Raw genomic sequence first — 57671 nt, 5'->3', positions numbered from 1 at the left:
AAGTGGAAGAAAGTTCACCTTCAGAGATCGGGATGGAAGAAAATCTATTTACAGAGAGTGAAGTGGAAGAAAGTTCACCTTCAGAGATCGGGATGGAAGAAAATCTATTTACAGAGAGTGAAGTGGAAGAAAGTTCACCTTCAGAGATCGAGATGGAAGAAAATCTATTTACAGAGATTGGGATGGAAGAAAGTTCACCTCCTGAATTAAAAGAAGGAAGATTGGCAGGTCTCATGACAATTAAAATACCATTTCATACCATATCCGAAGTGGCTGATTTTTTAATCTCGCCTATTGTGAGTAGTACGAATGAAGAAGTATTTGCATTTCAAAACGAAGAGAATGAAATATTTCGTGAGTTAGATACAAAGTTGTTAGCTACGGTACATCATTATAACGAACAGCCATATTGTCGTTTAATTTCTTCAAAGCTTTTTGAAAAGAGGATTTTTCTAGAATTTTCGAGTGAGAATTATATAAAACATAGTGGGGAAAATCAGTTAGAGCAATCTTTATGGGTTCCTATACACAATTTGAATTTAAAACAGAGAAACGAAAAAAAAAGGAGTAACTATGTAACGACGAAACTGCCAGTTGAAATAGGGAAGTATAAAACGGAAATTAGTTTAGAAGAAAGAGTGATGTTTCAAGAAGAAGTAGAAATTAAAGAAGTTTTACAAGAAATTGTTTTGACAGATAGTAAATTTTTTCCTCAAAAAGTTCTAAAATCAAAAGAGAATTCAGTAACAATTGAAAAAGGAAAGTTGTTGGTAGAAGGCTATGTTGTACAGCGAATTGAATATACAATGGGGTGTTCTAATGAGCAAAGTGATGGATTAGTTAGGTATCAGTTACTGCAAAAAATAGTGCTTGAGTTAATCGTTCAAATATTACAAGAGCAAGAAGTGCAAGTGGAAATTATGTAATCACTATTGCCACAGTGTATATAAAACATTTTTCTTGACTTTTTATATGCGGACGAGGAAAATGGTAAAAAAGGAAGGAGGGGTGATAATGGAAGAGTACGTATTGGATCTTTATAATGTATTGTATACAACAGATTGGCAAGATATTGTTTCATTTCTTGGAATTTTATTTTGTTTAAAAATTGTTATTGTGTACATGGAAGAGCAAGGTATGTTCTATTCCTTCTCATCTCCGTCCGATTTAGAGCGGGAACCGTTGCTCAACTATGCCAATATAAAACAGACGGAACTTCCTTTTATCACATTCTTTATGATTCGGTTTATAACAGCCATTGTGAAGAAAAAAGAAGCCGAAGAAGGAGATTGCTATCCGATTTGTAATACAGCGTATTGTTTATAAGCTAAATACAAGGAGGAGAATAATATGTGGTTTCGATTTCTTATGATTGGTTTCTTTTCATTAACAGCAATTTCTTTAATGGGATATCAAGTATCAGAGATTTTTCAAGCATATAGTGACATGTTTTTTAATAAAAACTAAACGAATTGCTATTTCAATAATAAAGCGATAAGATCCTTCTTAAGAAGTATGATTAAGAAGGATTTTTTCTTTGTTTGATTTCAGTGTGTCAAAGTATTGTCACATTTGCACTATGAATAATATGTTAAAATAGTGTGGTTAACTATACATATGTAAAAGAGGAAGAGGGAGTGAACAATTTGATAGATCAATCAACAAATCAGAAAAGCTATGCTCCTATTGTGATAACGCTTTCTGTAGTTGTCAATGCGATTATTTTATTTTTGTTTTTTGGACCTGTTGGCTACAAAGGAGAGGTACATTTTGATGTAACAATCTTGCCGATGTTAAATGCAATTTTTAATAGCTTTACATTTGTATTTTTATTGGCAGCATTGTTTTCTATTATTAAAAAGAATGTAAAGATGCACCGAGGTTTTATTCTTGCGGCATTTACAACAACATTGCTATTTTGTGTTTCATATTTATCGTATCATTATTTAGCACCAGCAACGCATTTTGGTGGGCAAGGTATCATTAAATATGTGTACTTCTTTATTTTAATTACGCATATTTTCCTTGCGGCAATTATTGTACCGCTTGCATTATTCTCGCTTGTATATGGTTTTACAAACCAATTGACTCGTCATCGTAAGATTGTACGTTGGACGATGCCAATTTGGTTATACGTAAGTCTTTCTGGTGTTATTGTTTACTTAATGATTTCACCGTATTATCAATAAAAAATCTCAGCCTTTGGGCTGGGATTTTTTTATTCCGCTATTCATAGGTAGTAATATCCCACAACTCAAGATTTAAAGAGAGGTGAAGAAGGTAGGGGGAGGGAAAATCTGATTGGTGAGAGCTAACTTTCACTGATGGAAGATTCACTTTATGAAGCAAATATTTTTGTGAAATGAACAAAATATGTTATACAAAAGTATAGTAACTTTTATATTGGAAGGATGGGTAGGAAATTATGCAAAATTTTATATTTCGTAATCCGACAAAGCTTATTTTTGGGCAAGGGCAATTAGAACAATTAAAAACAGAGATTCCTCAGTATGGTAAAAAGGTTCTTCTCGTATATGGCGGGGGGAGTATTAAACGAAATGGCGTATATGATAATGTAATCTCTATATTAAACGAAATTGATGCAGAAATTTTTGAATTAACAGGCGTTGAACCGAACCCACGTTTATCTACTGTAAATAAAGGAATTCAAATCTGTAAAGAAAATGATATTGAATTTATTTTAGCTGTCGGTGGTGGAAGTGTCATCGATTGTACGAAAGCAATTGCTGCAGGTAGTAAATATGATGGTGATGTATGGGACATTGTGACAAAGAAAGCATTTGCAAATGAAGCTTTACCATTTGGTACAGTACTAACTCTTGCGGCGACAGGTTCTGAGATGAACGCAGGGTCTGTTATTACAAATTGGGAAACGAATGAAAAGTATGGGTGGGGTAGTCCTGTTACGTTCCCACAGTTTTCTATTTTAGATCCAGCCCATACAGCTTCTGTACCAAGAAATCAAACTATTTATGGTATGGTTGATATTATGTCCCATGTATTAGAACAATACTTTCATCAAGGTTCAAATACAGAATTACAAGACCGCTATTGTGAATCTATTTTAAAAACAGTCATTGAAACAGCCCCGAAACTTTTAAATGGTTTAGAGAACTATGAGCATCGAGAAACAATTTTATATTGTGGAACGATGGCGCTAAATGGCATTTTAGCAATGGGTGTCCGCGGTGATTGGGCAACGCATAATATTGAGCATGCCGTTTCAGCTGTGTATGATATTCCACATGGCGGTGGTTTAGCGATTTTATTCCCAAATTGGATGAAGCATGTTTTAGATGAAAATGTAGATCGGTTTAAACAATTTGCGGTGCGTGTGTTTCATATAGAGACGGAAGGGAAAACGGATAAGGAAATTGCGATGGAAGGTATCGAAGCGTTGCGAAGCTTCTGGATATCTATTGAAGCACCGTCTCGTTTAGCTGACTATGAAATTGGAGAAGAGAAAATTGATGTAATGGCTGAAAAAGCGATGGTTGATGGTGAATTTGGTCATTTTAAAAAATTAAATAAAAAAGATGTAGTAGAGATTTATAGAGCTTCATTATAAAGGATAAAGATAATTCAAAGAACCTTCTTGATACGTATCAAGAAGGTTCTTTGAATGTTATTGAACGGTTTGGTGGTTTTATTTGAATGAATTTGAATGTTTTTGATTGATTTTTGAATCCGATTTCATTATACTGTAATCAAAGAAGAGGTGAGTGATATGTTAACTCCTGAACGTCATCAGCTAATTTTACAGCTTGTGAAAGAGAAAAAAGTAGTGAAATTACAACAGTTGGTGGAAGAAACAAAAAGTTCAGAATCAACAATCCGTCGTGATTTAGCGCAATTAGAGAAAGGGCGTTTATTAAAAAGAGTCCATGGCGGGGCTGCTGTATTAACTGGAAAAGGTGAAGAGCCTACGATGGTTGAAAAATCAGCCAAAAACATTCAAGTGAAAAAACAAATCGCTAAGCATGCTGCGTCTTTTGTAGCAAAAGGTGATTGTATTTATTTAGATGCGGGAAGTACAACGTTTGAAATGATTCCGTATTTAATAGAGAAAGAAGTTACAGTTGTAACAAATGGACTTATGCATATTGAAGCGCTAGTTGAAAATAATGTTCGTGCTTACTTGCTTGGTGGGATGATGAAGAGTCGAACAAAGGCTTTAATTGGTGCGATGGCACAGGAAAGTATGCAGCAGTATCGATTTGATAAGTGTTTCTTAGGGGCGAATGGTGTACATGAACAGCTTGGATATACAACACCTGATCCTGAAGAAGCATTGCTGAAAAAAAGGGCGTTAACATTAGCGAATGAAGGCTATTTTTTAATAGATGAAAGTAAATTTGCCGAAGTTGCATTTGCGAAAATTGCAAGTATTGAAGAAGCGACAATTATTACAAATTCATTAGAAGGAGAGCAAGAAGAATATAAACGAAAAACAAATGTAATTGAGGTTGATAAACGATGATTTATACAGTTACTTTAAATCCATCGATTGATTATGTTGTTCAAGCAGAGTATTTCACACTGGGAACTGTCAATCGAGCGGAAAAAGATATGAAATTTCCTGGTGGGAAAGGGATTAATGTATCCCGTGTGCTTCATCGGATGGGAATAGATAATACAGCGCTCGGTTTTATAGGTGGATTCACAGGTCAATTTATTGAAGATGTTTTGAAAAGTGAAGGTGTTAGGACGAATTTTGTTCATGTAGATGGAGATTCGCGTATTAATGTGAAAATAAAGGGACAGGAAGAAACAGAACTGAACGGGCAAGGGCCTGTTATTACGGATGAGCAGCTCGGGCAGTTGATGAACAAAATTGAAAATATGCAGGCTGGTGATTATCTTGTATTAGCTGGTAGTATTCCAGCATCGATTCCAAAAACATTTTATGAAACGATTGCTGCTTTTGGAGCAGAACGTCACATTAACGTCATTGTTGATGCGAGCGGAAGTGCGCTTCAGTATGTGACTCAAAATAAGCCATTTTTAATCAAGCCGAATCATTATGAGCTTGGAGAATTATTTGGAGAAAAGCTTTCAACAGTAGAAGAAATTATTCCATATGGAAAAAAGTTAATTGAACAAGGTGTACAGAATGCAATTGTTTCTATGGCAGGAGATGGAGCTTTATTATTTACAAGTGAAGGAATATATGAGGCAACCGTACCAAAAGGAACAGTTATCAATTCTGTCGGAGCGGGAGACTCTCTTGTTGCAGGTTTTGTGGGGATATATGAAAAAACGAAAGATATTGAAGAAGCAATTCGTTATGGTGTAGCAACAGGAAGTGCAACAGCTTTTTCAGCTGATTTATGTACGAAAGATAAAGTAGAGGAATTATTATCGCAAGTAATGATTACAAAGCGGTAGGGGGAACAGAATATGAAAATTACCGAACTTTTAAAAAGGGATACCGTTATCATGGATTTGACAGCTTCAGCAAAAGAAGCTGTCATCGATGAATTAGTAAAGAAACTAGAAAAGGCAGGAAGATTGAATAGCCAAGAGGAATTTAAAGAGGCTATTTTACAGCGTGAAATGCAGAGTACAACTGGAATTGGTGAAGGGATTGCTATTCCACATGCCAAAACAAAAGCAGTCAAACAACCAGCTATTTGCTTTGGACGAAGTGTAAGCGGTGTCAATTATGAGTCGCTTGATGGACAACCAGCTCATTTATTCTTTATGATTGCGGCTAGTGAAGGAGCAAACAATACACATTTAGAAACACTATCTCGTCTATCTACGTTATTAATGGATGAAGGGTTTCGCAAACAACTGTTAGAAGCAAAAAGTGAAGAGGAGCTTCTTCATTTGTTCGATGAAAAAGAAAATGAACAAGAAGATGAGCAAAGTGAAGTAACAAAACCGGAAGGAAATGAACCATATGTGTTAGCGGTAACAGCTTGTCCGACTGGTATCGCTCACACATATATGGCTGCGGACAGTCTAAAGGCAAAGGCAGCAGAATTAGGAATTGCGATTAAGGTCGAAACAAATGGTTCTACTGGTGTGAAAAATGGATTAACGAAAGAGGATATTGAGCGTGCAACAGCTATTATCGTTGCGGCGGATAAACAAGTAGAAATGAATCGCTTCGCTGGAAAGCATGTTATTCAAGTACCAGTTGCAGATGGTATTCGGAAATCAGACCAGCTAATTAATCGAGCTGTGAATCAAGAAGCCCCGATTTTTAAAGGAATAAAAGAAAATAGAAAAGTAGAGGAGCCAGAGAAGGAAAAAGGATTTGGTATATATAAGCATTTAATGAATGGTGTTAGTAATATGTTACCTTTCGTTGTTGGTGGCGGTATTTTAATTGCACTAGCCTTTTTCTTTGGTGGTATCGATACGAAAGGGCCGATTGCAGAAACATTAATGTCAATTGGTGGTAAAGGGGCATTCCAATTCCTTGTTCCGATATTAGCTGGATTTATTGCGAGTTCTATTGCGGATCGCCCAGGGTTTATGCCTGGTATTGTCGGTGGATTTTTAGCAGCGCAAGCAAATGCAGGATTTTTAGGTGGATTAATTGCTGGTTTCTTAGCTGGATATATTGTACTTGGTTTAAAGAAAGTATTAGCAGGTTTACCAGCACAATTAGAAGGAATTAAACCTGTTTTATTATATCCGGTACTTGGTTTGTTACTTACAGGGGTATTAATGTTGAAAGTTGTAAATCCTCCTGTTGTTGCTTTAAATGAGGCATTAACGAGTTGGTTAAATGGTTTAGGTGGCGCGAATGCTATACTATTAGGGCTTATTTTAGGTGGAATGATGGCTATTGATATGGGTGGTCCTATTAATAAAGCAGCATTTACATTTGGGATTGCTGCAATTGAGGCTGGAAACTTTGGTGTGCATTCAGCTGTTATGGCTGGTGGAATGGTACCTCCGCTTGCGGTTGCACTTGCAACTACACTTTTTAAAGCGAAATTTACAGAAGCAGAACGTAAATCGGGTTTTACAAACTATATTATGGGGGCATCATTTATTACAGAAGGGGCAATACCATTTGCGGCTGCTGATCCAATCCGTGTAATTGTCAGTTGTGTTGTGGGCTCAAGTCTTGCTGGTGCATTATCGATGTTATTTGGAATTACATTGCCAGCGCCACACGGTGGAATATTTGTTATATTATTAGTGAATAAACCAGTTCTATATATTCTTTCTATATTAATAGGTTCTATTGTATCTGCCCTTATGTTAGGGATATGGAAAAAGAAAATTTCATAAAAAGTTCAAAAGGACAGCGGCCATATTAGGTAGCTGTCCTTTTCGGATTATAGTGTACGTTGTATATATGAATATCAAAATGTACATGATTTATGACATAAAAAGACATAGCGCAACCAAGAATTGTAATGTTTCGGTGTTTTTTTGTAACAAGATGGTAATACTATTACTTTTATTGCAAAAAAAACATATGAGTTTGAAAGAAAAAAATGATTAAAACTCTTAAAAATACGTATAGAACACTATTTTCTTTTATTCTACTTTATATTACAGAGCATTAATGGTTGATTACGAATCGTTTGTAATTGTGTGATATCCTAAATCTCCTGAAAAACTGTTGCTATAATGAGGACACGAAAACAAAGCGAATGGAGGCTATTCATGAAAAAATTAATTGGTATAGCAGCAGCAGCGGTTTTTGGTCTTGGGATTTTCACTACTTCTGCAAAAGCAGAAACTGTTGTAACAACAGAGGTATTAAATGTACGCGAGAACCCAACTACTGAATCACAAGTTGTAGGTAAAGTATTAAATGGTCATAAATTAGATGTTACAAATACAGAAAACGGATGGTCACAAATCAAATTAAATGGTAAAGACGCATTCGTAAGCACAGAATTTACAAAAAGCATCTATTACGTAACAGCAAACGTATTAAACGTACGTGCTGAAGCGAACACAAACTCAGAAATTCTTGGTACGCTTAAGAAAGACGATATGATCGAAACAACGAACCAAGTACAAAATGGATGGTTACAATTCGAATATAACGGGAAAACGGCTTACGTTCATGTTCCTTTCTTAACAGGTACAGCACCTGTTATTGAAAAACAAGAAACGACTGCTCCTGCTCAAGCTGCAGCACCTGCTAAAGTAGAGGCAAAAGCACCAGCAGCACAAGAAAAACCAGTAGCACAAGAAAAGCCAGCTGCTAAACCTGCTGTCAAAGCAGCAGAAACAAACACTCCTTCTGGTGGTCGTGAACTAACAGTTGAAGCTACAGCATATACAGCTCATCCGAGTGAAAATGGCGGCACATATGGTGGTCGTGTATTAACTGCAATGGGTCATGACCTAACAGCGAATCCAAACATGAAAATGATTGCTGTTGACCCGAAAGTGATTCCACTTGGATCAAAAGTATGGGTAGAAGGTTACGGAGAAGCAATTGCTGGTGACACTGGCGGTGCAATTAAAGGTAACCGTATCGATGTTCTAGTTGGCTCAGATAGCGCTGCTAACAAATGGGGACGTAAATCTGTTAAAGTGAAAATTTTAAAATAATGCTATTGTTGTTAAAAAAATAAATCCAGCACTTAAATATCGAGTGCTGGTCTTTCAGGCTGTTGGGAATTTCCTAACAGCCCTTTTTGTGAGTTTAAAATGGATATACAGTGCGGCCTGTGATGATTTTATATGCACTGCAAAATTGGGTTTGTGCATATTGTTTAGTCGGTTCGTCTAAAGTTTGATTGTCCAATAATGTATGAAAGGAACGTAGTAAGCAGCTTAAAGCGAAATATAATTCTTCTTGTGAGCAGTTCTTTTCTTTTAAGGATGTTTCTAAAATGAGTTCTTCCGTTAATGTTGAAAAATTAAGCGTAGCTTGTCCGATTTTCATTATATCCTCTCCGATCCTATTTTTTATCATGTATATGTACCATTGGACAAACTATGTCAAATTTATCTCGCCATTTAGGGAGTAAGGTCCTCATCTCAAGATTTAGAGGGAGGCGAGAAACTTTATAAAAGCCTGTTTGGTTAGGGGGATAATCGGTGAGGGAAGAAGGTGATCTTACTTGGTTAAAGGTTCACTGTATCATTCTTATTTTTTGAATTTCATTTACAGTATTGAAAGAACTTGCATTATGACTATTAAAATTGGTAAGATTGGATATAATGATCAGATGGATAAGATTACATAAAGAGAGTTGAAGTATATGGGAGAACTGCAACGTGAAAAAGTTGCTGTCATCATCGGACCGACTGCGGTGGGAAAGACAAAATTAAGCATTGATCTCGCAAAAGCGTTAAATGGTGAAATCATTAGCGGGGACTCAATGCAAATTTATCGTACGATGGATATCGGGACAGCTAAGGCAACAATGGAAGAAATGGAAGGAATTCCGCATTACATGATCGATATTAAAAATCCAGAAGATTCATTTTCTGTAGCGGAATTTCAAGAGCTTGTTCGAGGTTATATTCGAGAAATTACAGAACGTGGGAAACTACCGATTATTGTTGGTGGTACAGGCCTTTATATACAATCAGTTTTATATGACTATCAGTTTACAGATGAAGCTGGAGACCCTGTATATCGAGAGGAACTAGAAAAACTAGCGACAGAACATGGTGTAGAATATGTACATGAAAAGCTGCGAGAGGTAGATCCAGAAAGTGCAAGTCGCATTCATATGAATAATGTAAGGCGTGTCATTCGTGCTTTGGAAATTTTTCATACAACGGGGCAGAAGATGAGTGATCAACTTGAAAAGCAAGAAAATGAGTTGTTATATGATGTTTCGCTAATCGGCTTGACTATGGATCGCGGAATGTTATATGATCGCATCAACTTGCGTGTTGATCTTATGGTCAAACAAGGATTGCTGCAAGAAGTGAAGGATTTATACGAAAATGGAGTCAGGGACTGTCAATCTATTCAAGCGATTGGTTACAAAGAATTATATAATTATTTTGAAGGGCATGTTTCGCTAGAAGAAGCGATAATGCAATTAAAAACAAATTCGCGTCGCTATGCAAAGCGTCAACTAACATGGTTCCGTAATAAGATGGATGTTACATGGTTTGATGTGACCGATGGTGAAAAAACAGCAGAAATTTTGCGGTACATAGAAGGAAAGCTACAATTAAAGTCGAATAATAAGTAAGTAGAGAAAAAGAGGAGGATTCGACATGAAGCAATCAATCAATATTCAAGATCAGTTTTTAAATCAACTCCGTAAAGAAAATACGTTTGTGACGCTGTACTTATTAAATGGTTTCCAGCTTCGTGGATTAATTAAAGGTTTTGATAACTTTACAGTTTTATTGGAAACAGAAGGTAAGCAACAGCTTATTTATAAACATGCTATTTCTACATTTGTTCCACAAAAAAACGTTTCAATTGAATTAGAGTAGTAAAGAATTGTACATAGCAAAAAAGAGCGAGTGATTCGCTCTTTTTTTATTTATATATTTTAGAGATTCTTTAATGAATGCGGAAAATAGAGAGTCTAACAGTGGTATCACCTGTCTCGGGAATAGTGATTGTATTAGTGGTAGATTGAATAGTAATCGTAGTTCTGGATTTTAAAGTTTCAATTGTTGAAAATGTAATTGAACTTCCAATTGTGTTTGCTGAAAAGTTATCTGAAGGTATGTTGCCATTAATGGAAATTCCAAAGCCGAAGGGAGCTGACCCCGAAAATATTGTTGAAGCTGAAAAGTCAATGACATATACACCATCTTCAAGGATTGTGATTGTATCTGTTGCATCGAAATGTATGTTATTTATGTTTGAGATAAGATTGAACTGGATGTTTTGATTAGGTTTTATAGTTTGTGGAAGTGTATTTTTAAGTACGGCTGTAGTTACTGGAAAACTAAACCCTTGAGGTCCTCGTTCCCCTTGAATACCTTGTTCTCCCTGAGGTCCTCGTTCCCCTTGAATACCTTGTTCTCCCTGAGGTCCTCGCTCCCCTTGAATACCTTGTTCTCCCTGAGGTCCTCGCTCCCCTTGAATACCTTGTTCGCCCTGAGGCCCTTGCTCGCCTTGAAGCCCTTGTTCGCCCTGAGGCCCTTGCTCGCCTTGAATACCTTGCTCGCCCTGAAGCCCTTGTTCGCCCTGAAGCCCTTGCTCGCCCTGAGGCCCTTGCTCGCCCTGAGGCCCTTGTTCGCCCTGAGGTCCTTGTTCGCCCTGAGGTCCCTGTTCGCCCTGAGGTCCTTGTTCGCCTTGAGGTCCTGGTTCGCCCTGAGGCCCTTGTTCGCCCTGAGGCCCTTGTTCGCCCTGAGGTCCCTGTTCGCCCTGAGGTCCTTGCTCGCCTTGAGGTCCTTGTTCGCCGTGAAGTCCTGGTTCGCCCTGAGGTCCTGGTTCGCCCTGAGGTCCCTGTTCGCCGTGAAGTCCTGGTTCGCCTTGAGGTCCTGGTTCGCCCTGAGGTCCTTGTTCGCCCTGAGGTCCTTGTTCGCCCTGAGGTCCTTGTTCGCCTTGAGGTCCTGGTTCGCCCTGAGGTCCTTGTTCGCCCTGAGGTCCTTGTTCGCCTTGAGGCCCTTGCTCGCCTTGAGGCCCTTGCTCGCCTTGAATACCTTGTTCGCCGTGAAGTCCTTGCTCGCCTTGAGGTCCTGGTTCGCCTTGAGGTCCTGGTTCGCCTTGAGGTCCTGGTTCGCCCTGAGGTCCCTGTTCGCCCTGAGGTCCCTGTTCGCCCTGAAACCCTTGTTCACCTTGAGATCCTTGTTCGCCTTGAGGTCCAGTCATTTCAATTGACGCAATTTGTAGTAAAGTAATTTGTAAATTTTCTATTTGCATGATGATTTTTTGGAACACAAGATGATTGATTCTAAATAATTTAGTGATATACAGTGAAAAGTTGAGTAGGTTTTGTAATTCAATATATGTTGCATTTGCTACAAAAGGTTGATTATCCAAAATAGTAATTAAATTTTCGACAATTGCAATGCCAGCTTCTCGCTGTGTAAGCGTTAAGTTTAAACGTTCCAGGAACCCCTTTATTATTTCTAATAAGGTTATAAGTTCTTTTGTGTTAGATTCTGTTGGATTGGAAAATACAGCTGGAATAATATTAGTTAGGTCACTTAAAGTATCGGAAAAAAGATTCGCGTATAATTTAGGAATAGGGGTATAATGGACTGTCGGAATACGATGAGGTTGTGTTGGAAAATACGGTTTTGAAATCTTTTTTTGGTTATCATTAAAATAAGACATTAAAATGCTCCTTTCTAATTGAGATGGTGAAAAACCTATCATAGTAGATGCAAGTTAAAGATAAAAAGGAATAGGGAAACGGGCAGTTTATGTGAAAAATAGTAAAAACGCCCATTTATAAGGCGTTTTCTTTTTGTTTTGCATATTGATAATACCTTTTTAATGAAATTTTTGATTTGAAACCAACGCGTTTCATGATTTCTTGCTCTGGGATGTGCTGTTTAATTAACCGTAAAATAAATGTATTTCGAAAGTGTTGGCCGGAAATGCCTTTCCGTAAATTTGCCCGTGCCACCTCAAGACGAATCATTTTTTGGACGGCTATTTCTGTTAGTGCTTTTGGAGCATCATTTTCGTACACCCACCGATATGTGTTACGGTTGAAATCAAATGCCACAAATAGCGGGTCATCACTATGGTATTTGGGACGAACTGGTTCAGGGATTTTTTTATAATAGTTATATAGTTGTTGTTTGTCGTCGTGAGTTAAATCAATGGTTCTTTCAACACCTGCTACTGCTGGAATGGAAATTGTATTCGTTTCAAAATGAACGTGATGCATATTTAATGATACAAGTTCTTGTAGGGATAAGCCGTAGTCAATGAGTAAATTTACAATAGAAATATTACGATCCATTAGTAATGGACGGACAGGGCGTTGTTTCTCTGATAATCCTTCTAATGAAGTCAGAGTATGTTTTAAGCGTTTTTCGTCCTCTTTTGAAATGAAATCTTCATCACGTAACGCGCGATTAGGTTGGATGACGAGTTTCATGTCCTTTAATGGGTTTGGGAGGTTTAAAAACTGATATAGTCTATTTAAGACAATAAAAACACGGTGCATTGTTTTTTCAGAGTAATGCCGTTTCTTTTTTAAGTCGGAAAAATAATCTTCATAGTCTTTTGTACAAAGTGTAGCCCATATATTACTAGAGGAAAGTTTTTTATTTCTTTCTAACCAATGCCCAAAATCTTCAATATCATAGACGTAACGTTTAATGGTTGAAGGTTTTCTTCCTTTATTTAATAAAAAGGAAGAAAAAGCTTGTACCGTATCATGAATTTCCTTTGTTTCCATATTCCCACCACCCTGTTTTTTTCTTATATTATAACAAATTTTTCTGAAAACAGTTATTTGTATGGGAAGTGGAAAAATTAATGATATTTTTTGGTGAGTCGATAAAAAGAGGTGATTGTATGGAACAATCGATGCGAAAGAAAAATAATAATCAAATTAATATTGTGTTAAATCACCGAAAAAAAATTTCAGTACCTGCTCCAGAAAAGAAATCGGTAATTTCAAGTGAAACGTCTACGAAGCATGAGATGCTGCAGCGGATTGAAGAAGAAATGGGTAAACTTGTTGGAATGGAAGATATAAAAAAAATCATAAAAGAAATTTATGCATGGATTTATGTAAATAAGAAAAGGCAAGAAATTGGCTTAAAGTCAGAAAAGCAAGTGCTTCATATGTTATTTAAAGGAAATCCAGGAACGGGGAAAACAACTGTCGCAAGAATGATTGGGAAATTATTATTTGAGATGAACATTTTATCAAAAGGGCATTTAGTCGAAGCGGAACGCGCGGATCTTGTGGGAGAATATATTGGGCATACAGCACAAAAAACAAGAGATTTAATTAAAAAAGCCATGGGTGGAATATTGTTCATTGATGAAGCGTATTCGCTAGCGCGTGGTGGAGAGAAAGATTTTGGAAAAGAAGCGATTGATACGCTTGTCAAACATATGGAAGATAAGCAACATGGATTTGTTTTGATTTTAGCGGGATATTCAAGAGAGATGAATCATTTCCTTTCTTTAAATCCAGGTTTGCAATCGCGTTTTCCATTTATTATTGAGTTTGCGGATTATACAGTGAATCAGTTGCTTGAAATTGGAAAGAGAATGTATGATGAACGAGAATATCAATTATCAAAAGAGGCGGAATGGAAATTCCGTGATCATTTACATGCGGTGAAATATTCATCACAAATTACATCATTTAGTAATGGACGCTATGTCCGGAATATTGTTGAGAAATCCATTCGTACACAGGCAATGCGCTTATTGCAAGAGGATGCATACGATAAGTATGATTTAATTGGGATATCAAGTAGTGATTTAACGCTTGAAGAAGAGACGCACAGTTCATAAACTGTGCGTTTACTTTATTATGGAAGAGAAACGTAATGCATCGTATTCTATTTTGTATTTTTTGTTTTTGCTCGTTGTTCTAATTTGCTTTTTGGACTTGTATCAGCTACATCTGATGCAAGTCCTTGTGGATTAACGCTACTACTTTGTCCGCGATTGCGGTTGTTGTTTCCTTTTGCCATTCTTTATCACCTCTATTCTTCTTTAGCTTTTTGTTGATATGCCCTATGATATCGCTCCATCTTTTTGCTTTTTTCATGGGCGGATTTTGGGTCGAAGCTAATTTGGTTAACTGAGCTTTTTTGAGCGCCTTTGTTTACGTGGTTTGTCATTATGTTCACCTCGCTTTAAAGTTTAGTATGGACACTCTGAACAGAAAAAAACGTTGGAAAAGAAAAACCTCTTTACGTCATGTAAAGAGGTGAATTTACTATTTATGCAAGGAACGCTCTTTATTCTCTAAGCGTCTGTGCGGTAAATGCCATTTGTAATGAATGGAAATCATGCGGAAGCAAACAATAAAAATAAATAAGGTGTATAGAGCCCAGTCACTGACAATAATCTTGGCACCAATTAAAAATCCTGCTAAAATCGTCCAAAATGCATATACTTCTGCGCGAAGGACGAGAGGTTTGCGGCGTGCTAATAAATCACGAATGATACCACCGCCAATCCCTGTTAAAACAGCTGCAACAATTGTAGCGCTAATAGGTAAGTTGAGCTTTTGTGCATAAAGTGCTCCTTGTACAGCGAATGCTGATAAGCCGATAGCATCTGTGATGTTCTCCCATCTTTTCCAATGTTTAATTAATTTATTTGGAAATAGAAAGATAATCGTCATTGATAAAAGTGCAATTTGAAATAACATGTCTTGTTGCCAAAAAGCGCCGATTGGATAGCCGATTAATAAATTACGAAGGGCACCTCCTCCAAAGGCAGTTGCCATCCCTAAAATATATACCCCGAAAATATCGTAATCTTCTTCCATTGCGACAATAGCTCCGCTGAGTGCGAAGGCAATTGTACCGATGATGCTAAAAATCTCCCATGCCATGAATTTTCTCCCTCGCTAACTAGATGAAATGTGCTTCCTCTGCTATTATATTAGAAGGTTTAATTTTCGAAAAGGGTGAGTGAACATATTTGATGGAAGAAAAAGAAAAAGTCATATTAGTTGGCTGTCAATTGCCACAAGATGATGATGAACGGTTTATGCATTCCATGAAAGAACTCGCATCGCTAGCGAAGACGGCACGTGCAGAAGTTTTGGTATCTACAACGCAAAAACGTCCGAAATTTCACCCTGCTACTTACATAGGTAAGGGGAAATTAGAAGAACTTGCAGCGCTGACGGAAGAATTAGAACCAGCTGTTATTATATTTAATAATGAATTAACACCGAGCCAAATTCGCAATTTATCAGCTATGTTAGATGCGAGAGTAATCGATCGAACGCAACTAATATTGGATATTTTTGCTCAGCGTGCGAAATCAAGAGAAGGTAAGCTTCAAGTGGAATTAGCTCAGCTACAATACACGATGCCACGTCTTATGGGGCAAGGGCTAGCGCTATCACGTCTTGGAGGCGGGATTGGTACGAGAGGTCCTGGTGAAACGAAGCTAGAAACAGATCGTCGTCACATTCGCTCTCGTATTGATGAGATTAAGAAGCAGTTAGCGATTGTTGTGGAGCACCGGAAAAGATATCGTGAGCGCCGAAAGGATAATCAAGTATTTCAAGTTTCGTTAATTGGGTATACAAATGCTGGGAAATCGACGTTATTTAACAGATTAACAGAAGCAGATACATTTGAAGAAAATTTGCTGTTTGCGACGTTAGATCCAACAACAAGAAAAATGCAATTGCCGTGTGGATATACGGTGCTATTAACTGATACGGTGGGGTTTATTCAAGATTTACCAACATCATTGGTTGCTGCGTTTCGCTCTACACTGGAAGAAGCGAGGGAAGCGGATGTGATTTTACATGTCGTTGATTCTGCAGATCCAAATTATGTAGGTCATGAACAGACGGTGAAAAAATTACTACAAGACCTTGAAATTGACCACATTCCGATTATTACGGTTTACAATAAGAAGGATAGATTACATCAAAATTTTATTCCGTTTCCAAAAAATGATTTTCTTATGACAAGTGCTTTTGAAGAAACGGATCTATTAAGCTTGAAAGAATCGGTAGAAACGAAGATGATGGAAGAGATGGAATCGTATAAGGTCATGATTCCTCCGAGTGAAGGTAGATTATTAACGCTTTTAAAAACAGAAACGGTATTAACTGGGATGGAATTTAAAGAAGATGGATTCTTGTATGAGTGTACAGGTTATATATTTGCTCATTCACCGCTGAATGGACAGTTAAAGAGATTTTTAGTGGAAAAAGGAGAAGAGAATAAAAATGTTTGATCGTTTGAAAAATGGAGAAAGAATTGCTCCTATTGTAAAAGAAGTAGAAGAACAAATTACCGGTGTACATAAACGTATTGATACAATAATTGAAAGTAATCAATTTCGTGTATTAGAAAGTTTTCGTAAACATAAAATTAGTGATTCACACTTTATTCCAACAACAGGTTATGGCTATGATGACATCGGTCGTGACACATTAGAAAAGGTGTATGCTGATGTATTTGGAGCAGAAGCAGGGCTTGTTCGTCCGCAAATTATTTCAGGTACACATGCGATTTCAACAGCTTTATTTGGTATTTTGCGCCCTGGTGACGAATTATTATATATAACAGGGAAGCCATATGACACATTAGAAGAGATTGTTGGTGTGCGCGGGAAAGGTGTTGGTTCTTTTAAAGAATATAACATTGGTTATAATGCTGTACCGTTAACGGCGGAAGGACGCGTTGACTTTAAAGCTGTAGAAGCAGCTATTCAGGAAAATACGAAAATGATTGGTATTCAGCGTTCAAAAGGGTATGCGACTCGTCCGTCATTTACAATTGCAGAAATTAAAGAGATGATTTCTTTTGTAAAAGAGATTAAATCAGATGTTGTTGTATTTGTAGATAACTGCTACGGAGAATTTGTTGAAGAGTTAGAACCGTGCCATGTCGGGGCAGATTTAATGGCAGGGTCTCTAATTAAAAACCCGGGTGGTGGAATTGTAAAAACAGGTGGCTACATTGTTGGGAAAGAACAATATGTAGAAGCTTGTGCATATCGTTTAACATCTCCAGGTATTGGAGCAGAAGCAGGGGCATCTTTATATAGCTTACAAGAAATGTATCAAGGTTTCTTCTTAGCTCCTCATGTTGCTGGTCAAGCGTTAAAAGGGGCGGTCTTTACAGCTGCATTTTTAGAAAAGTTAGGAATGAATACATCACCAACTTGGAATGCTGCAAGAACAGATTTAATTCAGTCTGTTCAATTTGATGACAAAGAGCGTATGATTGCATTTTGCCAAGCAATTCAATACGCATCTCCAATTAATTCTCACTTTACACCGTATCCAAGCTATATGCCAGGTTATGAAGATGATGTCATTATGGCTGCAGGTACGTTTATTCAAGGTGCAAGTATTGAGCTATCAGCAGATGGTCCAATTCGTCCTCCGTATGTTGCCTATGTGCAAGGTGGATTAACTTATTCTCACGTGAAGATTGCGATTTGTTCTGCGATCGATGCGTTAATTGAAAAAAATCTATTAACAATTTCGTAAGGGAAAGCTGTCGATTTCGGCAGCTTTTTTGTATAGAAGAAGGTATTTATGCCATTTTAAAAAAGAATGAAAAAATTTATAAAAAAACCATGTTAGAAAAGCTAACATCTGTTGACATCAAACATAACATGATATAAAATGAGAAACAGTTAAGGCGAAGGAGGAACTGAAACAATGAAAGAAGATAGACGTTCTGCCCCGCTGTTTCCTATTGGTATTGTAATGGATTTAACACAATTATCTGCTCGTCAAATTCGCTACTATGAAGAGCACAATTTAATTTTCCCAACCCGTACAAAGGGAAATCGTAGATTGTTTTCATTTAATGATGTAGATAAGTTGTTAGAAATTAAAGATTTGTTAGATCAAGGCTTAAATATGGCTGGTATTAAACAAGTGTTACAAATGAAAGAAAATCAAACAGAAGCAGTGAAAGTAAAAGAAGAAACGAAAGAAATTTCAAAATCCGAGCTTCGTAAAATTCTTCGAGATGAATTGCAACATACAGGTAGATTCAATCGAACTTCATTACGGCAAGGTGATATTTCAAGGTTTTTTCACTAAAGATTACTGATTCTGAAGGTGTTTAGAGGGACTAAGGAGGAATATATAATGGCAAAGTACACAAAAGAAGATATTTTTCGTTTAGCGAAAGAAGAGAATGTAAAATATATCCGTCTACAATTTACGGATCTTTTAGGGATTATTAAAAACGTAGAGATTCCAGTTAGTCAGTTAACGAAAGCTCTAGATAACAAAATGATGTTTGATGGATCTTCAATTGAAGGATTTGTTCGTATTGAAGAGTCTGACATGTACTTATATCCAGACTTAGATACTTGGGTAGTATTCCCTTGGACTGCTGAAAAAGGTAAAGTAGCTCGTTTAATCTGCGATATCTACAATGCTGATGGCACTCCATTTGAAGGTGACCCACGTAACAATTTAAAACGTATGTTAAAAGAAATGGAAGCACTAGGATTTACAGAATTCAACCTTGGACCGGAACCGGAGTTCTTCTTATTCAAAGTTGATGAAAAAGGAAATCCAACATTAGAACTAAACGATAACGGTGGATACTTCGACCTTGCGCCGATGGATCTAGGGGAAAACTGTCGTCGTGATATCGTTCTTGAACTTGAAGAAATGGGTTTTGAAATTGAAGCATCTCACCATGAAGTTGCACCAGGACAGCACGAAATTGATTTTAAATATGCGAATGCACTTCGTTCATGTGATGACATTCAAACATTCAAACTTGTTGTAAAAACAATCGCTCGTAAACACGGTTTACACGCAACATTTATGCCGAAACCATTATTCGGAGTGAACGGTTCTGGTATGCACTGTAACTTATCTCTATTCAAAAATGGAGAAAACGTATTCTACGATCAAAATGGTGAATTACAATTAAGTGATGATGCGCGTCACTTTATCGCAGGTATTTTAAAACATGCCCCGGCATTTACAGCGGTAGCTAACCCAACTGTAAACTCTTACAAACGTTTAGTACCTGGATATGAAGCGCCTTGTTACGTAGCATGGTCTGCACAAAACCGTAGTCCATTAGTGCGTATTCCAGCATCTCGCGGTATCAGTACACGTGTAGAAGTACGTAGTGTTGACCCAGCTGCAAACCCATATTTAGTAATGGCAACATTATTAGCAGCAGGTCTTGACGGAATTAAAAATAAATTAACTCCGCCAGCTGCAGTGGATCGTAACATCTATGTAATGACTAAAGAAGAACGTGAAGAAGCAGGTATCGTTGACTTACCAGCAACATTAGCACAAGCGTTAGTTACACTACAATCTAACGAAATTGTATGTGGTGCATTAGGTGAACATTTACTTGAGCACTTCATCGAAGCGAAAGAAATTGAGTGGGATATGTTCCGCACGCAAGTTCACCAATGGGAACGCGATCAATATATGTCTCTTTACTAAGAGGCTTAAACCCTTGACACATAACGTGTTGAGGGTTTTTCTTTGTAAAGGGGCAGGTGCAAGTTACTCTGTTATTCGTCAGTTAAATAAACCAGAATCATACCGAGTGTGGGGAGAAAAAGATGGTTGGTTAAATCTTGGAGGAAATCAGTGGGTATATAACAATCCTTCTTACATCAAGTTTGAGAAGAAAGAGCCAGTTAATCCAATTGTAGGAAAACGCGTTGTATCCAAAGTAAATGACCTACGTTTCTATAATTCTCCATCTTGGCATGATAAAGACGTGGCTGGTACTTTAGATGCAGGACTAGGGTTTACAATCGATGAAAAAGTAAATGTCAATGGATCACCACAATACAAAGTACACAATTCGAAAGGGAATACGTACTACATTACAGCTAGTGATGCATACGTAAACGTACGTTAACATAAAAGAAACCGGCTCTTAATTGAGTCGGCTTTTTTACTATGTATTAAACTTTAGCATTCATAAATAACTCTTTTAATTCTTCTGTAGATAATTTGCTTTCTAACGCTTTACTTAAGTCAAGTATAGAAGTTTAATAATCTACTACTACTTTTAAACTATCAGTCTTCTTTTCTTCTACATTGTCTTTACTGCAACCTACCCCTAAAGCTAGAGTAATTGGTAATGCAACTGCTAATATTTTACGTTTCATTGACATAGTCCCCCTTGTTACTACTTTATGTTTTTCATCTTTTTATCTGCTTCTAATAGTAAATCAGATGCTTTCGTAAACGAGTCTGCACCTTGCTGTACGACACCCTTATCTTTCATGATTAAGCCGTTTTTCGTTGAACTTATTCCACCTTTTAACTCATACATAGCGTCTTTTACCGTATTTTGTACGTCGTTATACTTCTTACCTGGGTCTAACTCAATTACTTTATCAGTTATTTCCAACAAAGCCTTAGACTTCTCTCTATACTCTTCTTCTTTTTCTTTTATTGATTTATCACTAGTTATGACTTCTTTTAATACTAGTGACTCTTTAGTTATATCTTTCATTAAAGAGTTTAATTTTGACTTGTACTCTTTTTCTGCTTTACTATTTGATACTTCTTGATTATCAGTCTCCGCTACTTCTAGACTGTCAGTTTTACTTTCAGAAGCGTCTTTTGAACAACCTACCCCTGCTACTAACATAATTGGTAATGCTACTGCTAATAGTTTACGTTTCATTGTTATATACCCCTTTGTTTGGTTTCTTATTATTCGTTTTACGATTTTGTTAAGCTTAAAATAACTCCAAGTGACTCCATAAGACCGTCACTACCTTCATCAATCAGTTCACCTGACTTATTAATCTTTGTTTCATCTAATGTTGTAAACCCCTCTACCATTATGTCTAGACCTTTATCAAAAGTATATAGAGATTGAGATAACTCTGATTGCAAGTTATCGTACTCTACTGGTGGTTTAATTTCTCTTAATTTCTTGTTTGCTGACTTCATTTCACTTACTACTTGCTTTAATTCATCGTGTGTGTTAAGGAATGTAGGGTCTTTCTTTTCTAACTCACTGAATTTATTTTGTGCTTGTACCCAAACCATAGATATGTTTTGTACTTTTAAAACGTAATCTGTTTTACTCGTTAGTCTACCTTCTTCGTCTGTCTCAAATACCCTTTCGCTTACTGCAATGTTGTTAGACTTCTTTTTCTTATTCGTGTATCTCTTTATTATCCATGTTAGTAGAAGAATAGGTACTGCTATGGACATTACTCTAGCCACTACCGATGTTTCCCCAGTTCCTAAACTAGCTATTGCCCCTGCAAGAGCGAAAAAGAGAGCAGGAACTATGATTACGAACACTAGTATTTTTCGTCCCATATGTAAAACTCCTTTGTTTGAATACTGTTATTGACTATTACCTACGTTTTACTTGACGCATCACGCTACCATCGTCTCCTACCATCTTGTATCCCGTATCAGTAAAGTTCTCCATTTTATAGGTCATAGATTGTTTCATTTCACCAGGTTCAGCCTTTTTGCCGTCTTTTACATATTCGTCTATTGTCAATGTCATTTCTCTCGTGTCTCCATTGTAAGACCATTTTCCATCCATATGTGAGTTCTCATAAGGTGTGTTGTCTACATCATCAAATATAGTGTATGTACCATCTTGACGGAACTCTGTTCCTTTAGTGAATTTATCACCAACATAACTACCCCATTCACCTACTATTTCTTTACCGTCTTTTGATAAAGGGATAGCGTCAGGTCTTTTGGTATGTTCTACAGCTTCCTCAATTGGTTTCATACCTTTTTCTAAGTAGTCATTACCTTTGTACATTAAGTCTTTTAATTGCTCCGTCTTATTCTTTGTTACAGAACCACTTTTTGCTAGACTTAATTGTGTGTCAATCGCTTCTTTATAACAGTCTATTGCTTTTAAAACAGATTTGTGTTGTTCTTCAAACTCTTTTGGTGGGTCTATCTTGTAAAACTTAACATATATTTCTTGTAACTCATCTGCACTTTTTAAGATTTTCTTGTTTTGCTCTTTTACATCCTTGTCTTTTCCTTTTGATACTTCAGTTAGTTCTTCCATCTTCAACTTTAACTCATAATGTAAGTTTGACATACGAGAAGGGTATGCTTCGTTCGATAACTTTTCCTTGTCTTCTTCTTTTACTTCTATCTTTGCTACCTTTGTGTCTGCTTTCTTCTCTATATTGTCTGTTCCGCAACCCCCTAGTAACATGATTGGAAGTGCTAAACTTACTAGTTTCTTTGCTTTCATTATGTATCCTCCTTTTAGAAAGTATTGTAATTAATTAACATATTGTACCATAGCATAAATTATATAAATAAGATATAAAGATTTTCCATCCTTAAGAGAAATTTTGAGTGTTTTAACAATATGAAAAAATGTATTACGGTTGTAGAGAATCCCTCTCTGCATGTTTTTCTTCCAAATTTACCCTTATTCGCCCCCGAACATTTAGTGTTTGGGGGCTTTTTTTATGCTCCCATAAACTCACTATCAAAGTAGAACTTATCCATTAAGTTATTTACAATACCGTTGAAGTAAGCGAATTTACCCTTATTCATTGTTGCTCCGGATTTAATTTTCATAACAAACTCTTTAATAGCTTTTAAGCCTATAGTAAGCTCCTGGTCTTTAGTAAATGCTTTATCACCTGTAGAGAAGTTAGTAGTTTTATTACACTGTCTTACGACCTTCCACAGTTCTTGAATTGTTTTAGATTCAGAATAGAAAGAGCTAACTAGAGAAATAAAACGTTCTGGTACCCAATGGGCAACAAAATCAGCTTCTTTAATTTTTTCTTCAGGTGTAGTGATATTTTCATTACTATTACGTTTGTTTTTATCTTTTATATTTTGTTTTAAGGAAACAGGGGTTGTTTTAATGGTAGGACACTTTGTAGGACTTTTTACCACTACCTTGTCGGACACTTCTTCCACAATTGGTTGAATGATAATAGCATTAGAAGTTTGAAGCATATCTTTTTTACGCTTCATAGAAACTTGCTTAATCATCTCTAAATCCACAAGTTTCTTCATTAAACGTTGTACAGTTTTATATGAAACTTCCATTTTTTCAGCGATTCTATTTTTACATAGGAAACTAACGCCTACATATTTGCAGCTGTGGCGTTTTAAAATTTCAAGTAATGTAATTAGTTTAGATTGTACGTCAGTACGCTTAATAGACATATGGATATTGTCACGGTATGTACGTACAGTTTTATTTAGTTCTTCCACATCTGTGAATGATGATAAGTTGTGGAAGGATACTTCATTTGCGATAACATCGATACGTTTCTTCATTATATAGGCCCCTTTGTATAAACAAAAAAGCAACAGAATGCCGTGTGTAAGCAAACTGTTGCTAAGGAGCTCTTACGTACTGTAGAATAGTTCGTAAGAGTACAGCAAGTGTTTGCCTAGTGTGATTAGGCGGACGGTATATAGAGTGTTGGTAGCACTTTATATACACGCTGTGCTCTTTTGTTTTTTTGATTAATAGGTGCCCACAAAAGTACCCACAAAATGCCCACGAAATAATGAAACAATATTATTTGTTTTGAGTTTCAAATTTTAAAGATTCCCTATAAATTTAGGTTTCGTGATTATTTTGATTTGTTATTAGGGTGTGAAGCTTGATCCGCACGCAAGTTCACCAATGGGAACGCGATCAATATATGTCTCTTTACTAAGAGGCTTAAACCCTTGACACATAACGTGTTGAGGGTTTTTCTTCGTAAAGGGGCAGGTGCAAGTTACTCTGTTATTCGTCAGTTAAATAAACCAGAATCATACCGAGTGTGGGGAGAAAAAGATGGTTGGTTAAATCTTGGAGGAAATCAATGGGTATATAACAATCCTTCTTACATCAAGTTTGAGAAGAAAGAGCCAGTTAATCCGATTGCAGGAAAGCGTATTGTGTCCAAAGTGGACAAACTACGTTTCTATGACTCTCCATCTTGGCAGGATAAAGACGTTGCTGGTACCTTAGATGCAGGACTAGGGTTTAAAATCGATGAAAAAGTAACTGTCAATGGATCATCACAATACAAAGTACACAATTCGAAAGGCAACACGTTCTACATCACCGCAAGCAATTCCTATGTTAACGTACGCTAACGCAAAAGAAACCGGCTCTGTAATCAGAGTCGGTTTTATTTATTCCTTTCGTGTTAAATAGGGTCAGTAGGAAAAACCACACCGATAAATCCAGGATTTCTAACTTGAGCTCCGATGAATGCCAATCCACCAAACTCACCTACATTTGCCACAACTCGATAACGAACAGGGTCTGTTGGGAGTACTGGATCACTTGGGGAATCTACCCATGTAAACGTAGAGTTAAAGGTATAAAGCGAATTTGGCTCGGAAAGATCACCTACATAGTTTCCAGATACAATCGTATCTGTCAGCAGCACATCATTACGGAATAGCTGATACGTAATGGCATCTATATTTTAAAAAAGATCAACTACTTCTGTCTCAACAAAAACTTCTGTACTGATTGTTGAGTCTAACTGAACTCTTGCTGTTCCTCCTGCTACTGCTTGGGCAGGAACTAAGAACTCCATAATCGGGATATTAAGTGTGTTTTCCGGAAGGGGAATAGGAGGTGGATTTGGTGACAAAGGAGTAAAAAATAAGCGTGGAATTGCAGCTGGCGCTGAACCCGGGAAAGGAGCGGAAATCGAACTAGGAACAGGACAAGGAATTGCAGCAGAGTTACAGTTTTTTCCGTTATTTAGGCTCAAGAATAATCACAATCCTTTACTTATAAATTATATTTAATACAGTAGATGCGAAATGATTTCGTTTTTCTTATATGTTTACCTAGCTAGGCTCTAGCTATAGGGGGAATTCTCCAAAGAAGTTGCCGGTACTTTAGAGTCAGGACTAGGATGTACTATTATTAATAAAGTAACAGCAAACGGATCCGCACAATATAAAGTGAAAAATAGTAGAGGTAATGTGTACTACATTACAGCAAGTCCTTATTATGTAAAAATTAAATAATAAGCATAAAAAGTGCCGGCTCTTAATTGAGTCGTTTTTTTTAGTTTTACCTCCCTAGGAAAATATTTTCTGATAATTATTTTTCAATTAATTTAAACAGGGAGTTTATATATAATGTGTAGAACTATGTTAATATTTTAGGAAAATAGGGGGGCTTGTTATGAGTGCACATATAGTAACTAAAGAGCAAATCAAACACTTATTAGATACTTGGTATCAATCAATGTTGAAGCAACAAGTGGAGAAAGCAAGGCAACTAAAAGAAGAAATTGACAATAATATTAATCATGTAGAATTGGATGAAGATGTATTACTGTATTTTGCCTTATTAAATTTCAGATATAATGTGCTGACTGACTGGATTTCGATTAAAGAAGATAGCTTTAATAATGTGGAATCTTTTGAAATTCCTAACAAAGGATACTTGGCATATTATTATCACTTTTTCAAAGCCATTTATCTTATGTTTGTTACAAAATATAAAGAAGCAAAAGAACAATTTGAGACAGCTGAAAATCTTTTGAAATATGTTCCAAATAAGTTGGAACAGGCGGAATTTTATTATCGATTAGGCTATTTTTATAATCAGTCTTATCAACATATGTCAGCGATTGATTGCATAAAAAAAGCAAAAGAAGAATTCATAAAGCAACCAGATTGCGAGATTAATGTTGCTTTATGTGAAAATATGTTTGGATTATGTTGTATCGATTTAAGACAATTTGAATTAGCTGAAGAAACATTTAATGCTGCACTAGATGTATTTCAAAAAGCTAATCATAAAAAATATGTGTTGATGGTTCGAAATAACTTAGGATTACTGTATGCAAATCAAAATTTATCAGAATTAGCAATTCGTCATTTATCAGAAGTTACAAATCACTCTCAAAATCATTTTCGTGCAATTTATTTGGAATCGGATGAAAATTTGAAAATAGGTGAATATGAAAAAGCTGAAGGATTAATAGAAAAAGGATTGTACATCTGTGATCAACTGGAAAATCAGGAGTATCAACATCGTTTCATGATTTTAAAAGCAATGAATACAAATACAGCTGCATTGGAAAAGGCTGTTTTTGCAGGAATTTCGTATTTCGAAAAAGAAGAATTATTTGATTGCATTGAAGAATATACAGATCGTTTAGCTGATAAATTTTATAATGACAACAACTATGAAAAAGCAGTCGAGTATTATCGTATGGGTAAAGAAGCCCGAAAAAAACAAATGGAAAAAGGAGCATTAAGATGATAAAAAAAATCCTCTTAACAACAATAGGTTGTGCATTTGCGGTATCTATAACAACTGGATTTTCGACATTAAACAAAGGAGATGGAGGAGCACCTGTAAGGCCAGATTTAGCGTTAAATAAAGTTGATACGATATCTGATAATAAGGGGGATGGTGGCGGAGCTCCTGCAAGACCTGACTATGTTAATATTGGTGACGGTGGTGGTTCGCCTTCTAATGCGCATGGAAACGGTGGAGGCATTGTAGCAAAAGAAATTTAAGTGAATTTGCAGTAAAAGAAGAACATTTACCCTCACTAAAAGATGTTCTTCTTCTTTTTTTACTTCAAATCAGATATCTTTCTAACTTGTTTTTCCTTCGCTTTAAAATCCTTCTTGTATTGCTTAAATTCTTGTTTATCAACATAAAATTTTTCACCAGTAGCTATATTTTTTACTAAGCATGTTTTAGCGAAAAATTCCTTTGTGAAATAATAAATCAATAATGCTACTAAAGAAAAAGTGAAAGTAGGAATGAATAAAATAACTGCAATAACTGCCAACCATGTATCTAAAGTTGTGTTAGCTCTTTTTAGAACTAATCTTTCTCCAGCTGCAGCTTCTGCTTGTTCCAATTGTTGCATACGTTGCAACGATCCGACTGTATCATAACTAATGAAATAACCCCCTTTTTACACAATATTTACTTCTGTCTTTCTGCTTCTATTTTGTTACCTTTACTATCTACCATTCTTAAAGAACCTGCTCTGAAAAACTCAACAGTATAATCTACTACCGCATTCATTTGTCTAGCATCTATCTTCTTACCGTCTTTAACAAATTCAGTAGGAATCATAGTTACTTGCTTCTTGTCTGCATTATATAACCACGTACCTGTCATATGGTTGTCTTCATAAGAAGACTTACCAGTATCATCATAAGCCGTGAATGAATTATCTTCTCTAAAGTCTAAACCTTTATGAAACTCAGAACCTTTGTAACTACCCCACGAACCAAATAATTCTTTACCGTCTGCGGATATTTGCACATTGTCATCATCGGATTTAGAAGTTGAAGGAGTATCAGTTTTTGCTCCTGTATCGAAACCAAGAGCGTTTGCTTGTTTTACTGTAGCGTCTTCAATTGGTTGGAAACCAGTTTTCCAATAACCATTACCTTCTTTTATTAAGTCCATTGACTTTTGAGACTTGTTTCTGTCTTCATCTGTAACTTTTCCTTTGCCTTTTATAATTTCAACTTGTAATGCATAGGCTTTACTATAACAATCTAACGCTTTTAAGACTTCCTTATGAGAGTCCTTAAACCCTTTAGGTGGTTCTATCTTATCGAATTTAGAAATAATCTTTTGTAACTCAGTCTCTTCTTTTACTATCTCTTTTACTAAATCCTTTTCGTCTTTCGTTTTATCCATTGCTATCTCAGTTATAGTAGAGATTTTATTCATTAACTCAGAAGATAAACTCGTCATACGAACTGGATACTGCTCTTTTGATAACTTATCCTTAGTTTCTGACTTAGACTCTATTTTTTCTTTTGGCTTTGCGTCTGTTTTATCGGTACCACAACCTGCCAATAACATAATAGGTATCGCTAAAGTTACTAGTTTCTTTGCTTTCATATTTCTATTACCCCTTATTAGTTGAATGATTGTATGTATAATTACAAGTTACTCTATTACTTTGTATGTTCTTCCATTTTCTTATCAAGTGCTTTGGCGTAGGCATCTTTGGTTTCCTGATTTAACTTATAAATTGCTTCTCTCCACTGTTCTCCATCTACACCTGACATATGTGGAGAACTTTTTAATACAGCTTCTTGAATCTTCAGTCCATCGTCTTTATCAGCGTCTTTTATTAACTTTGTTCCTTTTCTTGCATCTGTTATCCCTTCTTGTACGAGTTTATGAATGTCTTTGTATTTATCAGGTACTATTATGTTCTCCATACGGTCTAAGGCTTCATCCATATTGTTTGCTGTTTTAAATACATCTTTATATTTCTTATTATCTTTTGAAGCTTCTCCTAGTTTTAACAATATTTTATCCTTCTTGAATTGAAACTCTACCAGTTGCTCACAAATATAATACGGATACTGTTTTTCAGATATTACTGTTTTCGACATTGCTTTACTAGTTTCCTCAGTCTTAGGGATAGAATCTTTATCTCCTACCCCACAACCTACTAATAATAGAACAGGTATTGCTAATGATACGAGTTTCGTTGCTTTCATTATGTATACTCCTTCTTAACAGTGTTGTAATTGACTAACATATGGAACTGTAACATAAAATAAATAAATAAATCTAAGTTCATTTTTTTGTCCTTAAAGGAAATTTTAGGAATTTTAATAATATGATAACATGTATTACGGTTGTAGGGAATCCTCCCTCTGCATGCTTTTCTTCCCAATTTACCCTTATTCGACCTCTAACGTTTAGCGATTGGGAGCTTTTTTATACTCCCATAAACTCTTTATAGAAGTAGAACTTGTCCATTAAGTTATTTACAATCCCATTGAAATAAGCAAATTTACCATACTTCATTTTTATTCCAGACTTCACTTTCATAACAAACTCTTTAATAGCTTTTAAGCCAATAGTAAGCTCCTGGTCTTTAGTAAATGCTTTATCACCTGTTGTGTAATTAACAACTCTATTACACTGTCTTACAACCTTCCACAGTTCTTGAATTGTTTTTGATTCAGAATAAAAAGAGCTAGTTAAAGAAACGAAACGTTCTGGAACCCAGTGAGCAACAAAGCAGCTTGTTTAATATTCTCTTCAGTAGTATTACTATTCTCATTACTATTACGTTTGTTTATATCTTTTATATTTTGTTTTAAGGAAACAGGGGGTGTTTTAATGGTAGGACACTTTGTAGGACTTTTAGTAGGTTCCTTGTCGGACACTTCTTCCACAATAGGTCGAATTACTATAGCATTAGCAGTTTGCATCATATCAGAATTACTTTTCATAGATACCTGGCGGATCATGCCGAGGTCCACAAGTTTCTTCATTAATATTTGTCTCCTTTGTGGAAACAAAAAAGCAACATAATGCCAAATTTAAGCAAACTTTTGCTAGGTGTTTTTTACCCACAATTCGCCCACATATCTTTCTTGTCATATCAAAGTTTATCCGTAATAAGAAAATAGAGAAGAAAAGCCCGCAAAAGCAGGCTGTGTTTTGTCGGCCGCTTAATGACCATATTTTGACCATATTTATTTCAAAAGCAAACGAATATTATCGAAAGTCAATATACAAACAATTGTCGTTAAACATTGGTACTACGACATTTATGCATAGCTTAATAGATACAAATATTTATTGATTTTTGTTCCGCACGCAAGTTCACCAATGGGAACGCGATAAATATATGTCTCTTTATTAATATTTTAAAAATAAAACGCAATAAACATTAATGTGACGCGGTTTCTGAGTAATCAGGAACCGCGCTTTTGTGTGTCTGTAAATGTATTGAGAATATTGATTATTTTTACTAAGAACTGAAATTCTTGATACTACTGATATCAAGGATTTCAAAGTTGAATTAAATTTGAAGTAGGAATCTAATTATTCGTAAGGACTATCTAAAACACATGATCATGAGACTACTATGATTACAAATCTGATAAATTAATAAAAGGTTTTGTTCTAATTATAGAAATCGCCTTACTCAATCAAATGAACGTATCAAATTCATTCGACTTGGGTGGAGAGGATGCTTTTTTCATGAGTTTTTCCCATAATTGTATGAACCTTCTCCATTCCGATGTAGCAGGATGGTTTTGATAAATAACATTTTCATAACTAAGAGTGAGTTTTTGCATATCAGTCGAATTGTAAAGGTTATCTACATGGATTGCATATTCTCTCAATGTTTGGCTTTCGTTGCGTGAGATGCCGGTTCTTTCCAGTTGTTTTAAAAGTGCATCATAAGCTTTTGCATAAACATCATCTCCTTTTCGGTATTTATAGGAGAGAATGATAAAAAATGCGAACCACTTTATTCTAGTAGTAAAGAGGGCATAGCCAGTTATGCTAATTGATATGATACAAAGGAACAAGTATCCCCATGAAAATCCTTTTTTGGAATCCATAATCTTTCCGTTAGAGAGGACTTCGGTATCTTCTATTAAATTTTTTTGTTTTGTTTCTGCATTTCGCTGTGGAGTTTGTTCGTTGCTAGGTATCGTAGTTTCGCTATTTGGTGAAGTGGCAGTTGGAGCAGAAGCGTCATGTGTAAAGTTATATGGATTGCTGAAACCCTTTGTTGGTTCGAACGGGACCCATCCGTATCCTGGAAAATATACTTCAACCCAAGAGTGTGCATTGTTATTATCGATTGTGTAAATGTTCTCATAATCTGAATTCGTTACTTTGTTTTCAAGAGTGCCCCCGGTATAGCCCTTTACCCAGCGTGCCGGAATCCCAATAGAGCGAAGTAAAACAATCATAGACGTGGAAAAATTATTGCAGTATCCACTTTTTGTATCAAATATAAATTGATCTGCATAATCTTGATCCTTTCCAGGAACCTTAACATGTTCTGTTTCATATACAAAAGAATTATTTGCGAAGTAGCTTTCAACAGCTAATACTTGATCGTATCGATTGTTTTTATCTTTTGTAAGATTTATCGCTAAGTCTTTTACCCTCTTTGGTAATGAGTCCGGTAATTGAGTATATTTTTCTATGAAATAAGAGCTTGCCTCTAGACCCTCAGCCGCTTTTACAGCTTTTAAGTTTTCGATAGAAAAATGAGGAGTCTTATAAGTCACCTTATATTTATTTAAGGTAGTAGAAGAGCCTTCTTTCATCATATCGATTTTTTCCGAAAAGGGATCTGCACGGAATGATACATCTGAAGCAGCTTCAACCGATACTAATCCCGCGGGATAAATAAGGTGAGGTGAGTCTTTTTGCATGGTGATAATTGCTTCGGCAGTTTCCGTTTTTGTATTTTGTTCATACCAACTCAATACGTTGTTTTTATTCTTAAAAGAAATTTTTTTCGGGTTATCAGAAATTTCCCAACCCTTTCCGGTATAAAAGTCTTTTGTTTCAACTCTCCAATATTGACTATTTTGCATTTGCGCTGTGAAAACAACTGTGTCGTCCCATTTAAAAGGACCGCCTAATTGAGAGTCATCCATACCGTAACCGACTTTGTTGATTGTTGTCTCTTTATTTGCTGAAGGTGTATCGAATCTGAAGAAAGTATCAATATTGGATAATTGAGGACCGGGTTTGGGAGCGAAATATCCAATAGTTATCGTAAATATAATAGATACCGCAATTGGGATGAGCAATTGCGGTGTGGATTTGGTATGCTTTTGTAAGTTCTCGAACGTTTTTATACGTTCAATCTGGAGAAGGCTGAGCATGAAAAGACCCGTTATAATTGTACGAATAATCGCCTTGTTCATGTCATATAAGCCGAATATATCAAAAATTGTAATATAAATAACGGTTAACGTAAGAAATAAGAGTCCGCGTTTTTGGTGAATCAGCCAATAAAGGGTGAGGAAGCACGAAAACCAAAGAACTAAAAAAAATAAAAAGGTCTGAAAAGATTTGGAAAGATCCCACCAATTTGCTTGAAAGAGAAGGCGGATATTGTGAAAAAAATCAGATAAGAATTCTACCAACCAAGCAGGATGAATAAAAGGTCCCTTATAATCTACCGAATGAATCATAAATAAGATGACTACAATCTTTATCGAAATTTGGAATCGCGTTTGAAAAAAAGAGAGAATGAAGCAAATTCCTATAAATCCTGTAAAGAGGTTCAATCTCACCATGTCTGTAATTTCTATAAGTGGTCGCAACCATTCTAATAAAATGAGAAAACCAAATAAATGCATTAGGAAACTACTGATATCCCATTTATTATTTGAAGGTAATATGGTCATTTGTTCACCTCAAAAAATACATTTGTATAATGATTCTCATAAACTGCTTTCACGAATACTTTTTGTTTTCTTAGCGTTTCGAGTAGGCTTAGTTCCAATTTTGAGAATTGATGTACTTTTTCCTTGACGACAAATATCATTAGCTTACTGCTTTTCAGTGATATACTGTCAGCAACTTTTTGAATATCGGGAGAAAGATTACTTGTTACAAGTATGAATGTTACTGGTTGATAGATTTTCTTTAACTCTATTTCTACAGTTTGAGAGAGCGGAAACATATTGTCTGCTTGTACTTTTGCTAAATGGTGAAAAATTTGTTGTAATTGTGTCTCACCATGACGTAAAGGAAGAACGGTTTGTTCTTTTCCGGCGGATATAAATGATGCTTGTGAATCTTGTTTTAGGATAGACCTCACGAGAGAAGCTGTAAACGTAACAACCAATTCGAACAGGGGAGAGGGGGTTCTGTCCATGAAAATCACGGCATCATGACTTCGTTGTTGTTCAAACTCTTTCGTCATAATCTTGTTTTTTCGAGCAGTTGCCTTCCAATCGATCCATGAAAAACGGTCACCAGGTTTATAGTCTCTGACACCAGATGAGACTGTTGCATCTCTTGCTACATTCACATTTGATGAGAGTGTTCCTTGTTCGAAATCGTTTTCTAATTGTCTATAAGTTATGTCTACATATTGGGGATAAACTAAAAATCTATTGGGAACTGAAAAGATTGTCTCTTTTTCGATAATCCCGAATACATCACCAGTTTTTACACGCACACTCGAAAAGGTGTGTTCTCCTCTTGGGATTGCGTCGATTACATATTGATATGAAATGTTTCGCTTGAATCCTGGAAATAATAACACTTTTGCATTTTTTGATTGTTTGCGAGTTTTGAACTCCATGGGTAGCACTTCTTCTACAATTAAATAAAGCAAGGGGAAGGGGATTTTTCGTTTTATTGTAATAGTGCATAAGAACTGCTGTCCTGCTGTAAACTCCTTTTGATTTGTTATGCGTTTCACCTCGGCGTTCCACAAGGCACAAAAGGGTAACAATAATGAGTAAAGACCGAAAGGACTAAAGGTGTAAAATAGAAACCAGCTTACAAATTCTCCTTGTAACATGGTGTATACAAATGTTAAAGCGATGAATAAAGCAAGCAACGATAGCTTCCCGGCGTGACGACCATTTCGTAGTAGCTGTTTCATTAGGAGTTTTTCGCCTTTTGAGCCGGTACTGGAGTCCGGGCGATAATTTTTATGATAACGCTTTCTGGTGTTATCCCTTCAAATTTCGTCTCTATTTTTAAAATGAGTCTATGAGCTAAAACATATGGAGCTAAACATTTAACATCATCTGGAATGACAAAATCCCTGCCATTTATGAGCGCATAAGCTTGTGCAGCTTTCATCAAAGCAATGGAGCCACGGGGGCTAGCCCCTAGCTGTACGGAATTATAAGATCGGGTTTGATTAACGATTTTTACGATGTAGTGTTTGATGGCCTTGTCTGTATATATTGCCCGTACGTTTTGTTGTAAGTGTAGTAATTCTTCTATTGTAATAACGGCTTGTAAATGAGAGATAGGCTTTGTTTTTTCTGTCCGATTTAAAATTTCAAATTCTTCTTCCGGTGTGGGATAGCCCATTTTTAGCTTTAGTAAGAAACGGTCGAGCTGAGCCTCTGGTAAAGGATACGTTCCTTCATACTCAATTGGATTTTGTGTAGCAATTACAAAAAATGGTTTTGGTAAAGGTCTTGTTATACCATCTACTGTTAAATTGCCTTCCTCCATACTTTCAAGCAAGGCTGACTGTGTTTTCGGTGATGTACGGTTAATTTCATCAGCAAGCACGATATTTCCTATAATAGGTCCTGCCATAAATTCAAATTGATATTCTTTCGGATTATAAATAGAAACACCTGTTACATCTGATGGCAGTAAATCAGGAGTGAATTGAATCCGTTTGAAATCTGCATCTATGGATTTTGCAAGGGCCTGTACCATCATTGTTTTTCCGACACCTGGAACATCTTCTAATAGTACATGGCCTTCGGTTAAGAGAGCCGCTAAGGTAAGAATGATTTCCTTTCGCTTTCCGACAATCACTTTTTCAATATTATTGATTATCTTTTCTACAATTGGGTGCAAAGAATCGAGTTGCGTCATCGTACTCCTCCCAATTTCCTTTTTTATAGTTGATTCAATTTATTGTGAAAATTATGTTTCGTGTAAAATGAAATTTGCTTTTTGATTTTTGTTGCAAGAAAAAACCAATCTACGGGGAAACTGAAGGGGATTTGCTTGAAATGGTTGGTGTTGTTGAGGAAATCACCCCTTTTTGTCACTTTATATAATTTCTATGTCATTTAAGGAAATCCTACTCTACGTTTTTAAATTATTTTGTTTTGACTCTAGTCCTATGTGCATGGAATTTGTTTCCAGTGTAAAAATATTTCACTAGAAACATAGATTAACAATATTCTAGTAACTATGGGATTTAACAACTAATTGACAAGTTCAATAAAATTACACTTATCCCAACGTATTATTCAGAAGTATTTTAGATTTTGAGGTTGAATATTTCATTTGTAAAATAGGGAAAAGCAATTGTATGAGCTGTCCCTAACAAACATCACTCTGAGTAGTGTTTGTATTAAAAATTATTGTTTGTTTAATGTTCTATTAAGTTGGATAAAGGAATTTCCTGCTCATTTTGAGGCTCATTAAGGGGGTAAATTCTAGCTGTTTCATTATTTTCATCTACATTTTGAATATAAATCGGAACTCCATTATAGGTTACATTAGCCATAACCGGTGAAGATGCAATCTCTTGTGCTCGTTGTTTGTTCATGATAATGACCTCCTTTTGACTTATAACAGTAATAATATGTACTTTAAACTACTTAATTATTCTTAATACTCAATAGTACGCAAATAGGTATTAATTCTGATTTTAAGCATATAAGTTTATAAAGTTTATCTTGATGGACAAGGAGTGAGCTTTTTTTGGCCACCGATAATGATAGGTTATGTTAATTTCCACATGTATACGAGATTTATCATTATTTATGTTGTGATGAATAGAAAAAATAATCTTATTTTTATAGTCATAATGAACTTTTATTGATGGTATTTTTATCTATATTTATTCATAAGAATAGAACTAGCGTAGTATTTACTGGGGGGGATTGAGAATGAATAGGGATGAAACCTCATTACATCCTGATACGGGTGTTACGTCTGTAATGTTTGTTGAACGATCATTAAATGAAATTCGTTTTTGGTCTAGAATCATGAAAGAGCATTCTCTATTTCTTCGATTGGGGTTTAGATGTGAGGATACTCAATTAATCCAAGAGGCTAATCAATTTTACCGATTGTTTGAACACATCGAACAAATTGCATATTCTTATACAAATCAAACAGATCCTGAGCAAATAAAGAAATTTAATTCAGAAGTACAACAAGCTGCAACTAATATTTTTGGATTTAAACGAAAAATTCTAGGATTAATTCTCACATGTAAATTGCCAGGACAAAATAATTTTCCACTGTTAGTTGACCATACAAGTAGGGAAGCTGATTATTTTAGAAAACGCTTAATTGAATTAAATGAAGGTAGATTGGATGCTCTTCCTGATGCTATTATTAAAGAAAATGTTTTCTTTTTAAGGATTATGGCAGACCATGCTAAATTTATTGGTCATCTTCTTGATCCATCGGAAAGAAAGCTGGTAGATATAGCCCGGAATTTTAGCAATGATTTTGATGAATTGATGTATCAAGCAATTGACTTAGAATCTATGAAACCACAATCTCAAACAGTTCCTCTTTTAGATCAATTTTTGGATCAAAATCGTGTGTCAGTCACATCTCTTCGGGATTTTAAGAAAACGGCACGTGATTTAATTGAGCAATGTAAAATAAAGAGTATCATTCATCCACTATTAGCAGACCATGTTTTCCGTGAAGCTGATAGATTTCTTGAAATAATTGATATGTTTGATGCTCATCTTACAAGCGTTAAATCACAATCTAGATAGTAGGATGTGGGTAAAAACACCATTTTTTCCATGAGTTAAGAAGCTAACAATAAATTGTTAGCTTCTTTTTCTTGTGATTTATCTTCTTGATAATTAAGAATTAGGAAGGTGAATTATATAGTTAATGAATGAGGGCTTAATACAAATTAGTGGAGTTTTATATTGCTAGATTTGAAATGTATCAAGTATATTATCTTTCCCTTCTTTATTGATTCCGATATGTTTAAGTGTGATTTATGGTGTACTATGATTGAGTATTCCTTGCAACTGACCTCTTTATTTACAGTATTTTGAATGTATACTTTTGTTATGTATTTTGGGATATCGGGGGGGCGGCATAAAGTTAATGTTTAAGGGGAAATGAATGTAAACTGATAATAAAAAGTTTACATTCAAATCATCGAAAAAGAGTCCTATTAATTTAGAACTCTTTTTCGGTTTGATGTAATTCTGAATTCTTAAGTTGATGGGCGTGGGGCGCTAGGGGGGATTTAATGAATAATGGACAACAACAATCTATTCCTGGTCACTTTGTCATGGATACAAAGGGGGCTATGCTGCTTCCACCGGAATTGAAAGCTACGCCTTCTGAATCATTAACTGAACAATTATTTATTGAACGCTCTTTAACTGAAAATCGATTTTGGTTACGGATTATGAAGGAATATGCACTTTTTCTTGGTGAAGGATTTAATCGGAAAGATAAAAACCTAATTCAGCAAGTAGATCAGTTTTTTCAGCTTTTTGATCGACATTTACAAAAAGCATTCTCTATTCCTCAAACTGTTCAAGCGGTCAGGCAATTAAATGAAGAAAGTATTCAGCTAGTTTATGCGTTTCGTAATTATAAAAGAAATCTTTTAATTTTAATTATTAATTGTAAGGTAAGTGGTTTCAATTTTCCGTTATTAGTAGATCATGTTGCACGAGAAGCGGAATATTTTATAAGAACGCTTCAGAAATTTAATGAAGGAAAAATGGATCCAATTCAAGATGCGATAATTAGTGAAAATGTGTTTTGGCTAAAAATTATGATGGAGCACTCTCGTTTTATTGCCTCTTTGCTTGATCAATCAGAGCGAAATTTAGTTCATACTGCTTTTAAAATTCGGTGATGATTTTGAAGTTCTCCTTAATCAAGCTAGGGATGTTGAATCGATGTTATATCAGAAGGAACCAACATATCCGATAATCGGAAAGCTAAATAAAGATAGTGAAAATGCCACAGTTGAATTGAGAAATTTCAAAAAGGCGGGATTGGAACTTATTCAAACATGCCAAATTCGAAATATAATTAATGCATTACTAGCTGATCATGTTACAAGAGAAGCTGAGCATTTCTTATTTATGATTCATGTGTTGGAAGAAAGGTTGAAACAAAAACAAATGCAGCAATCGATGGAATGAGTGCTTTGTTATCGTGATGGATACATACTAGAGTGTTCATTTGTTGGTTCGCTTTTTTATCATGCAACAACTCAGTTCATTTTCATCGTGAAAAGGTCGGTAATTCTTGTACTAAGGAATTATTGGCCTTTTCTACTCTTACATTACAAACCATGTATGAGAAATATTATTTTTTCTTTCTATATGGGAATTATAGATAAAAAAGGATGGTGAAAATATGACAATTGATCGAATTTGTACAATTGGACCGGCGAGTAATAATAAGGATACTTTGTCGCAGTTAATAAGAAATGGTATGAATATTATCCGCCTTAATTTATCGCATGGTTCCCATGAAAGCCATAAGGAAATAATTCAATTAGTAAAATCTTTAGATGATTCCATCAAAATTTTAGGGGATTTACAAGGACCCAAGATAAGATTGGGAGTTATTGAAGAAAATGGAGTTACTCTTCAAGCAGGAGATACTTTTACTTTATACATTCATTCTATTTCTGGAAACAAAGAAGAAGCAAGTGTTGATTATCCAGGGATTATTAATGACGTGAAAGTTGGAAGTAGAATTCTTATTAATGATGGACAAGTTGAGTTAACGGTTGAAAAGATAAGCGAGGATAAAATAGAAACAAAAGTAAAGGTAGGTGGCGATATAGCTTCTCATAAGGGGGTGAATTTACCAGGTACAATCGTTAGCTTACCAGCTATTACAGAGAAGGATAAAAAAGATATTCAGTTTCTTTTAAGTGAGAACGTTGATTTTATTGCTTGCTCATTTGTTAGAAAACCTTCTCATATACAGGAAATCCGGAACTTTATCCGCCTAAAAAATGAAACTTCACCAAATCTAATTGCTAAGGTGGAAACGATGGAGGCCATCGAGAATTTTCAGGAGATATGTAAAGAAGTGGAGGGTATTATGATTGCCAGGGGCGATTTAGGCGTAGAATTACCGTACCAATTTATTCCGCTTTTACAAAAAATGATGATTCATGAGTGTAATCGCACAAATACGTATGTGATTACGGCAACGCAAATGCTTCAATCCATGGTGGATTATTCTATTCCTACAAGAGCTGAGGTGACTGATGTATTTCAAGCTGTATTGGATGGAACGAATGCTGTTATGCTTTCTGCTGAAAGTGCATCAGGTGATCATCCGATTGAAAGTATTAAAACATTGCGTCTAGTTTCTGAGTTTGCTGAGCATGTAAAAAAAGATGCCCCCTTTGTTATGAAAGATGTGCTGGAATTATTACATAAATCCATTTAGTGTATAGAATTGTATGATATTATTTATCACGATTTCTCCATGTTTAGGTAAGGGGAATCGTGATTTTTTAATTTGTTTGGTATAAAGAAAAGAGAGGTGGAAAACGGTATTTTATTAAATAGACAACAAACGGTACCTTGCAATAAACAATAGTGGATGGTATATTATGGATAACGCAAGTACCTTGCATTGAGTGGTACTGATTGGAAAGGGGGATTATCTTTGAACGTCCAGTTTAAAAAAGGTGTGCTAGAACTTTGTGTACTGGCACTTGTCAAACGAAAAGATTGCTACGGTTATGAGCTCGTTCAGCAAATCTCCAATAAATTTTTAATATCGGAAGGGTCTGTATATCCGTTATTACGTCGATTAACAAAAGAGGGCTATTTTCAAACATATTTAAAAGAATCAACAGAAGGGCCACCGCGTAAATATTATCAATTAACAAATCAAGGTGAAGAACAACTCCATTTACTTGTAACGGATTGGCGTGATTTTGCTAGAGGGGTACAAGAAATTATTGAAGAGGTGTAATGAGATGAACAAAGAACAGTTTCTTCGAGAACTATCAGGACATCTTAGAAAGTTATCAGAAGAAGAAAGACAGGATATTTTATACGATTATGAGGAGCATTTTCAGTTTGGATTAGAGGAAGGGAAGACAGAGGTAGAAATTATAAAAGGACTGGGTTCGCCAAAAGCAATTGCGAAAGAGATGTTAGCGTTATATCGTTTTGATGAGATGAAAAAGGATCCATCTGCTTCAAATATAACAAGAGCTGTAATGGCGGCAATTGGTCTTAGTTTATTAAATTTTATTCTTGTATTAGGTCCTTTAGTCGCAATTATAAGTTTTATATTTGCACTTTGGGTTGGTGGAGTTGCTAGCGTTGTGGCACCACTATTTGTAGTAATTAAAATCCTAACTGGTACTTTTTTGTGGCTTGAGGTATTCGTTTCTATTACGTTTGTTGGTGTTGGATTATTGTTATGTATAGGTGCTTACTACTGTACAAAATGGTTTAAAAAATTTTGTGTGCGCTATGTCAATTGGAATCTCAAAATGATTAGAGGGGAATAGATGAGATGAAAAAGATATTATTAATAGCTGTCGCTTGTATCATTATTGGTGTTATTGGTATATCGTAAACATATTCAAAAACAGTAGATGCGGCGGAAAAGGGAGAAACTGAAAGAGTTATAAAAAATGAAGCAATTAAAAATTTAGAAATTGATTTGGATGCTGAGGATGTTACAGTTCAAAAAGGGAATGATTCTTCTTTTTATATAAAACAATCAGGAAATACTACGAAGCAAAAAATAAGTATTGATGAAAAAGGAGATATATTAAAAGTTCAAGGTAAGATAAAAAAAGGAATTTCATTAGATTTTTCATTTTTATCATTTGGGTTTAAATCGTCGAGGGTAACAATTGTTGTTCCAGAACGTGCTTATCAAGACATAAAAGTAAGTTCTTCTGCTGGGGAGATAACAGTAAATGATGTGAAGAGTGAACGCATAGAAGCAGCAACGCTTGGTGGAGATGTAGAAATAGAGCGGGTGACAGCGAAGAAAGTAGAAGGATCTTCAAAAGCGGGCGGAATTAAAATGAAAAAAGTAAGTGGAAAAGTTGTTGCGAAAACAACAAGTGGAGATGTGGACGTTATTGATCATGACTCTAAATATGATGTGGAAGCAAGCTCGACTGCAGGAGATGTTGATATTCGTCTACTTGAAAAGCCTCAAGATGCGACTATAAGTGGGAAAACATTTGCTGGTGAAGTTAAGGTTTTCAAGGAGGAAGAAAGAAATGTAGTAGTAGGGAATAGGAGCGTAAAAATTAGCGGACAAACATCTGCAGGAGACGTGACAATTGAAGCGAATTAAAAAATAGACCAGTTTAACTGGTCTATTTTTAATGTAAATCGCGATATACCCCGATTACTTTTCCAATAACAGAGACTTTATCTAAAATGATTGGCTCTAAAGAAGAGTTTTCGGGTTGTAAGCGGAAATGATCTTTTTCTTTGTAAAAACGTTTTACAGTTGCTTCATTATCTTCTGTTAAAGCAACAACGATTTCTCCATTGTATGCAGAATGTTGTTGGCGAACAACAACTAAGTCTCCATCCAGAATACCAGCTTCGATCATACTATCTCCAGAGATTCGTAGCATAAACACCTGGTCTGCTCCAGCAACAACGCTTGCAGGAAGTGGGAAGTGTTCTTCTACACTTTCAACTGCTGTAATTGGTAAACCAGCTGTAACTTTTCCGACAATTGGGACTTGAACAACTGATTGTGTGTCTGTTTCGATTCTTACTTCTCCTAAAATTTCAATAGCTCTTGGTTTTGTTGGATCACGTCGAATATAACCTTTTTCTTCTAGACGTGATAAATGTCCGTGCACCGTAGAACTAGAAGCAAGGCCAACCGCTTGACCGATTTCGCGTACGGAAGGTGGATAACCTTTTTCTTGTACTTTTAGTTTAATGAAGTCGAGAATGTCTTGCTGGCGTTTTGTTAACTTTTCCATGTTTTTTTACACCTCGTTTTCTTTCAATTTTCTTACTTATAAGTATAACATGCAAAAAAACATTCTACAAACATAAGTTCGAACAAAAGGACGATTTGTGATACACTAAAGGAAAAATTGAAATAAGGAAGAAGGTTTTAAAATGAATGCAATCATTTATGCCCGTGTAAGCACAACGAAAGAAGCGCAGGAAACTTCATTATCACGCCAAAGAGATGAATTATTGCATTTAGCTGAGCGGTATCAAATGAATGTTATAAAGGTGATTGAGGAGAAGGCAAGCGGCTATACGATTGAACGAGACGGTATATTAGAAGTGTTAGATATGATTCGAGATGAACAGGTCGATGTGCTTCTCATTCAAGATGAAACGCGGCTTGGAAGAGGGAATGCAAAAATTGCTTTAATGCACTGTTTACATAAAGAAAGAATAAAAGTATATACACATACGCATAATGGTGAATTACAGCTTTCTGATTCGGATTCTATGGTACTAGATATTATTGGTATAGTTGAAGAGTATCAGAGAAAGATTCATAATTTGAAGATTAAACGTGGAATGCAGAGAGCGGTAGAAAGAGGGTTTCGTCCAGAAAAAAACTTAAAAAACCGACATTTAAGTACAGGACGTGAAAAGAAAGAAGTGCCGATTGAAGAAATTGTACGTCTGCGTCGCAATGAATTAACATTTGAGGAAATTGCAGCAACGCTTCGTGGTTTTGGACACGATGTATCTAAAGCAACAGTACATCGCAGATACGTGGAATACACGAAGCAATTGCTTGATAAACAAGACTAACTATTGTATGATAATAATCAGTTTTAAGTAGAAAGGGGATTCGAGATGCTAAGTCACGAACTCATTGAACGCATTAACTTCTTAGCGAAAAAAGCGAAAGCTGAAGGATTAACTGAAGAAGAACAACGTGAGCGCCAATCGCTCCGTGAACAATATTTAAAAGGATTTCGTCAAAATATGTTAAACGAATTAAAAGGCATTAAAGTCGTTAACGAAGAAGGTAAAGATATTACACCGACGAAATTAAAAGCATTGAAAAAACAAGATAATACAAAGTTAAATTAAGAGGTGGGCGCAGCCCATCTTTTTTGATTTTAATAGAATGGTTTATTTGGTAACTTTCCAATTACGATTGGTAGTCGCTTCAATTGTCCCCCGCTCTAATATGTAATTTGCGATAAGTTCAGACATATCAATTGGTATGTCTTTTATGATGGGTTTATTTTGGTACATAAAATAATTTCCGCCACCACTTGCACGATAATTATTCATAACTACGTCATATTCTTGATCAAAGTGAATGGGAGATCCGTCATATTGTAAGGAAACTACTCGTTCACCAACTGGTTTTGAAATGTTTAATATGTATGAAACTCCTTCCCACATATCGTAATTGTAATGCTGTGGTTTTGGCGTAGTGTAAGCGGGGTTTACAATAATATCTCCTTCGTTATTTAATGTGAAATATTCAGCGGATAATTCAAGAGCATCTTTAATATCTTTTCCTGTAATACGTATGACCTTCAATGTGTTTGGATAAATATAATTTGATACAATATCTCTCATTGTAATTTGATTTGGAAAGCCAGAAGATTCATTATGAAATAGGCTTGTACAAGAAATATGGACTCCAGCTACCTCCATTTGTACTTTGTTTATAAATTCAATAAAAGGATTGTCTTGTAAACGTGTTTGCATCGCAGTGTGAATTTGCATGTCACCGATAATGGTGCCGATTGGTTGATCTAGCCATTGTTGCGTTTGATTTTCGTAGTCAGATACAAGTGAAAGCGCTTTTTCGTCTGTTTGAACGTCTTTGACAGATAACAGTTCCGATTGACACTTTTTAATTATCATTCGATCTTTATTTTGTTCTAACTCTACTCGAACTTTTCCTAATGAATGGCCATTAGATCCGGGTTGTACAACGGTTACACCATTTACTTTCGTACTTGCAATAGAGCGATGTTGGTGACCTGTTAGTAATATATCAATACCATCTATTTCTTGGCACATCGCATATCCTTGATTCTCACCGGTTAAAATTTCTGTTGGTTCTCCAGATTGTAAATCCCTTTCAAAGCCACCATGATATGCTACGACTAATAAGTCAGGTTGCTCTTGGTTATGAATGAGAGAAACCCATTTTTTTGTTGTTTCTAGTGCATCTTCAAATAGTAAATCTTTAATATGAGGTGGCTGCTCCCAATTTGGGATGTAATGTGTTGTAACTCCCAAGATAGCGACTTTTATATTAGGATGTATGTGTTTAATAATATAGGGTGTCCCAAAGTAAGGATCTTTTGTATGTTTATTTAAAATATTTGCAGATAGATAAGGCATATTCGCGTTTAATATAGCTTTGTTTAATACATCCATTCCATAGTTGAATTCGTGATTTCCGATAACGGCCGCATCATATCCAATGTAATTCGCGATAAGTGACATTGGGTTCTTTTTATGCTGTATATATTTAGCGTAGTAATAGGTGAATGGAGTTCCTTGTATAAAATCGCCGTTATCGATCACAATTACATGTTCATGTTGGTTACGCTCTTGGGTGATACGTGTTGCAAGTTTGGCTAATCCTATTTCTGCTGGCTCGTTATTTCGATAATGAATTGGATAAATCGTACCGTGTATATCGCTTGTTAGTAGAATGTTTATATGAACGATGTTGTTCTTATTCAAGCTTATCAACCTTCTTTTTTTGTTATCTTATGATAAATCATAACAAATAATCTAGGTTTATTTTTTGTCAAATGTTTAGAAAATATAAAAATATATAATGAAGAAAATGAAAATGTTTTTGGAGTATCGTATGATGACAGGAGAAGGAGGAGAATACTATGGCTTTGCAACATGAATTTGTATTTGTTTCAAATGAAAAAGGAGAGCTAAGTTCTGAAGATTTTTCTTGGCATGACAGGGAGTTTTTTTATAAAGATGGAACGGTTGTTGAAGAATGCGTGATATTCAGTGATGAAATTGTTTTGTATGTGTCAGATTTTTTACAGTGGATTCCAACATATAATCCTTTTAAGAAAGAGAAAGGGTTTGGTATCCATTATTATGGTATTACAAAAATCGAGAAAGAGGGAGCAGAAATAGCGATCAACCTATTTCGCTTATTAGTCAATCTCTTTTCATTGGGACCTGAAAAAATAGAACTCACAGGCTCATTTCAATGGACGGTAGAGTGTGATACGGATGGAGAGTATGAACACCTTAGTTTTAATCGAGATATTCTTTGTACAGAGTTAGAGTCTTTAATTAGACTACTCTATAAAGTGGAAGCGGGGGAAGGACACCTTTTGCATTTTGGAATTTAATTTTTTATCGAGCGTAGTGCTCAGACATAACAAATGTTAATTTTTTCTAAATAAAGCCGAAATAAAAGAAATAGCAATTGCTATGAATAAAGAAATACTGGCGATAAGTAACAAGAGGATTGCAATGAGACTATATAAATAACCTAATCCTTCACTCGTTATCATTATACCTCGATCAAAATATAGTATGCTGAACGTGCCAATGGAGAGAATAAGCATGACAACACCTGGGATGTATTTATAAGGTGACTTTAATTTTACTGAAAGGTAAATAGAACTAATTGTAATAAGGGAAAAAACAATTAAAAAGGTGTAGGAAGCCACTTGTTCACTCATCATTTCTCCTCCCGCAGTTTTTATTTGATATATACGATGAAAATTAATATATATTCATTTCTATTATATATGTTGTGAATAAATGGTAAATAGAGGAGTGGCATGGAGGGGGCAGAATATTTGCTAAAGATTTTTATGAGCCACGTATGAAGATACAGATAATTCCCTTTATTATCAATAAATGAATAATGAAAAAGTATAGCAGATTGAAACCCTATACATTGTGAAATTTAGTATGTTTTTTGAACAAATTCGAAAAAAACATCAACATATTTGTCGATACATGTTGTATAATCTTGCGAGGGAAGATATCATATAAATGTGTAAAACGTTTACTAATATAAGCGAAGGGAAGAATAGCATGTCACATTCAATCGAACAACTTTCTATCAACACGATTCGCACATTATCCATTGATGCGATTGAAAAAGCAAACTCTGGTCACCCAGGAATGCCAATGGGTGCAGCACCAATGGCTTATACATTATGGACGCAATTTATGAAACATAATCCAAATAACCCAACGTGGTTTAACCGCGATCGTTTCGTATTATCTGCAGGCCATGGTTCAATGTTATTATACAGCCTACTTCATCTATCTGGTTACGATGTAACAATGGATGATTTAAAGAATTTCCGTCAATGGGGAAGCAAAACTCCAGGACATCCTGAGTATGGTCACACAGCAGGCGTAGATGCAACAACTGGTCCGCTTGGACAAGGTATTTCGACAGCTGTTGGTATGGCAATGGCTGAGAGACATTTAGCAGCGAAGTATAACCGTGATGCATACAATGTAGTTGACCATTATACATACGCAATTTGCGGTGATGGCGATTTAATGGAAGGCGTTTCTGCTGAAGCATCTTCATTAGCTGCTCACTTAGGATTAGGTCGACTTGTTGTATTATACGATTCTAATGATATTTCATTAGATGGTGATTTAAATCGTTCATTCTCTGAAAGTGTAGAAGATCGTTATAAAGCATATGGTTGGCAAGTAATCCGTGTTGAGGATGGAAACGATGTTGCAGCAATTGCGAAAGCAATTGAGGAAGCGAAAGCTGACGAAAAACGCCCAACGCTAATCGAAGTAAGAACAACAATCGGTTTCGGTTCTCCAAACAAATCAGGAAAATCAGCTTCACACGGTTCTCCACTAGGTGTAGACGAAACAAAATTAACAAAAGAAGCGTATGCTTGGACAGCTGAACAAGACTTCCATGTATCAGAAGAAGTATATGATAACTTCCGTAAAACGGTACAAGATGTTGGCGAAACAGCTCAAGCTGAGTGGAACACAATGCTTGGTGAATACGCACAAGCATATCCAGAATTAGCAAATGAATTACAAACAGCGATGAAGGGTCTTCTTCCAGAAGGTTGGGATCAAAACTTACCAACTTATGAATTAGGATCAAAAACAGCAACTCGTTCTTCTTCAGGTACTGTAATTAACGCGATTGCAGAAGCGGTACCATCATTCTTTGGTGGATCTGCAGACCTTGCTGGTTCTAACAAAACATACATGAATAACGAAAAAGACTTTACAAGAGCTGACTACAGCGGTAAAAATATTTGGTACGGTGTACGTGAGTTCGCAATGGGTGCAGCAATGAACGGTATCGCACTTCATGGCGGCTTAAAAACTTACGGTGGTACGTTCTTCGTATTCTCTGATTACTTACGTCCAGCAATCCGTCTTGCAGCATTAATGCAATTGCCTGTAACATATGTGTTTACACATGACAGTATCGCTGTTGGTGAAGATGGTCCAACACATGAACCGGTCGAGCAGTTAGCGGCGCTTCGTGCAATGCCAAATGTATCTGTTATTCGTCCTGCTGACGGTAACGAGTCTGTTGCAGCTTGGAAGTTAGCTTTAGGGTCTACAAATACACCAACTGCATTAATTTTAACTCGTCAAGATCTTCCAACATTAGAAGGTGCAAAAGACGATACGTATGAAAAAGTTGCAAAAGGAGCGTATGTAATTTCTGCAAGCAAGAAAGAAATTGCTGATGTAATCTTACTTGCAACTGGTTCTGAAGTAAGCTTAGCGATTGAAGCGCAAAAAGCATTAGCAGAAGATGGTGTTGATGCAGCTGTTGTCAGCATGCCATCTATGGATCGCTTTGAAGCGCAATCTGCTGAATATAAAGAATCTGTATTGCCAAAAGCAGTAACAAAACGTTTCGCAATTGAAATGGGTGCGACTTTCGGATGGCACCGTTACGTTGGTCTTGAAGGAGATGTACTAGGTATCGATACATTCGGTGCTTCTGCTCCTGGTGAAAAGATCATGGAAGAGTATGGATTCACTGTAGAAAATGTTGTTCGTAAAGTAAAAGAAATGCTTTAATGGTTTGTGAAAAATCTCTCCGGCATGGAGAGATTTTTCTATGTAAATGAGTTTATTCGACAGAAAAAGTTTTTTCTTTCTCCGTAGTCAGACAATCATTGCATATTTTCTTCTATATAATGAAGAGAAAAGGTTGTCCAGAGCGGGAGGGAAAGTATGAAAACGTATGAATTGTATTTAATTCAAGAAGATGTTGCGAAGGCATACTTTGGTCGGGAGTATTTGTTTTTCGATTTATTTGCTCGATTTTCAGAATCTGATTCCCTTTCGGAAAAGAAAGTGTTATATAAGCAGATGATGTATATTACGACACCATTACAAGTAATGAGAATTCACCATAAATTAGAACAGGTTTTACGTAGTTTTGGGAAGTATAATAGAACACATCATACGCACATGCTTTATACTGGGGCAGAATACGGCGAAATAACGGTGAAATCACAATATATTCAAATGAGTACATCCGGAAATGTGTCGATGGAAACGACTTTCTTTGAGGTTCTCAGGAAATGCGAATTGACATTTTTAGCAATGGATTATGAAAATAAAAAGTATGGTTGGTTAAATCCTCTGAAACAAGCACGAACATATGTGTAAAAAATGTCGAATACAATCTTGTCTTATTGAAAAGGTTTTAGTACACTGTAAGGTAGACAACATGAAGGAGGAAAATATATGTCAATTTGGGTAGTTGTTTTAGTGGGCGTATTAGCACTAGTAGCAGGCGTGGCGTTAGGATTTTTCATCGCCCGCAAATATATGATGAATTACTTACAAAAAAATCCACCAATCAATGAACAAATGTTAAAAATGATGATGATGCAAATGGGACAAAAACCATCCCAAAAGAAAATCAATCAAATGATGAGCGCAATGAACAAACAACAAATGAAATAAGCGCTAAAGGGGGCACTCGATAAGAGTGTCCTTTTCTTTTGGAAAACTTTAGTGTTTAAAACTTTTAAAAATTCTGTATTTTTGATAAACTGAAAACATCGCTCATTTCAAGGGAGGGGGATATAATGAAGGTATTTTTTAATTTAGCGTGGTTTTTTAAACAAGAAAAACGGGCGTACATAACGGGAATTATTTTGTTATTTGGTGTAGCACTTCTTGAGCTTGTTGCACCAAAAGTAATTGGAGTTGTTGTAGACCAAATTAATAACCAAACGCTAACATCTGAAAAGTTGTTACAATGGGTTGTTCTTTTAGTAGTTGTCGGGATTACAATGTATATATTACGTTACATATGGCGTATTATGATTTTTGGGTCTTCTTTAAAGCTCGCGCGCCAATTACGAAAGAAATTATATGAACATTTTACAAACATGAGTCCATCTTTTTATCAATCACATCGTACAGGGGACTTAATGGCCCATGCAACGAATGATATTCAAGCAATCCAACAGACAGCTGGAGCAGGCGTTTTGACGCTTGTTGATTCGTTAGCCGTAGGTGGATGCGTGCTAGTGGCTATGGGGTTTACGATTAGTTGGAAGTTAACATTGTTAAGTTTAATCCCAATGCCGATTGTAGCGATTTCAACTAATTATTATGGTACTTTATTACACAGACGTTTTCATAAAGCACAGCAAGCGTTTTCTGAGATCAATGATAAAGTACAAGAAAGTATGAGTGGAATGAAGGTGATTCGCTCAATTGGTCAAGAAAAGGAAGATTTACAAGCATTTCGAAAAAAGTCAGAAGATGTTGTGCATAAAAATATGTTAGTTGCGCGTATCGATTCATTATTTGATCCAACAATTTCTCTTATTGTCGGCTTTTCATTCTTAATCGCTGTGTGCTATGGATCACTATTAGTTGTTCGCGGAGAACTGACAGTTGGTGAGTTAATTACATTTACAACATATTTAGGGACGCTTGTTTGGCCGATGCTCGCATTTGGTTGGCTATTTAATATTATGGAACGTGGTCGTGCTTCATATGACCGTGTGGAAAAAATATTATCTCAAACTTCAGATGTTGTGAATAAAGATGGAGCGGTACATAAAGAGGCAAGCGGTGATATAACGTTTGCAATTGATACATTTTCCTATAAGAAAAATGAAACTCTCCATATAGAAGATATTCATTTCACACTGAAAAAGGGTGAAACATTAGGTATTGTTGGCCGCACTGGTGCAGGGAAAACGACATTGTTAAAATGTTTAATCAGGGAATATGATCATTTTAATGGATCGCTGCAAGTTGGTGGGAAAGATATTCGTGATATGACGCTGCATGGCGTTCGATCTGCTATTTCGTATGTTCCTCAAGACCATTTCCTATTTTCAGCAAGTATAGGGGAAAATATTGCATTTGGAAAGGCTGATGCTACATATAAAGAAATTGCATGTGCTGCTGATATTGCTTGTATTCATGATGATATTGTTCAATTTCCAGAAGGATACGATACGGTAGTAGGGGAACGAGGAGTGTCTTTATCAGGTGGGCAAAAACAAAGGATTTCTATTGCACGTGCTTTACTAACGAATGCTGAAATTTTAATTTTAGATGATTGTTTATCAGCAGTTGATGCAAAGACAGAAGAAACAATTTTAACAGCGCTGAAACGAGAAAGAGAGCAAAAAACAACGATTATTACAGCACATCGGTTAAGTGCCATTCAACATGCAAATCTTATTCTTGTTGTTGATGAAGGGAAAATTGTAGAGCGTGGTACACATGAACAACTAATGAGGCAAGAAGGTTGGTATAAAGAGATGTATGAAAGCCAGCAGTTAGAAGCGTTAGTTGAGAAGGGAGGCATATAATGGCTGAGAAAAAAAGAAGCGATTTATGGCGATTACTTTCTTATATGAAACCATATAAAGGCTTATTGTCACTAGCATTTCTATTTCTAGTTGGTGCAACCGTTACAGAAATGATGGGTCCGTTTTTAATTAAACAGTTTCTTGATGAACATTTAGTTCCCCGTAACTTTGAACAATCAGCACTTGTAACCTTATTTGTTGTATATATGATTGCTCATTTATTAAAGGTTTTATTTACGTATTTAAATTTATTATATTTCCAAAATATAGCTTTCAAAATTGTGCAAGATATGCGAGTGGAAGTATATGAACATGTACAACGGTTGTCATTAAGCTTTTTTGACCGTACACCAATTGGTACCCTCGTATCTCGTATAACAAATGATACAGAAGCAATTAAAGATTTCTATGTGAGTGTGTTATCAACATTTGTAAAAAATGTAGTATTTTTAATTGGAATTTTAGTGGCTATGTTTTTACTTAATGTGAAACTTACATTGTTTTCTCTTTTATTAATACCAATTATGTTGACGATTATGACCATGTATCGCAGGAAAAGCTCTGTTTTTTATTTAGAACTTCGCAATCAATTAAGTATTTTAAATGCAAAGCTTAATGAATCGATTCAAGGGATGAACATTGTGCAAGTGTTTCGTCAAGAAAAACGGATGCGAAAAGAATTTGAAGAAGTGAATAATAAGCATTACAGTGCTGGGCGCCGTACGTTAAAATTAGATGCATTGTTTTTACGACCGGCAACAGATCTTGTTCATATTGTGGCGATTGCATTGGTGCTCGCATTATTTGGAATTGACGCTTTGAATAGTCCAGTTGAAGTTGGGGTATTATATGCTTTTGTTAACTATATTCATCGTTTTTTCCAACCTGTAAATGAAATGATGATGAAATTATCTTTTTTCCAACAAGCACTTGTTTCTTCATCACGTGTCTTTCATTTGATGGATGAAAAAGATTTAGCGCCTATTCAACAAGGGAATGGAGAGCCGAAAGTACATGAAGGAGAAATTGAATTTAAAGATGTTACATTTTCATACGACGGAAAACGTGATGTTTTAAAAAATGTATCTTTTCATGTAAAACCTGGGCAAACAGTTGCTTTTGTTGGGCATACCGGAAGTGGGAAAAGTACAATTATGAACTTGTTGATGCGGTTTTATGATATTAAAGCGGGTCATATTTTAATAGACGGTGTAAACTTAGAAAAGTTTGAAGAGAAGGAAATTCGAAAGAGAATTGGGCTCGTATTGCAAGATGCCTTCTTGTTTGCCGGAAATGTGAAACAAAACATTCGCATGTATAATGAAAGTATTACGGATGAAGAAATAAAAGAAGCAGCACGTTTTGTTCAAGCAAATACGTTTATTGAAAAGTTACCAGAGCAGTATGATACAGAAGTAGTAGAAAGGGGAGCGGCATTCTCAAGTGGACAAAGGCAACTCATCGCGTTTGCTAGAACGATTGCGACAAATCCGAAAGTATTGGTATTAGATGAAGCAACGGCCAATATTGATACAGAAACGGAAGAGGCCATTCAAACAGCGTTGCAGCGTATGCGAAAAGGTAGAACAACAATTGCGATTGCACATCGCTTATCTACTATTCAAGATTCTGACCAAATCTTTGTTATGCATGATGGAGAAATTATAGAAAGAGGAACACATCAAGAGTTACTGAGTAAGCAAGGGTTATATTACAATATGTATTTACTTCAGAATAAAGGAAGCCTTCAGAAAGCCTTGTAGTATTAAGGTTTTGAAGGCCTCTTTTTTATTCTTTTAAAAATGATCACATTGCTGTAATTTCTGTTACGCCTCACATACTGAATTCGTAATGATATTCTGTTCTTTCAATACATACACCAACTTCTAAATCATCTCCAACTAATATAAAATCTTCATCATACAAATTATAACTTCTTTTTCTAGTGGGTTTTCTTAACTCAGTATTATTACCGATAAAATCTGTAAGTTTGTTGTTGAGAAACATTTGTACTATTGATGAATGAAAGGAATTAAGGAGCGTAGGAAGAATATCGTTTATAAAGAATAAGACGATGCTGTCAAATTATCATACCTATTAATGGAATAAATATGAATTTTAGAAACTTTAGAAGAAAATGAGATTTGGAAATAATAGCAGTTATTGTATTGCAACAGCATAGCAATCTATAAACTCTGCGTCATCTTTCTAAAAAAGGAGGGAGTATTATGCAAGCGTTGTTTAAAAGATGTATGGTGTTGATTGCTGCATTCATTTTACTGGTTACTTCTGTTGGTGGTATTGCAACTGCTGAGACCAATGCTACGCCAATTTATAGGGAGATGCTTCCACCGAAAGAAACATTCAATCCAGGAGATTGGTTTTTAGGTGAGAAGCCTCTAAATTATGATGAAAATAGGCCACCTATTGTTTTTGTGCAAGGGAGAAATGGAAGTGCGGATAGTTGGTATGGAAAAACAGTTTATCACGATGCAAACGATATGTATGATTATGCTTATCGTGCAGGATATCAAACTGTATTTGTTCAACTATATGATGCAGCTGGGAAGGGATCTGCAAGTCAGTGGGATAATGGCAAATTGTTGGCTGCAAAACTAGAAGAGATTTATAATCATTTTGGTAAAAAAGTGAATATTGTGGCTCATAGTAAAGGTGGAATTGACACTCAAGCAGCACTCATTCAATATGGTGCGAATCGTTTTGTAGGAAAAGTCATTACACTGGCTTCGCCGCATTATGGATCAAATTTAGCAGACTTATCGTATAGTTGGTGGGCTGGTTGGCTGGCTTCATTACTCGGACAAAGAGACGATGGCACTTATTCTTTACAAACAGGTGAAATGGCACAATTTCGTTCTGTAATAGATAACAATCCAAATGTTAAATTAAATCGTTACTATACAGTTGCAGGTACAAGTTGGGGACCGGCTTTCTCTGCTCTATCTTTAGGTGGGCTATACCTTTCCGCGTATGGCTCCAATGATGGATTAGTGAATGAATGGAGTGCAAAATTACCTTATGGAACACACTTATTTACCGATTCTAGATTTGATCATGATGATATACGAAAAGGTTCGGCGGTGTTTTCTCGAATTGAACCATATTTACGCACTTCTACCGCCACGTTCGTTCCTTATACTTCAAATAATAATGCTAGAGAACTTGTTAATGATTTAAATACTACTTCTAATCAAACCGTTTTAGGTGGAGAACTAATACAGAATAAATGGATTGATCAAACGTTTGCTGTAGATACAAAAACAGAGGGCGTTGTCTCGGTGTTAACAGCATCTTCAGAAGTGAAAATACAACTTATTTCTCCGTCGGGAAAAGTATATACAAACGAAGATAGTAAGGTCACGATAGGAGATGAAACTTCCTACTTTAAGGGTGCGTCTATTCGGACATTTAAAATAAATCGAATGGAAATAGGGGAATGGCATGTTAAACTAATGACAGCACATGCAAAAGATGCTTATATGATTGTTAGTGATTATAAACAAAAAGCACCGTTTACTTTGAAAATGCCAGGGAAAATCAAAGCTGATAAAGTTGAATTTCAATTGAAACAATCTACTAAAGAACTAGGAAAACAAGAGGATCTTTCTTTCACTGTCCGAGTTGTTGATCGAGAAGGGAATTTAGTATCGCAATCGAATCAGTTGCAAAGGTTAGATGAGGCTGCATTCACAGGCCTTTTGAATCATATTAAAAAGTCAGATGTATATAATGTGACGATTGATATTAAAGGTATTAACTCAGAAGGTAAAGCTTATACTCGTACGATTGTACGTTCGGTGTATATTGAAAAATAAAAAGTATGGAGGTATTACAGTTTAAAGCTTATTTTATGATTCAATTATTGAGTATATTCTTTTCAAAAAGATATAGGAATATGGAAAGAAAATGGATTATAGTAAATAATCAGGTCTAAATGTAGTAAGGCAAAGAATTATAAATTAAAATATATATTTACTTCAAAATATAAGAGGTCTTCAGGAAAAACTACGAGAACAAGGTTTTCCTGAAGGCTTTTTTATACTATCATATCTGATTATCGATATTTTTACTCTACTTTTAAAAATTCAATATGTATTCTATCAACTTCAATTTCAACATATTTGTTAAACCATTTGCTATATTCCGAGAGATACCCATCGCTATCTGTGAAAAGTATATCCAAATTTTACAGAGAGTTATTTTAATACGTAGTATAATAGAATAAAATGGATTTTAAAAGTTTAGGTAATATTTTACTAAGCCATAAAGGAGAAAAAAGATGGAATATGTACTTATATGTGTAATTTTAGCTCTATTAGCTGGAGTATTTGTACTGTTTTATAAGAATAAACAGTTAGAATCAGAAAACCAACAAGTGGAATTTGAAAAGACAAAGTCAATAGAAAACTATCAGAGTGAGATGGCTGCAGCTGTAGCGGATTATGAAGAAAAGCAGGAGACATTAAAAAACATAGAGCGTAAAAAGTACAATAATTTAAAAGAGAGTGCAGCTAGAGAAGTAGAAAACATGAGAGTGATGAAGAATCAATTAGCGATGCAGCATAGTAAAGAGCGTAGTGAAATGCAACAGAAACACAGTAATGAGATACATATGTTACAAGATCTAATTACAGAATTAAGAGCGTATTCTAGAAATGGTGAAGAAATGAATACGCATGAAATATTACATTATATGAAACGGGGATTTGTTCAGGAAGGAATCATAACTGAAGACGAACTACATATTATTCCAAATATATTTCTTCCTAAAGTACATAGTAGAAGAGGAAATAAAATGGGGAATACTCGAGTTGATCATATATTGTTATCGACAACCGGAATATATGTAATTGAGACAACAGAATGGCAAGGAAGAATGATACACGGATTGACGAAAGAAAATGCAGGGGTATATTCATTTATGATTGATGAGATTGGTAAGTATCAAAATGAATATGAGAAGGAAGAGACATTTGTTTTTATGAAAAAGGGAGATTCAATGACTCTAATGGTAGAAAACGTAGGAAACCCCGTTTATAAAGCAAAACATCTTTCAACAATTGTATATGATTACTTGAAAGAGGTTCATTCGCAAGCTCTAAAAGAAGAAGTTAAGCCCACTGTATATTTCGGGAATGAGACAAATGGAAGTGGAAATGAAATGATCGATCTTTCCAATGAAGTACTTCCGAGGTTGAAGGATAGAGAGCAACTTGTTACGTATTTTAGAAAGGAAAGATTGGAAGGGAAAGTACTATATACAGTGCAAGAATTACAAGGGATAAAAGAAATGATTGAATGTATGGGAGAAGTGAAGTTGTAAAAAATCTGATGTGATAAAGGTGATTTTTCATTGGGAGCGTATAGAGATTTTTTATTACGGGCAACATTGTATGTTTATGTTTTTTTATGTTTTTTTATATTTGTTTATATGTATCGCTTTCATATTCATCATTGGCACGACTCATTCGTCTTATAATACTGTGAGTATTTTAGTGGTATCAATTCCGTTTATTCTTTTACTGGCTCTTCAGTGGATCGTTTTTCATTTTTCTGGTGGTAATAATAAGGGCATATTTAAAAGTATTACAATTGTGGGAGCGGTATTATTCAGTATTTGTATCGTACAACTAGGTGTAAATGAGTATAATTCAAAGTTTCAAACAGATAGATGGCTAAAAGATGAACGGAAACGAGTATATATGATAGATGATCTTCTAACGAAACATAAACTAGTGGGAAAACCTAAGAAAGAGATTGTACAATTGTTAGGAAAACCAACTGAGACAAGGCGTTTTGAGGAAATGAATCAAACTGTTTATTACCTTGGAGATGAAAGAGGGTTTATTCCTATAGATAGTGAATGGCTCATTCTTCAATTTGATAATGATGATAAGGTGGTAGAGCATAGGTTATATAAAGATTGAAATGAAAAGCAGAAGATCATTATGAGTTATGGTCTTCTGTTTTTTTGTTAATGAATGTAAAAAAGTAGAAAATGGGATTTCTTGTCTATGTGAATTGAGAAAATTTCATTATACTTTAAACTAGTTTTGTAATCTAGAAGTTTATTAGATTACTAAATAACTTTTATTATGTTAGAAAAGGAGGGAAGTTAACACGAAATGATTCAATACATAACGCGTTAAACAAGTATCATGAAAAAAGGAATTTATAATGTTTTAGCAATGTTAATTGCACTTTAAGTTGTAAGGGTGCCAACTTCTTCATTTGCAGCTCCAGTAGAAAAAACAGTAGCAATATCGACGGATGAATAAGCGTTAAAAAGCATTGAGGAACATATGAAAGAGTATATGGAAGGCGAGGTTAGCCGAGGAGATAATCAAGTGGTTGAAAGTGAAGTGCAAGGAGAATTTCTCGTACATATTATAAAATCAACTCCTTTATACGATTCTGTTGATTTGCAGCATGTAACAGGTGCAGAGCTTTCTGAACCAGTAGTCAAAGCTTCAAAATTCAGTGAAAACAAAGAAGTTAGATGGGAAATCAACTGCCCGTAAAAGTCTCATTGGTGAGAGCTGAAGAAAAGTATCCACTGATTAAAGTTTCACTTTATTGGTCAGAGGGATGCTGGAAAGTTAGAATTTTATAAAAATAAATGGAATTAAAATAGGGAATGATGTGCGGTTAATTTATTGAATATAAAGATAACAAGAAAAAGGGATATACATATGGAAGATTTACAAACACTCGGTTCATTCTTTTTAGGCCTAGGTACAATGTTTGCGGGGCTAGGGGTATTGCTTGCAGGTATTGGTGTGTATACAAAGTTTTCACGTGAATTAAAATGATGAAAGCATCCGTACAGGATGCTTTTTTATTTTTTTTTCAATATGCTACAAAAAGG

The 57671-nt window shown here is 35.5% G+C and carries 56 protein-coding genes and 9 pseudogenes (1 of these 65 only partly in view); 37 read left to right on the top strand and 28 right to left on the bottom strand.

The genetic code is table 11. The features are described from left to right. The 8 genes from ORL93_RS20410 to ORL93_RS20375 form a co-directional block, all read left to right on the top strand. Positions 1–926, top strand: the 3' portion of a protein-coding gene (locus ORL93_RS20410) for a BC_2427 family protein (protein WP_078212041.1). Its footprint begins 73 nt before the window's first position; the window shows 926 of its 999 coding nt (coding positions 74–999); its start codon lies beyond the left edge, outside the window; its stop codon occupies positions 924–926. A gap of 88 nt (positions 927–1014) precedes the next feature. Then, positions 1015–1326 (top strand): hypothetical protein, encoded by a 312-nt coding sequence (locus ORL93_RS20405; protein ID WP_033799051.1) that lies wholly within the window; start codon positions 1015–1017, stop codon positions 1324–1326. Between the two features lie 320 nt (positions 1327–1646). Further along, complete coding sequence (locus ORL93_RS20400; RefSeq protein ID WP_026008522.1) at positions 1647–2189, top strand: DUF420 domain-containing protein; 543 nt, start codon at positions 1647–1649, stop codon at positions 2187–2189. Between the two features lie 236 nt (positions 2190–2425). Then, positions 2426–3589 (top strand): iron-containing alcohol dehydrogenase, encoded by a 1164-nt coding sequence (locus ORL93_RS20395; RefSeq protein ID WP_006095661.1) that lies wholly within the window; start codon positions 2426–2428, stop codon positions 3587–3589. Between the two features lie 159 nt (positions 3590–3748). Beyond that, complete coding sequence (locus ORL93_RS20390) at positions 3749–4501, top strand: DeoR/GlpR family DNA-binding transcription regulator (RefSeq protein WP_098017538.1); 753 nt, start codon at positions 3749–3751, stop codon at positions 4499–4501. Then, positions 4498–5409, top strand: coding sequence for a 1-phosphofructokinase (pfkB, locus tag ORL93_RS20385; protein WP_098017539.1), 912 nt, complete (start codon positions 4498–4500; stop codon positions 5407–5409). Before ORL93_RS20390 ends, pfkB begins: the two co-directional genes overlap by 4 nt. A 12-nt stretch (positions 5410–5421) precedes the next feature. Beyond that, the gene (locus ORL93_RS20380; protein WP_098017541.1) at positions 5422–7275 is read left to right on the top strand and encodes a PTS fructose transporter subunit IIABC; all 1854 of its coding nucleotides are present in this window, start codon (positions 5422–5424) and stop codon (positions 7273–7275) included. Positions 7276–7656: 381 nt separating this feature from the next. Further along, positions 7657–8559 carry a cell wall-binding protein EntA gene (locus tag ORL93_RS20375; protein ID WP_265959418.1) on the top strand — a complete coding sequence of 301 codons (903 nt, stop codon included), beginning with the start codon at positions 7657–7659 and terminating at the stop codon, positions 8557–8559. A 94-nt stretch (positions 8560–8653) separates the two neighbouring features. Here the strand turns inward: ORL93_RS20375 and ORL93_RS20370 are convergent, their stop codons facing one another. After that, positions 8654–8890 (bottom strand): hypothetical protein, encoded by a 237-nt coding sequence (locus ORL93_RS20370; protein ID WP_026008523.1) that lies wholly within the window; start codon positions 8888–8890, stop codon positions 8654–8656. Between the two features lie 325 nt (positions 8891–9215). On the opposite strand from ORL93_RS20370, the gene miaA reads away from it, so the two are divergent. Both miaA and hfq read left to right on the top strand, forming a co-directional pair. Then, positions 9216–10166 carry a tRNA (adenosine(37)-N6)-dimethylallyltransferase MiaA gene (gene miaA, locus ORL93_RS20365; protein WP_006095657.1) on the top strand — a complete coding sequence of 317 codons (951 nt, stop codon included), beginning with the start codon at positions 9216–9218 and terminating at the stop codon, positions 10164–10166. A gap of 25 nt (positions 10167–10191) precedes the next feature. Next, a complete protein-coding gene (gene hfq, locus ORL93_RS20360; protein WP_000813896.1) occupies positions 10192–10416 on the top strand; it encodes an RNA chaperone Hfq in 225 nt (74 codons plus the stop codon). Between the two features lie 70 nt (positions 10417–10486). Here hfq and ORL93_RS31570 read toward each other — a convergent pair whose 3' ends face one another. The 4 genes and pseudogenes from ORL93_RS31570 to ORL93_RS20340 all read right to left on the bottom strand — a co-directional run bounded on the left by ORL93_RS31570 (position 10487) and on the right by ORL93_RS20340 (position 13295). Continuing rightward, positions 10487–10834 (bottom strand): Gly-Xaa-Xaa repeat protein, encoded by a 348-nt coding sequence (locus tag ORL93_RS31570; RefSeq protein WP_422109762.1) that lies wholly within the window; start codon positions 10832–10834, stop codon positions 10487–10489. Positions 10835–10869: 35 nt separating this feature from the next. Continuing rightward, complete coding sequence (locus tag ORL93_RS20350; RefSeq protein WP_265959417.1) at positions 10870–11715, bottom strand: hypothetical protein; 846 nt, start codon at positions 11713–11715, stop codon at positions 10870–10872. Between the two features lie 61 nt (positions 11716–11776). Then, positions 11777–12217: pseudogene (locus ORL93_RS20345) on the bottom strand (collagen-like repeat preface domain-containing protein); the annotation flags it as partial. Between the two features lie 115 nt (positions 12218–12332). Beyond that, entirely contained in the window at positions 12333–13295 is a 963-nt protein-coding gene (locus ORL93_RS20340) for a tyrosine-type recombinase/integrase (protein ID WP_006095584.1), read from the bottom strand. 119 nt (positions 13296–13414) lie between these two features. Here ORL93_RS20340 and spoVK point away from each other — a divergent pair, with 119 nt between their 5' ends. Next, positions 13415–14371, top strand: coding sequence for a stage V sporulation protein K (gene spoVK / locus ORL93_RS20335; protein ID WP_018765230.1), 957 nt, complete (start codon positions 13415–13417; stop codon positions 14369–14371). 47 nt (positions 14372–14418) lie between these two features. On the opposite strand, the gene ORL93_RS20330 is transcribed toward spoVK, so the two are convergent. The 3 genes from ORL93_RS20330 to ORL93_RS20320 all read right to left on the bottom strand — a co-directional run bounded on the left by ORL93_RS20330 (position 14419) and on the right by ORL93_RS20320 (position 15425). Continuing rightward, entirely contained in the window at positions 14419–14553 is a 135-nt protein-coding gene (locus tag ORL93_RS20330) for a hypothetical protein (RefSeq protein WP_001051869.1), read from the bottom strand. Between the two features lie 12 nt (positions 14554–14565). Beyond that, complete coding sequence (locus ORL93_RS20325) at positions 14566–14703, bottom strand: hypothetical protein (RefSeq protein ID WP_003208046.1); 138 nt, start codon at positions 14701–14703, stop codon at positions 14566–14568. A gap of 98 nt (positions 14704–14801) precedes the next feature. Continuing rightward, positions 14802–15425: a trimeric intracellular cation channel family protein gene (locus tag ORL93_RS20320; protein WP_003203441.1), complete on the bottom strand. Its 624-nt coding sequence runs from the start codon at positions 15423–15425 to the stop codon at positions 14802–14804. A 92-nt stretch (positions 15426–15517) separates the two neighbouring features. On the opposite strand from ORL93_RS20320, the gene hflX reads away from it, so the two are divergent. From hflX to ORL93_RS31300, 5 genes and pseudogenes are all read left to right on the top strand, one after another. Next, positions 15518–16795 (top strand): GTPase HflX, encoded by a 1278-nt coding sequence (gene hflX, locus ORL93_RS20315; RefSeq protein ID WP_006095585.1) that lies wholly within the window; start codon positions 15518–15520, stop codon positions 16793–16795. After that, a complete protein-coding gene (locus ORL93_RS20310) occupies positions 16788–18059 on the top strand; it encodes a methionine gamma-lyase family protein (RefSeq protein WP_033796336.1) in 1272 nt (423 codons plus the stop codon). Before hflX ends, ORL93_RS20310 begins: the two co-directional genes overlap by 8 nt. Positions 18060–18233: 174 nt before the next feature. After that, positions 18234–18623 carry a transcriptional repressor GlnR gene (gene glnR, locus ORL93_RS20305; protein WP_002014475.1) on the top strand — a complete coding sequence of 130 codons (390 nt, stop codon included), beginning with the start codon at positions 18234–18236 and terminating at the stop codon, positions 18621–18623. Positions 18624–18671: 48 nt separating this feature from the next. Continuing rightward, on the top strand, positions 18672–20006 hold the full coding sequence (gene glnA, locus ORL93_RS20300; protein ID WP_003203448.1) for a type I glutamate--ammonia ligase: 1335 nt from the start codon (positions 18672–18674) through the stop codon (positions 20004–20006). 34 nt (positions 20007–20040) lie between these two features. Further along, positions 20041–20433: pseudogene (locus ORL93_RS31300) on the top strand (N-acetylmuramoyl-L-alanine amidase); the annotation flags it as partial. Between the two features lie 133 nt (positions 20434–20566). Here ORL93_RS31300 and ORL93_RS20290 read toward each other — a convergent pair. From ORL93_RS20290 to ORL93_RS20270, 5 genes are all read right to left on the bottom strand, one after another. Further along, positions 20567–20692, bottom strand: coding sequence for a hypothetical protein (locus tag ORL93_RS20290; protein WP_255261246.1), 126 nt, complete (start codon positions 20690–20692; stop codon positions 20567–20569). A gap of 14 nt (positions 20693–20706) precedes the next feature. Then, positions 20707–21210: a DUF7018 domain-containing (lipo)protein gene (locus tag ORL93_RS20285; RefSeq protein WP_003205215.1), complete on the bottom strand. Its 504-nt coding sequence runs from the start codon at positions 21208–21210 to the stop codon at positions 20707–20709. Positions 21211–21248: 38 nt separating this feature from the next. Beyond that, a complete protein-coding gene (locus ORL93_RS20280) occupies positions 21249–21860 on the bottom strand; it encodes a DUF7018 domain-containing (lipo)protein (protein ID WP_033799034.1) in 612 nt (203 codons plus the stop codon). A gap of 37 nt (positions 21861–21897) precedes the next feature. Further along, positions 21898–22773 (bottom strand): DUF3994 domain-containing protein, encoded by an 876-nt coding sequence (locus ORL93_RS20275; RefSeq protein ID WP_003205210.1) that lies wholly within the window; start codon positions 22771–22773, stop codon positions 21898–21900. Positions 22774–22994: 221 nt separating this feature from the next. Next, the gene (locus ORL93_RS20270; RefSeq protein ID WP_003205208.1) at positions 22995–23825 is read right to left on the bottom strand and encodes a hypothetical protein; all 831 of its coding nucleotides are present in this window, start codon (positions 23823–23825) and stop codon (positions 22995–22997) included. 423 nt (positions 23826–24248) lie between these two features. Here ORL93_RS20270 and ORL93_RS31295 point away from each other — a divergent pair. Continuing rightward, a pseudogene (locus tag ORL93_RS31295) lies at positions 24249–24641 on the top strand (SH3 domain-containing protein); the annotation flags it as partial. A 53-nt stretch (positions 24642–24694) separates the two neighbouring features. Here ORL93_RS31295 and ORL93_RS20260 read toward each other — a convergent pair. Both ORL93_RS20260 and ORL93_RS20255 read right to left on the bottom strand, forming a co-directional pair. Continuing rightward, positions 24695–24940 (bottom strand): hypothetical protein, encoded by a 246-nt coding sequence (locus ORL93_RS20260; protein ID WP_006095589.1) that lies wholly within the window; start codon positions 24938–24940, stop codon positions 24695–24697. A 39-nt stretch (positions 24941–24979) separates the two neighbouring features. Continuing rightward, positions 24980–25273: a hypothetical protein gene (locus ORL93_RS20255; protein WP_155895706.1), complete on the bottom strand. Its 294-nt coding sequence runs from the start codon at positions 25271–25273 to the stop codon at positions 24980–24982. Between the two features lie 422 nt (positions 25274–25695). On the opposite strand from ORL93_RS20255, the gene ORL93_RS20245 reads away from it, so the two are divergent. Continuing rightward, the gene (locus tag ORL93_RS20245; RefSeq protein WP_003199272.1) at positions 25696–26784 is read left to right on the top strand and encodes a response regulator aspartate phosphatase; all 1089 of its coding nucleotides are present in this window, start codon (positions 25696–25698) and stop codon (positions 26782–26784) included. Further along, positions 26784–27044, top strand: coding sequence for a hypothetical protein (locus tag ORL93_RS20240; RefSeq protein ID WP_033799691.1), 261 nt, complete (start codon positions 26784–26786; stop codon positions 27042–27044). Before ORL93_RS20245 ends, ORL93_RS20240 begins: the two co-directional genes overlap by 1 nt. A 59-nt stretch (positions 27045–27103) precedes the next feature. On the opposite strand, the gene ORL93_RS20235 is transcribed toward ORL93_RS20240, so the two are convergent. The 8 genes and pseudogenes from ORL93_RS20235 to ORL93_RS20200 form a co-directional block, all read right to left on the bottom strand. Further along, complete coding sequence (locus ORL93_RS20235) at positions 27104–27406, bottom strand: hypothetical protein (RefSeq protein ID WP_003199269.1); 303 nt, start codon at positions 27404–27406, stop codon at positions 27104–27106. Positions 27407–27465: 59 nt separating this feature from the next. After that, positions 27466–28401, bottom strand: coding sequence for a DUF7018 domain-containing (lipo)protein (locus ORL93_RS20230; RefSeq protein ID WP_006095590.1), 936 nt, complete (start codon positions 28399–28401; stop codon positions 27466–27468). A 56-nt stretch (positions 28402–28457) separates the two neighbouring features. Beyond that, positions 28458–29012, bottom strand: coding sequence for a hypothetical protein (locus ORL93_RS20225; RefSeq protein ID WP_003199265.1), 555 nt, complete (start codon positions 29010–29012; stop codon positions 28458–28460). Positions 29013–29235: 223 nt separating this feature from the next. Further along, positions 29236–29807 (bottom strand): annotated as a pseudogene (locus ORL93_RS20220) (helix-turn-helix domain-containing protein); the annotation flags it as partial. Positions 29808–30461: 654 nt separating this feature from the next. After that, on the bottom strand, positions 30462–32696 hold the full coding sequence (locus ORL93_RS20215) for a DUF4129 domain-containing transglutaminase family protein (RefSeq protein ID WP_033799035.1): 2235 nt from the start codon (positions 32694–32696) through the stop codon (positions 30462–30464). Beyond that, positions 32693–33907, bottom strand: coding sequence for a DUF58 domain-containing protein (locus ORL93_RS20210; protein WP_098017305.1), 1215 nt, complete (start codon positions 33905–33907; stop codon positions 32693–32695). Before ORL93_RS20210 ends, ORL93_RS20215 begins: the two co-directional genes overlap by 4 nt. Next, positions 33907–34869, bottom strand: coding sequence for an AAA family ATPase (locus ORL93_RS20205; RefSeq protein WP_018781444.1), 963 nt, complete (start codon positions 34867–34869; stop codon positions 33907–33909). The genes ORL93_RS20210 and ORL93_RS20205 overlap by 1 nt, the downstream gene beginning before the upstream one ends. Positions 34870–35374: 505 nt before the next feature. Further along, entirely contained in the window at positions 35375–35554 is a 180-nt protein-coding gene (locus ORL93_RS20200; protein ID WP_003199254.1) for a small acid-soluble spore protein H, read from the bottom strand. A gap of 343 nt (positions 35555–35897) precedes the next feature. Here ORL93_RS20200 and ORL93_RS20195 point away from each other — a divergent pair, with 343 nt between their 5' ends. Further along, positions 35898–36746: a DUF2935 domain-containing protein gene (locus ORL93_RS20195; RefSeq protein ID WP_097793899.1), complete on the top strand. Its 849-nt coding sequence runs from the start codon at positions 35898–35900 to the stop codon at positions 36744–36746. Positions 36747–36911: 165 nt separating this feature from the next. Here ORL93_RS20195 and ORL93_RS20190 read toward each other — a convergent pair. Beyond that, a pseudogene (locus ORL93_RS20190) lies at positions 36912–37013 on the bottom strand (tyrosine-type recombinase/integrase); the annotation flags it as partial. Positions 37014–37240: 227 nt separating this feature from the next. Here ORL93_RS20190 and ORL93_RS20185 point away from each other — a divergent pair. From ORL93_RS20185 to ORL93_RS20165, 5 genes and pseudogenes are all read left to right on the top strand, one after another. Beyond that, positions 37241–38153 (top strand): annotated as a pseudogene (locus ORL93_RS20185) (DUF2935 domain-containing protein). Positions 38154–38370: 217 nt separating this feature from the next. After that, positions 38371–39423 carry a pyruvate kinase gene (locus ORL93_RS20180; protein ID WP_018781447.1) on the top strand — a complete coding sequence of 351 codons (1053 nt, stop codon included), beginning with the start codon at positions 38371–38373 and terminating at the stop codon, positions 39421–39423. A 222-nt stretch (positions 39424–39645) separates the two neighbouring features. After that, positions 39646–39957, top strand: a complete 312-nt coding sequence (locus tag ORL93_RS20175; protein ID WP_003199239.1) for a PadR family transcriptional regulator — start codon at positions 39646–39648, stop codon at positions 39955–39957. A 4-nt stretch (positions 39958–39961) separates the two neighbouring features. Beyond that, positions 39962–40504: a DUF1700 domain-containing protein gene (locus ORL93_RS20170; RefSeq protein WP_265959403.1), complete on the top strand. Its 543-nt coding sequence runs from the start codon at positions 39962–39964 to the stop codon at positions 40502–40504. A gap of 5 nt (positions 40505–40509) precedes the next feature. Further along, positions 40510–41310, top strand: a pseudogene (locus tag ORL93_RS20165) (DUF4097 family beta strand repeat-containing protein). A 28-nt stretch (positions 41311–41338) separates the two neighbouring features. On the opposite strand, the gene lexA reads toward ORL93_RS20165, so the two are convergent. Next, on the bottom strand, positions 41339–41959 hold the full coding sequence (lexA, locus tag ORL93_RS20160) for a transcriptional repressor LexA (protein WP_003199232.1): 621 nt from the start codon (positions 41957–41959) through the stop codon (positions 41339–41341). A gap of 142 nt (positions 41960–42101) precedes the next feature. On the opposite strand from lexA, the gene ORL93_RS20155 reads away from it, so the two are divergent. Both ORL93_RS20155 and ORL93_RS20150 read left to right on the top strand, forming a co-directional pair. Then, positions 42102–42758, top strand: coding sequence for a YneB family resolvase-like protein (locus ORL93_RS20155; RefSeq protein WP_018781450.1), 657 nt, complete (start codon positions 42102–42104; stop codon positions 42756–42758). 45 nt (positions 42759–42803) lie between these two features. Continuing rightward, a complete protein-coding gene (locus tag ORL93_RS20150) occupies positions 42804–43043 on the top strand; it encodes a DUF896 domain-containing protein (RefSeq protein ID WP_003199228.1) in 240 nt (79 codons plus the stop codon). 42 nt (positions 43044–43085) lie between these two features. On the opposite strand, the gene ORL93_RS20145 is transcribed toward ORL93_RS20150, so the two are convergent. After that, positions 43086–44669 (bottom strand): bifunctional metallophosphatase/5'-nucleotidase, encoded by a 1584-nt coding sequence (locus tag ORL93_RS20145; protein WP_265959401.1) that lies wholly within the window; start codon positions 44667–44669, stop codon positions 43086–43088. A 158-nt stretch (positions 44670–44827) separates the two neighbouring features. Here ORL93_RS20145 and ORL93_RS20140 point away from each other — a divergent pair, with 158 nt between their 5' ends. Continuing rightward, positions 44828–45310: a coproporphyrinogen III oxidase gene (locus tag ORL93_RS20140; RefSeq protein WP_097793897.1), complete on the top strand. Its 483-nt coding sequence runs from the start codon at positions 44828–44830 to the stop codon at positions 45308–45310. Positions 45311–45346: 36 nt separating this feature from the next. Here the strand turns inward: ORL93_RS20140 and ORL93_RS20135 are convergent, their stop codons facing one another. Further along, positions 45347–45646, bottom strand: coding sequence for a hypothetical protein (locus ORL93_RS20135; RefSeq protein ID WP_033798261.1), 300 nt, complete (start codon positions 45644–45646; stop codon positions 45347–45349). Between the two features lie 361 nt (positions 45647–46007). Between ORL93_RS20135 and tkt the strand changes: the two genes are divergently transcribed. From tkt to ORL93_RS20110, 5 genes are all read left to right on the top strand, one after another. Further along, positions 46008–48008 carry a transketolase gene (gene tkt, locus ORL93_RS20130; protein WP_003199219.1) on the top strand — a complete coding sequence of 667 codons (2001 nt, stop codon included), beginning with the start codon at positions 46008–46010 and terminating at the stop codon, positions 48006–48008. 156 nt (positions 48009–48164) lie between these two features. Then, positions 48165–48605, top strand: coding sequence for a sporulation inhibitor of replication protein SirA (gene sirA / locus ORL93_RS20125; protein ID WP_003199216.1), 441 nt, complete (start codon positions 48165–48167; stop codon positions 48603–48605). A 78-nt stretch (positions 48606–48683) separates the two neighbouring features. Next, positions 48684–48905 carry a YneF family protein gene (locus tag ORL93_RS20120; protein ID WP_003199214.1) on the top strand — a complete coding sequence of 74 codons (222 nt, stop codon included), beginning with the start codon at positions 48684–48686 and terminating at the stop codon, positions 48903–48905. A gap of 125 nt (positions 48906–49030) precedes the next feature. Next, positions 49031–50782 carry an ABC transporter transmembrane domain-containing protein gene (locus ORL93_RS20115; protein ID WP_265959400.1) on the top strand — a complete coding sequence of 584 codons (1752 nt, stop codon included), beginning with the start codon at positions 49031–49033 and terminating at the stop codon, positions 50780–50782. Continuing rightward, complete coding sequence (locus tag ORL93_RS20110; protein ID WP_003207987.1) at positions 50782–52545, top strand: ABC transporter ATP-binding protein; 1764 nt, start codon at positions 50782–50784, stop codon at positions 52543–52545. Before ORL93_RS20115 ends, ORL93_RS20110 begins: the two co-directional genes overlap by 1 nt. 70 nt (positions 52546–52615) lie before the next feature. Here the strand turns inward: ORL93_RS20110 and ORL93_RS31565 are convergent. Continuing rightward, positions 52616–52696 (bottom strand): annotated as a pseudogene (locus ORL93_RS31565) (YxiF family protein); the annotation flags it as partial. Between the two features lie 314 nt (positions 52697–53010). Here ORL93_RS31565 and ORL93_RS20105 point away from each other — a divergent pair. From ORL93_RS20105 to ORL93_RS20090, 4 genes and pseudogenes are all read left to right on the top strand, one after another. Further along, positions 53011–54618, top strand: coding sequence for an esterase/lipase family protein (locus tag ORL93_RS20105; protein WP_033799037.1), 1608 nt, complete (start codon positions 53011–53013; stop codon positions 54616–54618). A 464-nt stretch (positions 54619–55082) separates the two neighbouring features. Beyond that, positions 55083–56126 carry a nuclease-related domain-containing protein gene (locus ORL93_RS20100; RefSeq protein ID WP_003199202.1) on the top strand — a complete coding sequence of 348 codons (1044 nt, stop codon included), beginning with the start codon at positions 55083–55085 and terminating at the stop codon, positions 56124–56126. A 30-nt stretch (positions 56127–56156) separates the two neighbouring features. Continuing rightward, positions 56157–56730, top strand: a pseudogene (locus tag ORL93_RS20095) (hypothetical protein). Positions 56731–57117: 387 nt separating this feature from the next. Continuing rightward, complete coding sequence (locus ORL93_RS20090) at positions 57118–57324, top strand: hypothetical protein (protein WP_142308438.1); 207 nt, start codon at positions 57118–57120, stop codon at positions 57322–57324. The last annotated feature ends 347 nt before the right edge of the window (positions 57325–57671 follow it).

Source organism: Bacillus sp. DHT2 (assembly GCF_026241455.1).
GTDB lineage: Bacteria > Bacillota > Bacilli > Bacillales > Bacillaceae_G > Bacillus_A > Bacillus_A pseudomycoides.
Note: the sequence above shows the minus strand (reverse complement) of the source record. Positions and strands in the feature narration are given on the sequence as shown.

Bases quoted from the DNA above. Each gene is read 5' to 3' on its own strand.
- glnA (WP_003203448.1), top strand. From the start codon at position 18,672: ATGGCAAAGTACACAAAAGAAGATATTTTTCGTTTAGCGAAAGAAGAG.
- ORL93_RS20275 (WP_003205210.1), bottom strand. From the start codon at position 22,773: ATGAAAGCAAAGAAACTAGTAAGTTTAGCACTTCCAATCATGTTACTA.
- ORL93_RS20180 (WP_018781447.1), top strand. From the start codon at position 38,371: ATGACAATTGATCGAATTTGTACAATTGGACCGGCGAGTAATAATAAG.
- ORL93_RS20205 (WP_018781444.1), bottom strand. From the start codon at position 34,869: ATGACGCAACTCGATTCTTTGCACCCAATTGTAGAAAAGATAATCAAT.
- ORL93_RS20280 (WP_033799034.1), bottom strand. From the start codon at position 21,860: ATGGGACGAAAAATACTAGTGTTCGTAATCATAGTTCCTGCTCTCTTT.
- glnR (WP_002014475.1), top strand. From the start codon at position 18,234: ATGAAAGAAGATAGACGTTCTGCCCCGCTGTTTCCTATTGGTATTGTA.
- ORL93_RS20325 (WP_003208046.1), bottom strand. From the start codon at position 14,703: ATGACAAACCACGTAAACAAAGGCGCTCAAAAAAGCTCAGTTAACCAA.
- hflX (WP_006095585.1), top strand. From the start codon at position 15,518: ATGGAAGAAAAAGAAAAAGTCATATTAGTTGGCTGTCAATTGCCACAA.
- ORL93_RS20200 (WP_003199254.1), bottom strand. From the start codon at position 35,554: ATGAACAAACAACGAGCACAAGAGATTGCATCTTCACCGGTTATGGCT.
- ORL93_RS20310 (WP_033796336.1), top strand. From the start codon at position 16,788: ATGTTTGATCGTTTGAAAAATGGAGAAAGAATTGCTCCTATTGTAAAA.
- ORL93_RS20245 (WP_003199272.1), top strand. From the start codon at position 25,696: ATGAGTGCACATATAGTAACTAAAGAGCAAATCAAACACTTATTAGAT.
- ORL93_RS20230 (WP_006095590.1), bottom strand. From the start codon at position 28,401: ATGAAAGCAAAGAAACTAGTAACTTTAGCGATACCTATTATGTTATTG.
- ORL93_RS20150 (WP_003199228.1), top strand. From the start codon at position 42,804: ATGCTAAGTCACGAACTCATTGAACGCATTAACTTCTTAGCGAAAAAA.
- ORL93_RS20320 (WP_003203441.1), bottom strand. From the start codon at position 15,425: ATGGCATGGGAGATTTTTAGCATCATCGGTACAATTGCCTTCGCACTC.
- ORL93_RS20340 (WP_006095584.1), bottom strand. From the start codon at position 13,295: ATGGAAACAAAGGAAATTCATGATACGGTACAAGCTTTTTCTTCCTTT.
- ORL93_RS20380 (WP_098017541.1), top strand. From the start codon at position 5,422: ATGAAAATTACCGAACTTTTAAAAAGGGATACCGTTATCATGGATTTG.
- ORL93_RS20405 (WP_033799051.1), top strand. From the start codon at position 1,015: ATGGAAGAGTACGTATTGGATCTTTATAATGTATTGTATACAACAGAT.
- sirA (WP_003199216.1), top strand. From the start codon at position 48,165: ATGAAAACGTATGAATTGTATTTAATTCAAGAAGATGTTGCGAAGGCA.
- ORL93_RS20390 (WP_098017538.1), top strand. From the start codon at position 3,749: ATGTTAACTCCTGAACGTCATCAGCTAATTTTACAGCTTGTGAAAGAG.
- ORL93_RS20395 (WP_006095661.1), top strand. From the start codon at position 2,426: ATGCAAAATTTTATATTTCGTAATCCGACAAAGCTTATTTTTGGGCAA.
- spoVK (WP_018765230.1), top strand. From the start codon at position 13,415: ATGGAACAATCGATGCGAAAGAAAAATAATAATCAAATTAATATTGTG.
- ORL93_RS20375 (WP_265959418.1), top strand. From the start codon at position 7,657: ATGAAAAAATTAATTGGTATAGCAGCAGCAGCGGTTTTTGGTCTTGGG.
- ORL93_RS20115 (WP_265959400.1), top strand. From the start codon at position 49,031: ATGAAGGTATTTTTTAATTTAGCGTGGTTTTTTAAACAAGAAAAACGG.
- ORL93_RS20090 (WP_142308438.1), top strand. From the start codon at position 57,118: ATGGAAGGCGAGGTTAGCCGAGGAGATAATCAAGTGGTTGAAAGTGAA.
- ORL93_RS20110 (WP_003207987.1), top strand. From the start codon at position 50,782: ATGGCTGAGAAAAAAAGAAGCGATTTATGGCGATTACTTTCTTATATG.
- lexA (WP_003199232.1), bottom strand. From the start codon at position 41,959: ATGGAAAAGTTAACAAAACGCCAGCAAGACATTCTCGACTTCATTAAA.
- ORL93_RS20100 (WP_003199202.1), top strand. From the start codon at position 55,083: ATGGAATATGTACTTATATGTGTAATTTTAGCTCTATTAGCTGGAGTA.
- hfq (WP_000813896.1), top strand. From the start codon at position 10,192: ATGAAGCAATCAATCAATATTCAAGATCAGTTTTTAAATCAACTCCGT.
- pfkB (WP_098017539.1), top strand. From the start codon at position 4,498: ATGATTTATACAGTTACTTTAAATCCATCGATTGATTATGTTGTTCAA.
- ORL93_RS20225 (WP_003199265.1), bottom strand. From the start codon at position 29,012: ATGAAAGCAACGAAACTCGTATCATTAGCAATACCTGTTCTATTATTA.
- ORL93_RS20330 (WP_001051869.1), bottom strand. From the start codon at position 14,553: ATGGCAAAAGGAAACAACAACCGCAATCGCGGACAAAGTAGTAGCGTT.
- ORL93_RS20195 (WP_097793899.1), top strand. From the start codon at position 35,898: ATGAATAGGGATGAAACCTCATTACATCCTGATACGGGTGTTACGTCT.
- tkt (WP_003199219.1), top strand. From the start codon at position 46,008: ATGTCACATTCAATCGAACAACTTTCTATCAACACGATTCGCACATTA.
- ORL93_RS20270 (WP_003205208.1), bottom strand. From the start codon at position 23,825: ATGAAGAAACGTATCGATGTTATCGCAAATGAAGTATCCTTCCACAAC.
- ORL93_RS20120 (WP_003199214.1), top strand. From the start codon at position 48,684: ATGTCAATTTGGGTAGTTGTTTTAGTGGGCGTATTAGCACTAGTAGCA.
- miaA (WP_006095657.1), top strand. From the start codon at position 9,216: ATGGGAGAACTGCAACGTGAAAAAGTTGCTGTCATCATCGGACCGACT.
- ORL93_RS20290 (WP_255261246.1), bottom strand. From the start codon at position 20,692: ATGTCAATGAAACGTAAAATATTAGCAGTTGCATTACCAATTACTCTA.
- ORL93_RS20105 (WP_033799037.1), top strand. From the start codon at position 53,011: ATGCAAGCGTTGTTTAAAAGATGTATGGTGTTGATTGCTGCATTCATT.
- ORL93_RS20285 (WP_003205215.1), bottom strand. From the start codon at position 21,210: ATGAAACGTAAACTATTAGCAGTAGCATTACCAATTATGTTAGTAGCA.
- ORL93_RS20215 (WP_033799035.1), bottom strand. From the start codon at position 32,696: ATGACCATATTACCTTCAAATAATAAATGGGATATCAGTAGTTTCCTA.
- ORL93_RS20135 (WP_033798261.1), bottom strand. From the start codon at position 45,646: ATGAGTGAACAAGTGGCTTCCTACACCTTTTTAATTGTTTTTTCCCTT.
- ORL93_RS20235 (WP_003199269.1), bottom strand. From the start codon at position 27,406: ATGCAACAATTGGAACAAGCAGAAGCTGCAGCTGGAGAAAGATTAGTT.
- ORL93_RS20170 (WP_265959403.1), top strand. From the start codon at position 39,962: ATGAACAAAGAACAGTTTCTTCGAGAACTATCAGGACATCTTAGAAAG.
- ORL93_RS20210 (WP_098017305.1), bottom strand. From the start codon at position 33,907: ATGAAACAGCTACTACGAAATGGTCGTCACGCCGGGAAGCTATCGTTG.
- ORL93_RS20155 (WP_018781450.1), top strand. From the start codon at position 42,102: ATGAATGCAATCATTTATGCCCGTGTAAGCACAACGAAAGAAGCGCAG.
- ORL93_RS20140 (WP_097793897.1), top strand. From the start codon at position 44,828: ATGGCTTTGCAACATGAATTTGTATTTGTTTCAAATGAAAAAGGAGAG.